Annotated in this window: 28 protein-coding genes and 1 pseudogene; 8 read left to right on the plus strand and 21 right to left on the minus strand. The window is 38.5% G+C overall.

Features of this window, described 5'->3' with window-relative positions; all coding sequences use genetic code 11:
- Positions 1-839, minus strand: an 839-nt coding sequence (locus F6K15_RS08465; RefSeq protein ID WP_293059714.1) for an RNA-guided endonuclease TnpB family protein, incomplete at its 3' end; no start/stop codon positions are given.
- 1345 nt (positions 840-2184) lie between these two features.
- Between F6K15_RS08465 and F6K15_RS08475 the strand changes: the two genes are divergently transcribed.
- On the plus strand, positions 2185-2370 hold the full coding sequence (locus F6K15_RS08475) for a hypothetical protein (RefSeq protein WP_293059716.1): 186 nt from the start codon (positions 2185-2187) through the stop codon (positions 2368-2370).
- A 606-nt stretch (positions 2371-2976) separates the two neighbouring features.
- On the opposite strand, the gene gnd is transcribed toward F6K15_RS08475, so the two are convergent.
- The gene (gene gnd / locus F6K15_RS08480) at positions 2977-4398 is read right to left on the minus strand and encodes a decarboxylating NADP(+)-dependent phosphogluconate dehydrogenase (protein ID WP_293059719.1); all 1422 of its coding nucleotides are present in this window, start codon (positions 4396-4398) and stop codon (positions 2977-2979) included.
- Between the two features lie 631 nt (positions 4399-5029).
- Between gnd and F6K15_RS08485 the strand changes: the two genes are divergently transcribed.
- Complete coding sequence (locus tag F6K15_RS08485) at positions 5030-5464, plus strand: hypothetical protein (protein WP_293059722.1); 435 nt, start codon at positions 5030-5032, stop codon at positions 5462-5464.
- Between the two features lie 644 nt (positions 5465-6108).
- Here F6K15_RS08485 and F6K15_RS08490 read toward each other — a convergent pair.
- Both F6K15_RS08490 and F6K15_RS08495 read right to left on the minus strand, forming a co-directional pair.
- Complete coding sequence (locus F6K15_RS08490) at positions 6109-6849, minus strand: methyltransferase domain-containing protein (protein WP_293059725.1); 741 nt, start codon at positions 6847-6849, stop codon at positions 6109-6111.
- A 420-nt stretch (positions 6850-7269) separates the two neighbouring features.
- Entirely contained in the window at positions 7270-7584 is a 315-nt protein-coding gene (locus F6K15_RS08495) for a hypothetical protein (RefSeq protein WP_293059728.1), read from the minus strand.
- Positions 7585-7817: 233 nt separating this feature from the next.
- On the opposite strand from F6K15_RS08495, the gene F6K15_RS08500 reads away from it, so the two are divergent.
- The gene (locus tag F6K15_RS08500) at positions 7818-11939 is read left to right on the plus strand and encodes an NACHT domain-containing protein (RefSeq protein WP_293059731.1); all 4122 of its coding nucleotides are present in this window, start codon (positions 7818-7820) and stop codon (positions 11937-11939) included.
- Positions 11940-12183: 244 nt separating this feature from the next.
- Here F6K15_RS08500 and F6K15_RS08505 read toward each other — a convergent pair whose 3' ends face one another.
- The 7 genes from F6K15_RS08505 to F6K15_RS08530 all read right to left on the minus strand — a co-directional run bounded on the left by F6K15_RS08505 (position 12184) and on the right by F6K15_RS08530 (position 15738).
- Entirely contained in the window at positions 12184-12483 is a 300-nt protein-coding gene (locus F6K15_RS08505) for a DUF4351 domain-containing protein (protein ID WP_293059734.1), read from the minus strand.
- Positions 12484-12508: 25 nt separating this feature from the next.
- Positions 12509-12772 carry a DUF4351 domain-containing protein gene (locus tag F6K15_RS08510; protein WP_293059737.1) on the minus strand — a complete coding sequence of 88 codons (264 nt, stop codon included), beginning with the start codon at positions 12770-12772 and terminating at the stop codon, positions 12509-12511.
- Positions 12773-12870: 98 nt separating this feature from the next.
- Positions 12871-13170 (minus strand): DUF4351 domain-containing protein, encoded by a 300-nt coding sequence (locus F6K15_RS08515; RefSeq protein WP_293059740.1) that lies wholly within the window; start codon positions 13168-13170, stop codon positions 12871-12873.
- A gap of 31 nt (positions 13171-13201) precedes the next feature.
- Positions 13202-13864 carry a DUF4351 domain-containing protein gene (locus F6K15_RS08520; protein ID WP_363267535.1) on the minus strand — a complete coding sequence of 221 codons (663 nt, stop codon included), beginning with the start codon at positions 13862-13864 and terminating at the stop codon, positions 13202-13204.
- 42 nt (positions 13865-13906) lie between these two features.
- Positions 13907-14059 carry a hypothetical protein gene (locus F6K15_RS38195; RefSeq protein ID WP_363267537.1) on the minus strand — a complete coding sequence of 51 codons (153 nt, stop codon included), beginning with the start codon at positions 14057-14059 and terminating at the stop codon, positions 13907-13909.
- A gap of 838 nt (positions 14060-14897) precedes the next feature.
- Positions 14898-15338: an NUDIX hydrolase gene (locus F6K15_RS08525; RefSeq protein WP_293059743.1), complete on the minus strand. Its 441-nt coding sequence runs from the start codon at positions 15336-15338 to the stop codon at positions 14898-14900.
- Positions 15325-15738 carry a DNA-binding protein gene (locus F6K15_RS08530; RefSeq protein WP_293059746.1) on the minus strand — a complete coding sequence of 138 codons (414 nt, stop codon included), beginning with the start codon at positions 15736-15738 and terminating at the stop codon, positions 15325-15327. Before F6K15_RS08530 ends, F6K15_RS08525 begins: the two co-directional genes overlap by 14 nt.
- 1083 nt (positions 15739-16821) lie before the next feature.
- Here F6K15_RS08530 and folD point away from each other — a divergent pair.
- Positions 16822-17685 (plus strand): bifunctional methylenetetrahydrofolate dehydrogenase/methenyltetrahydrofolate cyclohydrolase FolD, encoded by an 864-nt coding sequence (gene folD, locus F6K15_RS08535; RefSeq protein ID WP_293059748.1) that lies wholly within the window; start codon positions 16822-16824, stop codon positions 17683-17685.
- 798 nt (positions 17686-18483) lie between these two features.
- On the opposite strand, the gene F6K15_RS08540 is transcribed toward folD, so the two are convergent.
- From F6K15_RS08540 to F6K15_RS38200, 3 genes and pseudogenes are all read right to left on the minus strand, one after another.
- The gene (locus F6K15_RS08540; RefSeq protein ID WP_293059751.1) at positions 18484-19446 is read right to left on the minus strand and encodes an L-histidine N(alpha)-methyltransferase; all 963 of its coding nucleotides are present in this window, start codon (positions 19444-19446) and stop codon (positions 18484-18486) included.
- A gap of 429 nt (positions 19447-19875) precedes the next feature.
- Positions 19876-20412: pseudogene (locus F6K15_RS08545) on the minus strand (SDR family oxidoreductase).
- A complete protein-coding gene (locus F6K15_RS38200; RefSeq protein ID WP_363267586.1) occupies positions 20399-20617 on the minus strand; it encodes an SDR family NAD(P)-dependent oxidoreductase in 219 nt (72 codons plus the stop codon). The pseudogene F6K15_RS08545 and the gene F6K15_RS38200 overlap by 14 nt, the downstream one beginning before the upstream one ends.
- A gap of 174 nt (positions 20618-20791) precedes the next feature.
- Here F6K15_RS38200 and crtE point away from each other — a divergent pair, with 174 nt between their 5' ends.
- Both crtE and F6K15_RS08555 read left to right on the plus strand, forming a co-directional pair.
- The gene (gene crtE / locus F6K15_RS08550) at positions 20792-21733 is read left to right on the plus strand and encodes a geranylgeranyl diphosphate synthase CrtE (RefSeq protein WP_293060167.1); all 942 of its coding nucleotides are present in this window, start codon (positions 20792-20794) and stop codon (positions 21731-21733) included.
- 9 nt (positions 21734-21742) lie between these two features.
- Positions 21743-22204, plus strand: coding sequence for a divergent PAP2 family protein (locus tag F6K15_RS08555; RefSeq protein WP_293059755.1), 462 nt, complete (start codon positions 21743-21745; stop codon positions 22202-22204).
- Here the strand turns inward: F6K15_RS08555 and F6K15_RS08560 are convergent.
- The 3 genes from F6K15_RS08560 to F6K15_RS08570 all read right to left on the minus strand — a co-directional run bounded on the left by F6K15_RS08560 (position 22194) and on the right by F6K15_RS08570 (position 25024).
- Positions 22194-22817 (minus strand): hypothetical protein, encoded by a 624-nt coding sequence (locus tag F6K15_RS08560; RefSeq protein ID WP_293059758.1) that lies wholly within the window; start codon positions 22815-22817, stop codon positions 22194-22196. The genes F6K15_RS08555 and F6K15_RS08560 overlap by 11 nt on opposite strands.
- 995 nt (positions 22818-23812) lie before the next feature.
- On the minus strand, positions 23813-24154 hold the full coding sequence (locus F6K15_RS08565; RefSeq protein WP_293060170.1) for an MgPME-cyclase complex family protein: 342 nt from the start codon (positions 24152-24154) through the stop codon (positions 23813-23815).
- Between the two features lie 153 nt (positions 24155-24307).
- Positions 24308-25024 carry a pyridoxine 5'-phosphate synthase gene (locus F6K15_RS08570; RefSeq protein ID WP_293059760.1) on the minus strand — a complete coding sequence of 239 codons (717 nt, stop codon included), beginning with the start codon at positions 25022-25024 and terminating at the stop codon, positions 24308-24310.
- A 2070-nt stretch (positions 25025-27094) separates the two neighbouring features.
- Here F6K15_RS08570 and F6K15_RS08575 point away from each other — a divergent pair.
- Positions 27095-28588: a glycoside hydrolase family protein gene (locus F6K15_RS08575; protein WP_293059763.1), complete on the plus strand. Its 1494-nt coding sequence runs from the start codon at positions 27095-27097 to the stop codon at positions 28586-28588.
- Positions 28589-29070: 482 nt separating this feature from the next.
- Here F6K15_RS08575 and F6K15_RS08580 read toward each other — a convergent pair whose 3' ends face one another.
- Both F6K15_RS08580 and F6K15_RS08585 read right to left on the minus strand, forming a co-directional pair.
- Positions 29071-29448 (minus strand): transposase, encoded by a 378-nt coding sequence (locus F6K15_RS08580; protein WP_293059766.1) that lies wholly within the window; start codon positions 29446-29448, stop codon positions 29071-29073.
- Between the two features lie 490 nt (positions 29449-29938).
- Complete coding sequence (locus F6K15_RS08585) at positions 29939-30178, minus strand: transposase (protein ID WP_293059769.1); 240 nt, start codon at positions 30176-30178, stop codon at positions 29939-29941.
- Between the two features lie 625 nt (positions 30179-30803).
- On the opposite strand from F6K15_RS08585, the gene ureC reads away from it, so the two are divergent.
- A complete protein-coding gene (ureC, locus tag F6K15_RS08590) occupies positions 30804-32513 on the plus strand; it encodes an urease subunit alpha (protein WP_293059772.1) in 1710 nt (569 codons plus the stop codon).
- Here the strand turns inward: ureC and F6K15_RS08595 are convergent.
- On the minus strand, positions 32510-33106 hold the full coding sequence (locus tag F6K15_RS08595; RefSeq protein ID WP_363267589.1) for a S8 family serine peptidase: 597 nt from the start codon (positions 33104-33106) through the stop codon (positions 32510-32512). The two genes, ureC and F6K15_RS08595, sit on opposite strands and share 4 nt — an antisense overlap.
- 792 nt (positions 33107-33898) lie before the next feature.
- Positions 33899-44389, minus strand: a complete 10491-nt coding sequence (locus F6K15_RS08600) for a S8 family serine peptidase (RefSeq protein ID WP_293059775.1) — start codon at positions 44387-44389, stop codon at positions 33899-33901.
- Positions 44390-44590: the final 201 nt, after the last annotated feature.

The following is a 44590-nucleotide window of genomic DNA, read 5'->3' on the forward strand; positions in this document are numbered from 1 at the left end:
ATACCAGAAACGTTTAAATCTTCTAAAACAACTGTTTGGTTTTCACGAATTATTTTAGTAGATAATTTATGCAGAAAATCTATCCTAGTATCTTTCAGCTTGGCATGGAATTTAGCTACTCTAACCCGTGCTTTTTCATACCTTTTTGAGCCTTTGGTTTTATGAGATAATGACTTACTTAACTTTATATACTTCTTAATTCGTTTTTTGAGTGGTTTAGGAGCATCCACTTTTGTACCATCGCTAAATGTAGCAAAGGTTTTGATACCTAAATCTATACCTACTGAATTATCAGTTTGAGGTAAGATTTCTGGTTGTATTTCTACGACAAAACTTAAGAAATATCTATGAGCTGAATCTTTAATTACTGTTACTGATGATGGAGCGGCAGGTAACTCTCTTGACCAAACTATTTTCAGCTTTCCTATCTTGGCTAAATAAACTTTGTGTTGACCAATTTTAGACCCTCCTTTTGTAAATCTAGCAGTTTGCTTTGACTTTTTACTTTTAAATTTAGGAGGTTTAACAGGTTTACCTTTTCTCTGGCCTTGAGTTGATTTAAAAAAGTTTTGATAAGCCTGGTTTAAATCATTCAAGGACTGCTGCAGTGGTATATTAGAAACCTCTGACAACCATTCTCTGCATTCAGTCTTTTTAGCTTGAGTAATAAAAAGCTTTTGTAGTTCAGAATTAGTGGGCTTATTTTCTCCCGATTTATACTTCTGTTGGCAACAAGCTAGACTATCATTCCAAACCACACGGACACAGCCAAATAGCTTGGCTAATCGGTATTTTTGTCCCGGCGTTGGATATATACGGTACTTAAATCTAGCTTTCATAACTTGACTTTTGCTCCTAACAATAGCATAACATACTTATCAACAAAAATCAACTAAAAAGTCGCCCGCTTATGGGCGAGGCTTGAAACCCAATTTTTCGGTCAGAGCAGATTTGACCCCTGATTTGCCTATTTATTCTTATGCCAAGGAGCGCATTCGCGGAGCGTTGCGTCAGCAGTATCGCCACTAACCAACTGCCTTCCAACTTTGTTTGACGCAGTGGAATACTGCTAATCCGAGGCTTTGCGATCGCAACTTCTATATTAGACTTGTCGCTTTCTAACTTAAAAAATCCCCAAAAACCTTGTTTTATAAGGATTGTAGCCATTGGCAAAAAAAACTTAGAATTATTGCTCTGTCTAGGTTGGAGCGATTTTTTTCCTCTATTTAGCGATAATTCTATTAGACCTCTCCAAAATAAAAATTAAGGTAAAATTGTAGTGCTCAATATATATATACCCTGTTTCCAAATGAATCATGTATTAGAATATATTTATAACCATCCACTCATAAACAAAAAGAATTTTTGGTATTACAGATTAACAAGTAATAAAATTAATAGAAAATGCTCAAAAAGTTGAAGAAAAAAAAAGACAGGCGATAATGCTCTGCATCGCTAACGCGAACGCCAGCCAAGAAAAAAGATTAATTAAGGCAGGGGGAGGAAGAAAAAAGTCTTTAAGCAAGGCAGAAGAGATAATGTTGACCTTATAGAAGCCATTTGGGATCTATTTAACAAATTACAAGTCCAATACCCATCTGGGTTTTATGATTCTGGCAGTCATTTTTCACAATTTTTCGGTTTCCTGAACCCTTATAGTTTTTAGACTCCTTAAAACGGCTTTCCTGAAACTTTTGTATTTCCAGAAAAGATACGATCAGGGGTTCTATATTATTTGCATCATGTACCAACATTTCAATTACTAGGAGCAATCTAAGCGAGTTAGTGAGTTAACAGCAAATAATATTTTTCACGCTTTGGATAGATATTTTGAGGGAATTATTACCATCTAGTTTACTAGAGTAATTCTCGGAAAAAAAAAGGAATATTTATGGATATGCATAGGCTTTGACAGAAATATAATTGATAGTTGATAGTACAGAGCAGGATATATAAAGGCTAAAAAATGATGAAAAACAGAAAAAATATGATTCAGGAAAGCAAAAAAAGTCATAGGTTTAAAAGTTAAGCTATTCTGGGCTACTATTTCTGCCAATAGAACAGAATATATTGTTACTAATGACTTAAGTAAATCTTCTACAGATGATGTAGAATCCGAGTCGCTTTCCTTGATGAAAAATCGAAGAATTTCACGCCAGAATCAAGCAGTTAACAGGAATAGAATTGTGTCAATGTCGTCTGGCAAAAATTCAAAAAAATAGAAAAGCTTGCTCTATGTTGGTCTGGAATCATTTGAAAAAAGTAGCTGAAATTTTGGAAAAAACTATTTATCAACTCAAAGATCAATTACTATCTAAATATCTAGTATCTGAGATCAAACATCCTACCATTAAAATGATAGCTATTTAAGTTTTTCTCAATAGATAAAGGCTAAGAAATACTTGGCGTTCGCTCTCTAAAAATTATAGCGATAGCTCTGTTGGTTATGCGCTATGTATAGTGTCTTTGCGTAAGTCCTGGTAAAGTAAAGGGAATCAAAAAAAAGCTCAAAAAAGAATATTTGTAGAACAGATAATAAGACTGATAAAAATATGTGCGAGTGGCACGAGAAAGATTCAGATTGAAAGATAGTAATTATGAAAAATTAATTTGAACAATATGTGGTTTAGTAAGATTAAGAATAGGAGTATTAATATTATTATCAATCATAATTTTTGCTCTAAAAAAAAGACATAAAGAACTAGATATCAATGGTGAATAATTAACAGCAACTATCTGTAATACTATCAAGCCCGTAAAAAATGACTATCTGGAGTAGCTGGCGATAACCTCCGGTTAAGCGTACGCTATCGTTCCCCAAAAGATAGTTACAGTAAGTGCTTGATAATTTTTGGAGATATCTATTAATTATTTCCCCCTACTCCCTAATCCCTCCTATAGATATAGCGAAAAGCGATCGCTCCTATTTGATTTAGTAAAAGAGCGATCGCCTAATTGTTAAACAGATAGAAGGAATTACTTACTAGGCCATTCAGTATGGAAGAATTCACCACGAGGCTTATCAGTACGCTCATAAGTGTGAGCGCCAAAATAATCCCGTTGAGCCTGAGTTAAGTTTTGAGGTAAAGTTGCTCGACGATAACTATCAAAATAATCCAGAGAAGCACTAAAAGCAGGAACAGGTAATCCTAAATTAGCAGCAGTAGCAACAACTTCTCTCCAAGCATCTTGGCGATCGAGAATAGTCTGCTTAAATTCTGGTGCTAACAATAAATTAGGTAGACCAGGATTTTCATCAAAAGCTTTCTTAATTTTATTTAAGAAGCCAGCCCGAATAATACAACCACCTTTCCAAATTCGCGCCGACTCACCCAAATTCAGATTGTAATTAAATTCCTTGGATGCAGCAGCTAACAAAGCCATACCCTGAGCATAAGAACAAATCTTAGAACAATACAAAGCATCCCGCACTTTGTTAATCATAGCTTGGGCATCGCCTTCATACTTACCAGTCGGACCTGTCAATTCTTTAGAAGCTGCTACGCGCTCATCTTTAATCCCAGAAATAATTCGAGCATTAACAGCAGCGGTAATAGTTGGAACAGCAACACCCAACTCTAAAGCATTAATTACCGTCCATCTACCTGTACCTTTTTGTCCGGCAGAGTCAATAATCATATCAACTAGATGATTGCTAGTTTCAGTATCTTTCTTGGTGAAAATATCGGCGGTAATTTCAATTAAGAATGATTCTAATTCTGGAGTTTTGTTCCACTCAGCAAAGATTTCATGGAGTTGTTCGTTGCTAATACCAACAGCATTTTTCAACAAGTCATAAGCTTCAGCAATTAACTGCATATCGCCGTACTCAATGCCGTTGTGTACCATTTTTACATAATGACCAGCACCACCAGGACCGATGTAAGTGACACAAGGACCATCATCAACTTGAGCTGCTATTTTAGTTAAAATTGCTTCTAACTCTTTGTAGGAAGCCTCTGTACCCCCTGGCATTAAACTAGGTCCCCATAAGGCTCCTTCTTCACCACCACTAACTCCCATACCCATGAAACCTAATCCGGTGGATTCTAAATCTCTAGTGCGACGTTCTGTATCTTCGTAGAGGGAGTTACCACCATCAATGATCATATCATCTTTGTCTAGGAGGGGTTTTAGTTGTTCGATGACTTTATCAACTGGTCCTCCTGCTTTTACCATGACTAAGATTCTACGGGGTCTTTCTAGAGATTGGACAAAATCCTCTAGAGTGTAAGCAGCATGGACGTTTTTACCTTGTGCCCGCTCTGCCATAAATTTCTCAGTTTTATCACTACTGCGATTGTATACGGAGATGGGGAATCCATTGCGTTCTACGTTGAGAGCTAGGTTTTCTCCCATTACAGCTAGACCTATAACACCAAATTTTTGCTGTCCCATAATATTTTGACTTCCCTGAGTTTCTCTACTAAATTTTAAGTACAGTTTTAAGTACAGTTTTTAGATTACAGGTGTTTTTTTTTGACTTTTTCTAGTACAGGTTTTTTTTAAGATTTCAAGTATAGGTTGATACAAAAAAAGCCTATTTAATAAACCTCTCCAGAACAGAAAAGAGGAAACAGAAAAGTAGGGAGAAGTAATTGATAATTTATGAATAAGAATTGATTCTATTTTTAATTTTTGGAGATATCTAATACAGATTAATAATTCTGTATCAATCAATTCATTCGTAGGCATTTCCTACGGAATGCTGCGCAAACAGCGGTCAGCTATCAGCTATTGTTTTTAGTGAGCGATCAAAGCTTTATTAATTGAGAAACAAAAAATTTTACTACAGAATTCAGCTCAAAAATCTGTATTAATTTCAACCCCATTCTTAAGTACAAGGTCTTATTGCTGTTAAGGCAGTTCCTCGGCAGGAGAATAGCTGATGGCTAATAGCTGTTTGCACAGCATGACCCAGGAAATACTTACATTCAGTCTTAATACCAACCGTGATAAAATGCTTATTTGAAAGTCTAATTAAACATAGTATTAGTATTGATAATTGGTATAATTAAAGGGGTAATTTATGGATGAATTAAAGTATCTTGCTAATTGGGTAAAAGAGCAACACGCTCAGGAATATATTTTGACTTGGTTATTGAATCAGCCCGGACTTTGGTGGTCTGATGGAGAAGCGTATCAGGCTGCTTTACAAAAATCTGGAAAATTATTGAGGGAGTATGTTCAAAAAAATCAAAGTGGAGATTTATTTCAAGGTATTGCTGAAAAAATTGTAGATGATGAAAGTTGGAATGAAGTGGCAGAGTCTCTGGCAAAAATTATTTATGTTTATCAACAGGAGTTAGTAAGATTACAAGATTTTAGTCGGCACCAAAACAATCAAAATATTTTAAAAAAAAATCTAAATAGTGATGATTTATCTGTTGAAGAGAATGAAGATATGGAAGTACAAGAAGCTTTGCCCGATCCGTTTGCAGATGCCTTAACTGGTCAGGGTTAATGAAGTCAGAAGTCAGAAGTCAAATAGGGGAGCCGTCGGATTGGCGACGTACAGAAGTTGTTTTTGTAATGGGGTTTTGAGCCTCCCTCCAAAAACATTTTGCCTTATACCAATTTCATAAAATATTGCTACAGTGGGGTTTGCGTATGGAAAGTTTTTTTGCTCTTTGTAGGAGACAGCTATACTGGAGACAACCCACCCCTAACCTCTCCGGTGGAGGGGAGAAATAGGAATGAGCGAAGAGGTAGGAGTAAGAATTGTAAGAGTGATTTTTCTGCCCAACTATGAGCCTAAAATACGCTCCTTTTTGAGCGTGAAGAGCTAAAAACCAGGTACTGCAATTCGACCCCTAAAAGGCTAAAGTCTTTATATGTCAATGCTTTTAGATTTAATCAGCAAGCCCTACAGTGGTTTTCTCTGCTGGTCGGAATTTAGAGATTACAGCGGTTTTCATTTGGGTAGACCACAGTAGGGATGTTCCATGAAACGTCCCTACTGGGTTTGATGTGTGAAGATGTGGTTCATCAATTTGAAAAGCCCTGTAATACTGTAACGACCTTTTTTGAATTTGGTATTAAAACTCAGACAAAGCAATATTTTTCCCTCTTCCTTCTTCCTTCTTCCTTCTTCCCTCTTCCTTCTATTTAAACTTCTGGTTTAATTCCACCAAATAAAGCTAATTCAAACAATTTCATAAAACAATCAACATGAATGAAACCTATTTTTTTTAACCAGTCACATTGAGTTTCTACAGGAGCAAGAATATTTGCTTCTTTATCTGGGCGGTTATAATACTGTTGATTAATTTCTTCCCTAGATTTATTTTTGTCTTGACTTTGATGAAAAGCATAGAGAGAATCAATAAATAATTCATCAAATAATTGCCCAATTAATTTAGATGGGGAGGCAACGTGTTCCAAGTTCAAAAATAATCCTCCTGGCTTTAATAATTGGTAAATTTCTTGATATATTTCTTGTTTTCTGATGTCTGGTTGATGATGAATAGAAAATCCTGAGACAACTACATCAAATGGTGCTTTTTTCTGAACTTTATTTACCCATTCTGGCAAACCATAATCTTGATTGATAAATTCTAAATTAGCTAGATAATTATCAGTAATTTTACTTTTTGCAGCTTCAATCATTGTTTCTGAAAAGTCTAAAAATACTCCTTGAGAATTAGGGTATTGACTGAGAATTGCTTGACCTAAAATACCATCACCACAACCTAAGTCTAAAAAGTTATTTACTTGAGGTTTAGTTGCCTGAATAATTCTCAGGATAATTTCAATTTGTTCAGTAGCTAAAGGAATTGCACTCCTGACACCAGAAAGATATTTTTGTGCAAGGTCTGCTTTTGTCCAGACTTGATAGTTTTGACTCATTTTTCAGAATTGATTAAATATACAAATATCTTATACCAATTTAATTAGGACTTACGCAAATTCACCTTAAAAACGCCCCTACATATGGCGTTTTGCTCCGCAACATATAAAGCGGAGCTTTGCGTTAGCAAATGGCATTCGCCCTTATACCATTTATCCATGAAGTTGTACTTAATATAAAGATGAGAATAGTCAGTTTAATAAGGTCTGAGCAATAATTATTAAGTGCATTGTTACAGAGAAATGGTATTACTAGATTTAGTTTTTGTGCGTAAGTCCTGTTAATGTGAAGTTGCACAGAATAAACTTAAGCAAGACAATACTTTTAGAAGCTCTAGTTATATGCAGCTTCATCAAAATTTGGTATCAGATAATTTTAGTAGAGTTGATAAATATTTGTCTACCAATCTTTGCTTTCTTCTAATCTTCGTCTTGGAATTCAGTTGCTATTTTATCGAGTCTTTCATTCGTATCTTTAGTCATTTTTAGTAAACCGATACTGACAATTTGTGAAGCAAGTCCGCCTGCTGTTGTGGCTGTTCCTTCAGAAGTTTTTCCTGATAGTAAAAGTCCTGCACCTGCTACGCTGATAATGGCACTAATTATAGTTAAGGTTAGAGCAATATTAAAGCTTAATTTTGCTTGACGCAGGCGTTCTTGAATTACGAGTTGTTCCATTGTGGTAGAGGTGAAGTTTTGATTATTAGTTGTAGTCTGGGAAATGTAATTATTCATAATTTTTATCTGTTGAATTACATCCTAATCATAAAAGGGAGATACTAACCCAAGACAAGGGGGTTAAGAATTTACCTATAAATGGCTTAAAATAATAGTATTCAGCTTGGGAGAAGCTTGGGAGTAACCCAAACCTTTTTTTTCTCCTGAAAAAGTTGCTAGTTAAAGTTTTGGTTAGGTACAAATAAACCCAAACAACCCAAACCTTAAATAATGAATTAATTGAATAAAATATGCCACGAACAGAGAACTGGGGTGATGTTCCCCTGCAACGAGCTAAAAAATTAATCGAATTTCTATTAGATTACAGCTTGACGAATTATGAAGGTGAAAAATTATTCACTGAATGGCGAGATAAAAATAGCGATCGCCCGAAATTATTTATCCAAACAAATTTCAAAGTTTTAGCTTGTTTACTGAATGAAAAAATTAATTCTAAATATAGTCCAGAAGCTGATAAAGAAAAGAGTGAGATTCAGAATACAATTGACCGCCTCAAAAAATTAGGAATTGTAGAAGAAGTTAGTCTGGAGAGTGACAAAAGGAAAGGTATCAGGAGTTTGATTTTTACTCTTTGGCATTGTGAGAAAAAGCCAGAAAATCTGAACAATTTAGAGTTAACTTGGAAAAATTGGAAACAGAGAAGGCAAGTTACAACTAAAGAGGTTAATTCTAGTAGGCAAAAACAACAATTTCATCTGGAAAACAGAAAATTAGAACCAGGTCTAGAACAAAAGCTTATAAAATTTATTTCTAAATCTTTTAGTAGTGATAAGTTTGCAGAATTAGACCAAGCTGGAGAACCAGAAACAGGAGGAGAAGGTCGTACTAAACTCCAAAAAGTTTTCATCGATCTTACTTTGAAAAATTGGGATGGAGTAGATAGGAAATTTAGGGGAAGAGTCGGGGTTGAAGAAAATTTTTCTATTGAGAAAAAGGATGATTTTCCTGCAATGGAATATCTGACAAAAGAAGTAGAAAGTTATCAGAAAGTTGTAGTTATTGGGGGTCCTGGTCAAGGTAAATCTACATTAGGTCAACAACTTGCTCAGGTTTATCGAGCAAAGTTTCTGAATCAGAGTTATGAGTTTCTGGAAAGTATTGAAGTTTCTAGAATTCCTTTTCGAGTAATTTTGAAATATTTTGCTCATTGGTTATCGAATAAGCCTGAAAATTCTAGTTTAGAAAATTATCTAGCTATAGAAATGGGTGAAGCGATGGTCAGACCAGGAGAAATTTCTCCAGCTAATATACAAGACATTTTTGAGAGGAAGGAATGTCTATTAATTTTGGATGGGTTGGATGAAATTTCTGACTTTGGTTTACAAGAAAAAATGCTGGAAGAAATTTATACTTTTTTAGATTGGGCAAAACACCTAAAAGCTAATCTAAAAGTAGTGGCAACTTCTCGTCCGAATGAATATAAACAACAGTTTGACCCGACAATATTTCTGCATTGGGAATTATTACCACTTACAACTAAACAGATAAAAGAATATTCTCAAAAATGGGTAAAAACTAGAGAAATTCTCCAAGGGGAACAAGTAAGAATTTTAGAAACACTTGAAGAGTGTCAGCAAGACGAAGGAATTAAACATTTATTGCAGACTCCTTTGCAAGTAACTATCATTTTACTAATTATTAAAAATGGCGGACGACCTCCGGGAGAAAGGGAAGCTTTATTTGATGAATATTGGAATACTATTCTCAAACGAGAAAAAAGTAAGGATAAAGATTTAATCAAAAGTAATGACCAAATTATTCTTGATGCTCATGCTTATTTAGGATATTTTTTACACGAACGTGCTGCTTCGGATAAGAATGTTCAATCTCTTTTATCAGAGGATGAATTTAGAGTAGCAGTTAAAAAAGTATTACGAAAAAATGATAATTTTTCATCGGATGAAGATATTAGTCAGAAAATCAATAGGTTTGTTAATGATGCTCGACAAAGACTGGTATTAATTGTTGAACCGCAAAAAGGATTATTTGGTTTTGAGCTTAGGTCTTTTCAAGAATTTTTTGCTGCTGTCTATCTTTTTAAGAATGGCAATAAGTTTGAAGATTTGCGGGAAAAAATTGCGACAAAAAATTCAGGACATTGGCAATATGTGTGTTTGTTTTTAGCGGGTAGAATTGCCAGGTTATCAGGTCAAGAAGCTGAGGGAATTTTAAGTAAAGTTTGTCGTCCTGTAGATAGTCCTTCGGTGGAGAAAGATAAAAATCAAAATCATTATTTAAGACCTGGTGCTTGGTTTGCTTTGCAGATAGCAGCAGATGGTTTTTTGAGTAGTCAAAATCGTAATTTACAGCATAATTTGATTGAATATGGTTTAGAAGTTTTAGATACGGGATTAACAGATTATCAAAAGCGTCTGTTAATTTATTATCTGGAAAAGTTATCTCAGCAGGATAAAGATATTCTTTTGCGGATAATTCTAGAAAGGAAATTTAACGGCAAAAATTTCCCAGAAAGTTGTTGGGAAAATGCTTTAGATATTTATGGCAGATATTTTCAGCAAGAGTCTTTTCTCAAAGAAAAAATTGATGAACTTCTGGGAACTCAACAAAAGAACTTAATTTTATCTGGTTTAAAGATTGCTTTATCATATCAATCAGATCCTTCATGGATGGTAGAGCGTTTACAAAATTATTGGTCATATTGGATAGAGGATGAAGATATAGTAGTTCAAATTTTGTTTACAGATAACTACAATAAAATATTAAAGATATGGTCGCTTTCTGAACCTCAAGCTCTACAACTTTCAGAGGTAATTCTTGAAAAAAGTAAAGACTATCTAGATGACTTAGAAAGTCTACATTATTTAGATTATTTAGAAGAACTAGGCAAGCAATTTACAAATCCTAAAATATTAGGGGAACAATTAATTTTGTTATTAAAATTTTGTCAAATAATAGCCAACTGTACATACAGTAGCTATTCTGACTTAGAGATTGAAATAAATGGTTTTTCCCATAGCTTGAATATAATTAAACCGGACTTCTCTTCATCTTTTTCAGATACTCATAATGAAACAGTTAATTTAGTTGATAAACTATTACAAAATCATGACTTTATTTTGCCACTAAAGCTAATACTGTGGATAGTGTTTTGGTTAATTAATCATCCTAATAAACAAAATATACAATCATTTATTGAATTTATTCAAAACAATCAACCCTTACCAGAATACTTTTATAAATTATGGTCTACTTCAGAGCTAAATAATGATTTTCCTTTATTAACTTTAGCTTTAGAAGTAAATACTGCTCAACAAAGTAAACTCGCCAATTTTGCCAATTTTTTGGATGGTGATACTCAAAAATCTACTGCTGAAGAAATATACAAAGAAATTGAAGAATTTTTGCATAAATCTGATGAGGCAGAAAAACAAAAATTTCTTGCTTCTTCACTAATAGAAGTTGGGTTAGACGAATTTTTACCTCAGCTTATTCCTACTGCTAGAAAAATAGGAGTTAAGCTAGATAAGTTAGTAGGAGCATATATTACATTAACTATTAACTTATCACCTTCTGCACTAGCAGAATTTCAATGCTCTCCAGAACAAGGACAAAAAATAGTAGCTACTCTGGAGGAAGAGATTGAACAGAAAGGAAAACCACATCAATCATTTGATGCAATATTTATAGGAGACTGGTTATTTTCTTCAGAGGTTATAAATTATGCACACCAAATTCTAGAATTATTTGTTGAAAAATACTCTGAATCTCCCTCTACTCATCTTCTTAATCTAACTTTAAACCTATTCTTAAAATTTCTGGATTATGATACTAATATAGAAAAATTAGCAACTCGTTTTTTTACTAAATTTGCACTATCTTACCTAATAGAAGTAGAAATAGATTTCTCATTGTATGTTGATTTTAATGCTTTTAATGATGAACATATTCCCAAGTTAAAATCATTACTAACCCACAGTAATAAATTAGTGAGTATTGGAAGTGCATTAGTTTTAAAATTAATAAGCGATTCACCTTATTTTATAAGGACAAGAGAATTAGATTTGCATATTTATATAGATGTTCATTCAGGAATTGAATTTATTCAAAAAGAAGATACAAAAGATCGACTAATTGGAATTGCTATTCTCTCTTTGTCAGATTATCCTGTAGAACAAAAACAATACCAAAATCTAATTTTAGATAATTTGCAAAATCCGAAAACCGAAGCAGAAGAAAAAGCTTGGAATAAATTCCTACAAAAAATTATAATGAAACGAGAAAAAAATCTGGAGTGGCGTATATTACTAGAAGAAATTTTAAAAAAGCCTGCTCTTTATAGCAGTTCAGTATTAAGTATAGCAATGGAAAGATACCAGGAAATTGTTAGTTAAACTGAAATATCTTTAAGTATGGCAGTCGAAGGAAAAATTAGGAAATATCAAAAGTTCAAAACTCAGATAACGCCAAAATTTTCAGTCTTTCCTTTTTCCTTTTGCCATAACAGGAGAATATCCCAATCAATTACAGATTCTTTCATTTGTTACCCTTATATTCAAATAAAAAAGGAATTTGAATCAGAATATTAAACTCTCCAGTCATCAAATTCCTCAAAATCCAGATTGACAAAACTACTAATTAATTTTCAGATTCATTTAACCAATTAATCAAATCATCCAGAGAAGTAAAACTTAATTGGGCGATCGCCAATTCATTCAACTGAGAAATAGATAAACTCCGAATTTTAGCTTCTATTTCTTCAGAAATAATTTCCAAACTATGAGTTAAAACAAGAACAATTATTTTAGCTTGCCCCTTTTGGAAACCACGTTCAAAACCTCTTTGGAAACCACGTTCAAAACCACGTTCAAAAGCAACTTGAAAAGCACGTTGTTCTCCTTCCTGAAAAATATCCTGGTAAATTACAGATTCTTTCATTATTTCCTCCCTAAAAACGAGTTTTTTAATTCTGAGATTTACTTAACCAATTCATCAGATCGTCCATAGAAGTAAAATTGAACTGAGCATCTACAAGTTCATCCAACTCAGAAATAGATAAACTCCGAATTTTAGCTTCCATTTGTTCAGAAATAATTCCCAAATTACGAGTTAGAAAACGGATAATTATTTTAGCTATTCCCTGTTTTAAACCCCGTTCAAAACCTCTTTGGAAACCCCGCTCAAAACCTGTCTGGAAAATATCCTGATAAATTACAGATTCTTGCATTTGTTATCATTCTATTCAAATGAAAAAGGAATTTGAATCAGAATATTAAACTCTTCAGTAATCAAATTACTCAAAATCCAGATTGACAAAACTACTAATTAATTTTCAGATTCATTTAACCAACTAATTAAATCATCCATAGAAGTAAAATTCAATTGAGCGACCGCTAACTTATTCAATTGAGAAATAGATAAACTCCGAATTTTAGCTTCCATTTCCTCAGGAATATTTCCCAAACTATGAGTTATAACAAGGAAAATTATGTTAGCTTGTCCCTTTTGAAAACCACGTTCAAAACCTCTTTGGAAACCACGTTCAAAACCACGTTCAAAACCTACTTGAAAAGCAGGTTGTTCTCCTTGCTGAAGAATATCCTGATAAATTACAGATTCTTTCATTATTTCCTCCCTCAAAACGAGCTTTTTAATTCTAATATTTACTTAACCAATTAATCAGATCATCCAGAGAAGTAAAATCCAACTGAGCATCTGCAAGTTTGTCCAACTGAGAAATAGATAAACTCCGAATTTTAGCTTCTATTTCTTCAGGAATATTTCCCAAAGTACGAGTTATAAAACGGATAACTATTTTAATTATTTTAGCTTTTCCCTTTTGCAAACCACGTTTTTTACCACGTTTTTCGCCACGTTTTTCACCACGCTTTTTACCAATTTTTTCTCCTTTCTGGAGAATATCCTGATAAATTACAGATTCTTTCATTATTTCCTCCCTCAAAAGTTGACGAATTAAATTTTTATCAAATCTTAAACCACCTAGTATTTCCGCAGCAGCAGAAATATTTCTTTGTCGATCTGGCTCTTCTATTCTACCAATTCTATCTGCTACTTCTGACAATAAACCTGTCGGACTTTCACTACTAGTTAAAGTTGCTAATGGTAATAAAGCATTATCAGCCAGAAAAGGTGCCGAATCTTCCTCCCAAAGTCTAATTACTCGATAAGAATGGCGAGTATTTTGCCTTTTAAATTTATTTTGAAAAGCTAATTCTGAGCTAGTCTCTTTTAAAAAGATAACAACTTGCTCAATATCACACAAATATTGCCCATAAAGCAGCGTCCAATATTTGAGCATTCTATAGGGAATAGGTGGATTAGAGTAAGGGAAAGTTTGAAATTATAGATGCAATATTTTATTATCAATTTGTAGCAAAATCAAAGCATCAGAACGAATAGGTTCAGGAATAATTTCTGTTTTTATTACCTGCACATTACTAGGGTTAATTCCCAGTAACCAACGGACAAAATTTGGGGCATAAGTTTCTGCCAAATATTTAAATTTGGCAGTTGAAAGCCATCAAGCTTCAGGCGATGAAAAACAAGTTGGAGATTTTAATCTCCTGTATCCAAAATATGAGATAGTATATTCATGGGAGTAAGAACAAGGTTTGTCCCCATGAACCTTTGCTAGTAGGGGTGAAATTCCTGTCAGAAGGAAACAAGTAGGACATAAGTCGCTACCAAGACCAAGGCAACAGACAAGCAGGCAGCAAAGATAGGGATTTATAGCTCGCTCTTTGAGTAAAACCACTCTGAAAGGATTAATCATCAAAAGTAAGCGTAAAGCATATGGTATTAATTATCAGTATGTTAGAGCGTCTAGGTGGTTTTTGACTGCCACCACCGAATTGTCGGTGACAGTTAAGTGTGAAACGTTGAGAATCGTGGTTTTGACCTGATTCGGAACATCCGCTTAGAATCTCTTGTGTTTTAACTGAGAGAGAAGTCAAAAGTATTATCGTATGCCAAAATAATAGGTTAGTTCAGTATTTTGCTAATCTTAGTATTTTATCAATAGACATCTCCATAAAAGTTGTAGGGACATTGCATGCAACGTCCGTAGGTCGTAGGAAGCAGGGGGAAAGAATTAATGAATAAGAGTACGATAATAAAAAATCAAATTAATTCTTATCCATAAATTATCAATTACTTCTCCCTGTTTCTTGTTCCCTCTTTTGGAGGAGATGTCTAATACCAATTTGAAAAAAAAATGTTACAAATAATAAGGGTAATTCAAATACTTTATAGGAGATATTTCTTGGACTAACAAGATAAATTCAGACCTAAAAACTGCTATTAAAGCCATTCATTCTGACTCCTGACTCCTATTATTTTATGCCATATTTGTCAATAAAATCTAAAAGAATTTTTTGATGAAATTCACCAAGCGATCGCTCCATTCCGGCATTCTCAGAATAAGCTTTACCAGCTTTAATTTCTGCTGGAGTTAATAACCCCATATCCCAACCTTCTCCCAAAACCAAATCTTTTAATTCCACAGTTAAAGGAGCATAAAATACATGACGAACAACCTTAACATCAGAGTAAACACCAAATTCCGAAACTGTCTCAGGTACATAACCTATTTCTTCTGCTAATTCTCGTTTCAAAGCCACTTCTGCTGTTTCTCCAGGTTCGAGATGACCTCCAAAAAAAGCCCAAATACCAGGATAAAGAATAGTTGGAATATTATCCCGGAGTTGCATCAGAAATTTTCCTTCTCGGTAAAGAATAGCGATCGCTACGTGAGGTAAATTATTGTTGTTCATTTTCTTCTTGATTTGAATTTTCAACTTCTAATCGTTCTATTTCTTCTACATAGAAATCTCCCACATCCTGGTTTCCTAATTCGGGAACCACAATACTTTGATAACGTATTTTCCCTTTAATTGTTATTTCTTTTCCCACCTCTGGTAATTCTGCTGTAGTAAATATCCAAATACTGCCAGTATCATCTGTTAATTCATAAGCACCTGTTTCTAAGAATGGAGCTTGACTTTCTACAGTTCCTTTCAAATATACTTGACGATCAATTTTACCCTTTGTTTGAATTTTGCTAATTCGACTCACATTCAGATTTAATTTAATAGCTGTTTCTGTAATTTTTCCGCAACTAATTAAACTTGTTACTAATAACAGAATCAGAATAGTTTTGAATTTATTAAACAATGGATTTAAATAGAAAGAAGGAATAAACAGAAAGCTCAATGGAAATTTATGCAATATCCTTAATAAATTCATTCTCAATACATTTTTCTCAAAATAATTCGGTCTAAAACCCCGCCTTTTAAGGCGAAATCTTTTTGGAAGGGGGCTCAAATTCCCGTTACAAAAATAACTTATGACTCCTGACTTCTGACTTCTGACTTCCTGAATGGCTTCCCTGGTTCTCATCAAAACTTTTTTTCCTTATTTAAACTATTGTTTTATAATTATTACTAAAAAAAATAAAATTTATTTCCATCACTTTCATCATACTTAAAATTTAGAGTTATAGCAGAAGAAAGAAAGAAGAAGTAAGAATAAGAAATCTGGCGTTGTCTGAGTTTTCAGCTTTAGTTATATCCTAACCTTTGCTTTGACTGCTATAATTTTTTTTAATCTCGCCGAAAAATTAAGCTTTAAAGCCTCTACCCATCAAAGATAAAAAAGAAAAAAACATCTTTTTTGAAGGAGAAGTAATTTCAGTTATCAGTGATCAGCTATCAGTTAGCCTCCTCCGGAGGAACTGCGTCCTTCAGCAATAAAGAGGCTTGATATCAGGAATAGTCTCTTTTTTTTATCCCTTTAAAAAGAGAGGCGCATACCCACAATTTTTCGGTAATTGTTAATTATTAATTGTTGAATTCTTTCATCCTGACTAAAGAAATAAGGTATCAAACCTGTCCTTTCAAGAAGATCAAAAAGAAAATTCAGTATTTCAAGCCTCCAGCTTAAACCTGAGATACTGATAACTGTTAAATTTTCACTGAAATTACCCTAGATTCCACTAAAATATTAGTCTTCAAATAAAAATACTTTATAGTTCCATAATACCAATAAAATATTTAACTCTATATTGAATCTTTTAGTGCCCAAAATTCAACAATATTTTTATTTACTTAAAACATCACAAAATCTACTTTTAGATACTAATAACCATACTATTATTTTTGTGTTGACAAGAAAATATACTTTAAAAATCAAAAATTAAAATCAAGAAATCTATTCCGATACAGAAATTTAAAAGCAAAACTCAAACAAGAAATAACCATGGTAAATAAATTAGACGGTAAAGCACTGGCCAAAAAAATCAAAGCAGAACTCCAACAAAAAGTTCAGACTTTGCAAAGCAAAATTGGTCGTCCTCCAGGGTTAGCAGTATTAATGGTAGGAGACAACCCTGCCAGTGCAGTATATGTCCGCAACAAAGAAAAAGCTTGTAGTCAAGTAGGGATATCCTCCTTCGGCAAACATTTTCCGACCCAAACATCTCAAGCTGAATTAACACAAGTAATTCAACAATTAAACCAAAATCCAGAAGTAGATGGCATTCTCGTCCAACTACCTCTTCCAGAACACTTAGACTCTACTTCTTTACTCTACCAAACTGACCCCAGTAAAGATGTAGATGGACTCCATCCCATGAATTTAGGTCAACTGCTCCGAGGTGAAAAAGGTTTACGCAGTTGTACTCCTGCGGGAGTGATGCGCTTGTTGCAAGAATACAAAATAGAATTACAGGGAAAACAAGCAGTAATATTGGGGCGTAGTATTTTGGTCGGCAAACCAATGGCATTAATGTTATTAGAAGCTAATAGTACAGTAACTATTGCTCATTCTCGGTCTCAGAATTTGGAGGACATAACCAGAAATGCAGATATTCTCGTAGCAGCAGTTGGTAGGCCAGAAATGATTACGGCGGAAATGGTCAAACCAGGAGCAACAGTAATAGATGTAGGAATTAATCGAGTCACAGATGAGGCAGGCAATAGTCGGTTAGTGGGAGATGTTCAATTTGATTCTGTAGCGGAGGTAGCAGAATTTATTACTCCCGTGCCTGGTGGAGTTGGCCCGATGACTGTAGCGATCTTATTACAAAATACTGTAGAACGTTGGAGTAGTTTACTTAAGTAGAGGAGTAGGGGAGTGGGGGAGAATTCATTAATTGATAATTGATAATTGATAATTACCTCGGGTTTTAACCGCTACGGAATTGAATATAAGGAAATATTATTTCTTCTCTTGGTCGATTGGGTATGGCTCCGAGACCTTGCCATCCCACCCTTTGGGAAGCTTCGCTTTTTCCTACGGAATGCTCCGCAAACATGTTGCGTAGCAAAACGACCGCTTTTTTCCCCTTAATATCAAATCCGGTTGAATACTTATTATATGAGATGGGGAGATGGGGAGATGGGGAGATGGGGGGATGGGGAGATTTAAGGCGAGAAAGTGTAGATAGAGTTATAAACATATACTGTATAACCGGATTGTATATAAAAGGGGAGGCTTTAAACCATAATTATTTAATAATTAATAATTAGGGCTTGCTGATTAAATCTAAAAGCATTGACATATAAATACTTTAGCCTTTTTGGGGCCTTTAAAAAGTGCGCCTGTTTCAGCCTAAAACGCTCAAAAAGTTAGTATTTTAGGTGTATAGTTGGGCAGAAAAATCATTCTTACAATTCTTACTACTACTTCCTCGCTCATTCCCATTTCTCCTGTCTCCTGTCTCCTACCCCTGCTAAAAGACTTTTTCAGCAAACTCTAATTAGTGCGGAATGTGAGTTAAAGAAGAGGGAAGAAGGAATAAATATTGAATAAAAAAAGGGAAACTGGAAGTTATATTTCAACTACGACTGTATCTTCCACCTGATTCCAAATAATTTCTTTTCTACCTTCTGTACTACTTTAAATCGGAGCCATTCAATGCTATGGCTGAAAAGCTGCACACATATAATAATAGTCAGGTGTCATCCAAATTTTTGTCAAGGCATTTTTTTGCATCATAACAATATCTTCCTGACTATATTTTCGAGAAATTTCTGTTTGTATTCGTGTTCCTTTCCGAAGTAGTTTTAACTTCTGGTTCTTAGGTGTATACGAAATTGTGCAATCTTCAGTAAGCTCCATCCAACGTACTAATGCTTTCTGGCTATGGTCAAATTCTGAACAACGCTTCAACTTATCTAATGGAATATCTATCTCAAGATACTTATTGATCATTTTTATCATGTGCCAGTCAATCTTCTCCATTGCTTCACTATTGTAAGCATCTTCAATAACCTCAACCGATTTATGTTCAGAAGGTGCACTATCGAATATAACTACAAGCCTAGAATTCTCTATACTAGAGAATATATCCATAAATTTGCTGATAAATGCTAAACTCTCTGATTCTGAGAAGTTGCCAATAGTAGATCCAAGTAAAAATACAGTGATATTAGTATCTCTGAAACGATTGTAAAAATCACTTTTCATACAAATTTCCCAAGAATCAGTGTAAGAGATGACAGGTAATCCGGGAAATTCTGTCTCAACGTTTTTATGACAGAGATCGATTGCAGATTGTGCCGTATCAATAGGAACATAATAAACACCTTGAAACCTTTCTAGCGCTTCTTTCAAAAAAGGAAGTGTCTTTTTCCCCGAACCGGAACCCAAATCGATGATCGTGTGCTTACATGAGTAGTCACCAAAATCCATAATCGATCTGTAATGTAGATCGATCAACTCTTGCTCTTTTCTAGCTAAGTAATATTTTTCGTCCGACAATATAATCTCTAACAGCTCACTTCCAGTTTCATAATATTTTAACTTGGGTGATGGTATCCAAAGATTCTCTACCCCATCTGCTAGCTGTTGGCGTAAATTTTCAGCTTCTATATATTCCATTATTAGTTATTCCGAAAGATTAGTTATTCCGAAAGATTTGATTATTTGGTTCTTTCCACGTAAGCATTCAGCTATCAGCAATTACTAATAAATAATTACTTCTAAGGTTTTGTCTAAGGACTTTGGCAGTAACTTTTTATTCTTTTTCAATTTCAAAGGTTACTTTTACGCAGACCCAAAATTACAGCACTTTTGAGGAAGCGTGATTATAGAATCTTGTTATATAGTATATGTTGATAATTCTATAATTACTTCAATATTTAATCTCCCCCACTCCCCTACTCCCTACTCCCTAATCCCTACTCCCTACAGCGGTTTTCATTTGGGTAGACCACAGTAGGGTGGTTCCCATGGTTAGTCCCTACAAGGTTTTGTTTGTGAAGATGTGGTTCATCAATGTGAAAAGCGCTGTAAAGTCCTAAAATTTACCTACTTTAAAACACCCAGTTCATCTCTCCACTGCTTCACGGACTCAAAGGAAATGTTATTGGTAGCAAAAGACGCATTCAATGCAAAAATGATGAAGTCAGCAACTTCATCAATGGTCATGGACTCATTGTTATGCATATCTGCAATTGCTTGTTCCCATTGACTGGTAAAAGAGGTGTTAATCGAACCAGGATTAATTAGGGTAAAAACGATGTTATGACGAGAGTATTCGTTGCGTAATGCCTGACAAACCTTTTCTATAGCTCCTTTGGCCATGGTGTAAACGCTCAATCTTGGTAAAGTCCTTTCCGCAGATCTAGAAGATCAAAACACTATCTGTCCAAGTTTTTCGTGAGGTTGAACAGGTTTATTCTGTCGCATCTTAGGAAGTAAAGTCCGCATCCAAAAAATAGGCGATCGTGCATTAGTGTCAAAAATTGTAGAGATATCTTCAAAAGACATCTCCTCAAACTCTTTGTATACATGACTGCCACCTGCACTATTCACGAATACATCTATCTGATTACCAGTATTTATATATAGAGGAGATCAGGGATTCTGCTTGTGAGTAGTCATTCAAGTCCATGGAGTGAATATTGACTTCCGTAGAACTGCTGTTCAACTCACTTTTCAGTGCATCAAGCTTACCCGAACTATTGCGAGCAACTAAGGTAAGTGTTTTGCAAATTCCAGCACACTTTATAGCTAAACTTCTACCAATGCCATCAGAAGCTCCAGTTATTTAGTAAACTTCTTGTTGGTCAACAAAAATAAAATTAAAAATAATTTAAAAATATAATATATTTATTAAAAAGTCAAGCGTTTAATAATAAATTCTTTCTGCCTTTTTGCTTTCTTCTTCAAACAAATAAATTTTCAGGATTTCCACCAATAAAGTGTATAATCGATGGTGCTAATGCCAAATAGTGGCCATAATATTAATCCCATGCTCCCTCAATTTCAAATAGATACAACTTTTGACCTATCTACCTATCTAGCAAAGCAAAAAGCTCTGGTTGAAAAAGCTCTGGACAATTCTATCACCGTAGTCTATCCAGAGAAAATTTATGAGGCGATGCGCTATTCCCTATTAGCAGGTGGTAAGCGGTTACGTCCAATTCTTTGCTTGGCTAGTTGTGAATTATCAGGTGGAAATATAGAAATGGCAATGCCTACTGCCTGTGCATTAGAGATGATCCATACTATGTCATTGATCCACGATGACTTACCCGCAATGGATAACGACGACTATCGCCGAGGTAAATTAACAAATCATAAAGTTTATGGTGAGGATATTGCTATCCTCGCAGGGGATGGTCTGTTAAGTTACGCTTTTGAGTTTGTAGCTACTCAAACTAAGAATGTCCTACCACAGCAAGTGCTACAAGTAATAGCTCGTCTCGGAAAAGCTGTGGGAGCAGCAGGGTTAGTCGGAGGCCAAGTCGTAGATTTAGCTTCAGAGGGACTTTCAGAGGTATCTGAAGAAACACTGCATTTTATCCATACTCACAAAACAGGTGCTCTTCTAGAAGCTTGCGTAGTATGTGGAGCTATGCTTGCCAACGCTTCCCAAGCTAATCTACAAAGACTTTCCCGTTATGCTCAAAATATTGGCCTAGCTTTTCAAATAGTTGATGATATTCTTGATATTACTGCCACGACAGAGGAGCTAGGGAAAACCGCCAGAAAGGATATTGAAGCTCAAAAAGCTACCTATCCTGCTATTTGGGGATTAGAAGAATCTAGGTTTCAAGCTCAAAAACTAATTAAGAATGCCAAGACAGAGTTAGAAGTTTTTGGAGAAAAGGCCATGCCATTAATAGCCTTAGCAGATTTTATTGTTAGTCGCAGTAACTAGGAGTACAATATGCAGAATATTGGCGAAATCATGGATAACCATGTTCTATGGGTTGCTCTCCTAGCTTGTGCAATAGCCCAAGTTGTCAAGGTAGTGGTGGAGTTAGTTCAAAATGGTAAGATTAATTTACAGGCTTTAGTCACAGCAGGAGGAATGCCCAGTTCTCATTCTGCATTTGTAGCTGCACTGGCAGTAGGAGTGGGTCAAGCAAAAGGTTGGGGGAGCCCAGAATTTGCACTGGCTTTAGTTTTTGCCATCATAGTAATGTATGATGCAGCCGGAGTTCGTCAAGCGGCCGGACTACAAGCACGAATTCTCAATCAAATTATAGATGAATTTTTCCAAGAAGACCACCATCTCAGTCAAGACCGCCTCAAAGAGTTATTAGGCCATACTCCCGTACAGGTAATAGCAGGTTTTGTTTTAGGAGTAGCTGTATCTTGGATTGCTAGTTTTAATTTTAGTTATTGATTGATTTAATTCTAGGACTAATTAATGTTACTCGACTACTATCCACAACAAAAGCTAAAAATCCGCGATCGCTTAAGTTGAACAAACTATTTGTAGCAGATCTCCTATTCTTAGTATATGTAACCAATAAGAAAGGTTTTTGTCCATAGGCAACTAAACCTACATTACGCCCTAAACTTCTTTCTAACTGTAGAGCAATTTCTGGTTGATTATTATAATCTACTAAAACGGCATAACCCGTACCCAGAGGTTGAGGATTAAATCCTATTTCTGGAGGCGCTGGTAATGGAGTATCTGATGGAGTTGTTTCTTCACTAGGTCTAACTACATAAGCAGATAACCCTACAATGTCCTGAATATAACGCGCCCAATCACTAGCCACATCTTGATCATCAAAACCTCGGATACTACTAACAGTCTGGTCTATGTAGCGACAGACTTCGATGATAATATCTGGTGGTAAACTCCTCCTAACTATATCTTGAGCTGCTGATGTCTCTGTAATTATTACCAGTAAGTATTCGTCACTAGCAGGGGGTTGACAAGTTTCTACACCAAGAGCATAGTTAGTATCAATTGTCAAGGATGAAAAAAACAAAAAAACTGAGGCCATCAAAGCTTTCAGCCCCCCCAAGCAGAATTTATTGAGTTGCAGTCGAGTATGATTCATGGCCAAAAACAAAATAGGAAATAGGAAGTAGTAGGGACGTTACATACAACATCCGTAGAGAGGAGGGAGAATTTTGATAGATTATATAGCACAGGAAAAGGCTTCTCGGGACTTATGCTGATGATGAACTTTAGCCAGGGAAATGTTTTTCTAACTGTGGCCTAATACAGAAGATATTGGGATAACTCTATATAGCAGTTTTCAACTTGTAGATAAAATACAGCGATCAAAACATTCTCCTACTGCCTAACCTCAAAGAATTTTGTAGTCTACTTAAATGAATTGCGCTGTAATTTCCACCTCAAGGCAATAGATATTGAAATCCCCATCCAATTGATTCTGATATAGAATCCGATTATATAGTATATGTTAAGAATTCTATAATTAGGGCTTGCTGATTAATTTTCAAACCATTGACAACTAAAGGTTTTAGCCTTCTTTGATTCCCAAGGGGTGCGCTTGTTTCAGTCTAAAACCCTCATGCATGTTAGCATAAAAGGCAAACTAAGGGCAGAAAAATTGAGGGACAAAACTTAGCTCCTAACTCCTCGCTCATTCCCCATTCCTCCTGACTCCTGAGGACTGACTCCTAACCCATACCAAAATACTTATTCAGCAAACCCTAATTACCGAATAATTAAGGTTTAAAGCCTCTCCTTATAAAAGAGAAAAAGCGGTCGTTTGCTTTTGCTTCGCAAAACTGGCGTAACGCAACGCTGACGCGAAACGCGACAGCGGAACGGAGTTCTCTCTTCGGAGCTTCCCGTAGGGTGGGATGGCAAGGTCTCCTCGCCATATCCAATCTACTAAGAGAAGAAAAAATTTTCACGCTCCGCGTTAATCCTCTTCTTTTCAAGGAGAGGTAATAATTAATTATTAATAATTAATTATTAATTGTTGAATCCCCTACTCCCTACTTCTACCTACTGACTCTCTCTTCAAGAATCTTTCACAGAAGCATCCTCAAGAGAAGCTAAAGGTTCTGGGATAGAATCTGAAGGTGCTTGAAATTCACCTGTAATTACAGACTCTAAACGTAACTTTAACCAAGTAATAAATTTAGGGTTAGTAGAAATAATTGCTGCAGCAGGTTGAGGACATTTAGTCTTAATCTTCGCCATTTCTTGAGCTTCTAAAAAAGCAGGTTGAGGAACCAACCAAAAATCAATTTCTTTTTCTTTTTCGTGATAATCTCTGGTGCGTTCTCTAAAAACTTCTTCCAGGGGTTCTTCCTCTAGTAAAAATTTTTTACTAGCTAAAACATAATAATAGGTTTGCATTTCAATCAATAAACAAAAATTAGTAATTACCGAATAATTAATAATTAAATAATTAAACAATTCAGCTTTATTAGCCTCCCCTTTCAAGGGGGAAAAAATAAATTTTTTCCTTATTGGTCAATCTCCTGACTTTTAAGGAGAGGTAATTATCCATTATCCATTAATGGCTTGTTTCATCTCGCGGACAGCTCGCTCCATACCCACAAGTACCGCCCTAGAAATAATAGTATGACCAATATTGAGTTCTTCCATACCTTCTAGACAAGCAACTGGATAAGCATTCCAGTAAGTAAGGCCATGTCCAGCATTAACTCGAAGTCCAGCAGCGATCGCCATTTTGCAGCCATCTGCCAAAATCGTCAATTCTTGATGGCGAGTGGCCTCATCAGTCGCTTCTGCATAACATCCTGTGTGAAGTTCAATAAACTTAGCCTGAATTTCTGCGGAAGCTTCAATCTGGGCTTTTTCTGCATCAATAAACATACTGACAGGAATATCCGCTCCTTGCAACTGAGCTACTACTTCTCTCATACGAGGGATATTACTAGCAACATCCAAACCACCTTCAGTCGTTACTTCTTCCCGACGTTCTGGTACAAGAGTAATATAATCAGGCTTAATATCCAGAGCGATCGCCACCATTTCTGTAGTAGGTGCCATTTCTAGATTTAAATGAGTCCGCACCGTTTGTCGCAGAATATGGACATCTCTTTCCTGAATATGACGACGGTCTTCCCGCAGATGAACAGTAATACCATCAGCTCCAGACAGTTCAGCTAAAACTGCTGCTGCTACTGGATCTGGTTCTACAGTTTGTCGCGCTTGTCTAATTGTGGCAACGTGGTCAATGTTGACACCTAGAGTGGGCAATTTTTGATTCTCCCGGTAGTGTTAATTAATTTGCCTTATTAGTTTAGTTGGAAATGTTAACTTGAGCAACTATTTCTGAGGAATCTTACTGTCCAGGCACTTAAAATTTTTACCTAAATAACACGGGAGCATGAAAGCGATCGTTTTTTAAGCGATGGATCAAAGGCGAGGAGTCGGATTTTAATCCGATGTATTTTATTTGACCCAAAAGCCACGTTGAAGACCTCCGTGTTTAAACTGGGGGGATGAAAATAAGGGAGTCGTTTGGACTAGACAACTTTAGTTGCCCTCTGTTACTATGATCGACAATAACTTTTCGGTCCGCCCGTTTCAAATGTACTGTTGTCAGCAAGTTTTAGTAGGTAAAATTTCTCAATTAATTGCTATCTTAACATTCTTATGTGAACAGTCTCACAAGCTAACTAACATGGGAATATATTATGCCAGGCAACTATATTTTAAATATCACAAAACTCTCGGCAAGTTTGAGTTGGAAAAGGTCTACAAAAAGAACTATCATTACAAAGTTTTATATTCGCTCTTCAGCACAACAAATATTGAGAACTGTAGCTGAATCATTTAGGTCTTATTATAGTCTTATTATTGCCTACAGAGAAGGTAAAATCACAAACAGACCAAGGATTCCTAACTACAGAAAAAAAGGGGGGGATGGCTACAGTTAGTTACCCTTTTCAAGCATTAAAACTTAAAGGTAATCAAATTAGAGTACCACGCTTGTAATACCTGTAAGCGCTGGTTTGGTCTAGATTGCTTTTATATTACTATGTCTAGTAATCTCTAATTTTTATCTATTAAAGAACTGAGAATATTACCAATAAATAGGTGCTTTTATTGGTTATGGTGTCTATAAAAAAGAAGAAGTAGTTAAGCCTCTATTAAACCAAGACAATGTATTAGGAATTGACCATGGTGTAAATAATTGGTTTACCTGTGTATCTAATGTGGGTACAAGCGCGGGTTGTAGATGGTAAACACCCACCCCTTTAGTTCCCCTCCCGGGAGGGGATAGGGGTGGGTTGGTACAACAAACAGATATCAACCATTAAAGAAAATCAACCGACTGGATTTTGGTCAAATAGGCTAGCTGCAATTACAGAAAAGCGTAACCGCCAAATTCGATTTGGGTATTAATAAAGCAGCCAGAATAGTCATTAATCATTGCGCACAAAAATCAGCTCGGTACAATTGTTTTTGGTTGGAATAAAGGTCAGAAAAATCAAATCAAATTAGGAAAAAAAAGTCATTCAGAATTTGTACCAATTCCTACAGCTAGACTCAAAGAAAGAATAGCTCAGTTGTGTGATGAATATGGAATAATATTGATAGAAAATGAGGAAAGTTATACTTGTAGGGGTGAATGCCATTCGCCCCTTCATTTTTAGATGGTGACAATCTACCTAATTATGGTGAGAAACTCGGTGCTGGTGCTCGGAACCTGAGTCCAAGCAAGGAAGCACCGACCCTACGGGCCAATGATTGGAAACCGTCAGTAAAAAGAATAAAGCGATGCAGCGCCGCCAAAGGGGGTTTCATGAGCGACTGCATCAAGACAGCGTGGTTTGTATAGAAGTGCTAATAATTGCTTGATTAATGCAGACTGTAATGGGGCTGCAAATATCATCACAAAAGTAAGCACAAAGCTAAGGTTAAACTTAAGCAGACTGTGTAGGGGGACAATTTCATTGTACCCAGAGAGTGTATTTCAGCTAAGAATAGACGAAGCAACATGGATTTATCGGTGTTGCGTAGTATCAACTTAGAATCCCCGTGACTGACCTCCGGGGAGTAGTCAATGTAATACTAAATCCGGTGCGCGAAGGGAGATTATTGTGAAGGTAAAGCAGCTATGCTGAGGACAGAAGGCAGAAGGGTGAGAATGATTTGGACAAATTAGCTTTTCATAACCGGATTTGGTATAAGATCAAAGTTTTAATGTTATGGGATATTACTTTTGACTTTTGACTTTTTGAAAAGTTTTGAGCTGATAAAATCTGACTTTTGACTTTTAACTTTTAACTTTTGACTTTAGTTATACATTGGAGCAGTAGCATGGAAATATCACAAAATTGTCTAAACTTAGTCAAAAAATGGGAAGGACTTTTTCTGGATGCTTATCTAGACCCAGTAGGAATACCAACCATTGGGTATGGAACCATTCGTTATCCCAACGGCAAAAAAGTTCAACTAGGAGAAAGAATTACAGAAAGGAATGCAGAATTCTATTTAAAGCATGAATGCGACAAAGCAGCAGAAGTAGTTTCGAGGCTGGTGAAAGTTCCTCTGAATCAAAATCAGTTTGATGCTCTTGTATCATTCTGTTATAACGTTGGAACTGGTGCTTTTGAAAGGAGTACCATGTTAAGAAAACTCAACCAAGGAGACTATCAAGGAGCAGCAAATGAATTTCCACGCTGGGTAAACGGAGTAGTAAATGGTGTTAAGAAACCACTGCCAGGATTAGTATCCCGTCGTGCTGAGGAAAAAAAACTATTCAACACTGCTAGCAATCAAGGAAAACCCTTGCTTAAAGAAGAATCATTGCAAGATCGAGTAACTTGGCTAGAAGGATATAGAGATGAAAATAAAAAAACTGTAGTTGTAGCTTGGCAGGGAAGTGAAGTAGGAGAAATATTAACTTTAGAAAAATTTGACAAAGAGTATTTAGCTAATGTTTTTCCTCTATACAAAAATGCCAGATATTTTGTAATTGCTCCTGCGAATAAACCAATTCCAGCAGGGGAAAGAATCTCAATTTTTGGCATCTCTGATATATTCAAGAAAGGTCAAGCTCCTACCCTAAATCGTGTTTTGGTGCGGGGTACTCAAGGGGAAGATGTGAGAATTTTACAGGTTAGATTGAAAGATTTAGGGTACTATTCCGGAAAAATTGATGCTTTTTTTGGTAGTAAGACTGAATTAGCAGTTATAGACTTTAAACGAGATTATTTTGTCAATACTAATCCTGACAGTACAGTAAACTTAACAACCTGGCAACAATTGTGGGGAGAAAAACCTGCTCCAGTTCCTCCTACACCCCCTCCTGCAACTACAGGCAAAAATTATTTGCTGCTAACAAAAACAAATCGTCAAGATGTCTATGGATGTTACGTGCTGAACTTAGACTATTTTAAAAATGGGAAACTGGAGGATAGATTAGAAGTATGTTGTGGCGCTCCCGGAAGACAATATTTCCGTACTGCAGCTCAAAGTCGGGCAATGACTGGAGAACCACTGCCAGAGGGAAGATGGTACGTTAACGATATTATCTGGGCTGATGGGAGAGATAATTATTACGGTAATATTTTTCAGAGTGGTATCGGTCCTGTAACTGTTCCGTTAGACTATTTAGAACCTGGTACTACAGAAAGAAGCGCGATCGAAATTCATATTGACTGGAATCGCAATTATGGCTCCCCTGGCACTGTAGGTTGTATCGCTCCCTACAATATAGATGACTATAAAAAGTTTATTACTTGGCTCAGGGACACAGACCCTCGCGATCTCTATGTTGACTGGAAACTCGGAACTTGTCCTAAACCTTAGATTAAATAAGCGATCGGTATTTTCCGTACTGGAATGCGGAGCAAACAGCATTTCTGTACCGGAATGGGGAGCTAAAAGCTTTCAGCATGTTAAAAGGAGTAGGAGAGTAGGGGAGATTGAAGTAATTAGGGTTTGCTGAAAAAGTCTTATGGGTGAAGGTAAGAGTCAGGAGTCAACCCACCCCTAACCCCTCCCCTCCTGGGAGGGGAAGTCAGGAGTCAGGAGAAATGGGAATTATAGAACCCATTTGAGATGTATATAATTATGGTAGTCAAGTCTTTTCGCGCATCAATTTTGACCGAAAATCATCTGAAGGAGTGTTTTTTGTATTATTTCTCCCCAAATCTTCCCTCTTACCTTTCCCTCCTGGGAGGGGCCCGCGGGTGGGTTGTCTCCTGTCTCCAGTATAGCTGTCTCCTCGCTAAAAAAACGTGCGTATTTATGAAGATACGATCGGGGGTTCTATAGAACCCAAATGGGTTCTATGCGATCGCCAACCTCTTAAGCATCAATCGGATAAAACACAGATTAATCTTAGCTGTAGCGTTTTTAAGAGTCCTTTTCCTGCGGAATGCTGCGCAAACAAAGTTTTTGGTCAAGCTTTTACACCTTTCCATCCAGGAGTTGCTTCTTTCTATGACCCACCTTGCTTTGACAGGAACAAATCCGGTTTGTCCTTGCTGTTTTTTCTCCAGCTTTGATGGTTTTGGTGATAGTTTAAACCGAATCTTGGTCATAATTGCTGGATAAATTTTCTCTAACTCTTGTGTTATTTTTTCTGTATGATATCCATTGTCAAGTAAAATAGTAATTTTGGGGATGTTAACAGGTTTAGACTTGAAGTAATGGGACTTAAACAAAATAGAGCCAGAAAATAGGCTCAAATATAGACGGGCAAAGGCTTTTACGTCAAAAAGGTATAAATCCTGAATTACCAAGGGTTCTAGGCATTTTTAGAGCATCGACGTAATTCCCTTGTCTAGAGTGGCTTTGACGCATTTTTTCGACCAGAAAATGTTTAAGTACCAGTAATCAATGTTATCTGACAACATTTCTATTAATCCCTGATCGTCAGATACATTGGCTTTACTGCCATAAGTAAAAAAAGCGCACCGCCCGCTCTGAGGTTTCCTCAGAGTAAGGACGGAGCAAGAAGGAAAACCGAGACTATCTACTGCTAAATGTCGCTTAATTCCGTTCGTGGATTTGTAAAAACAAAATCATGATTGACTTGATACTAGCATTACAGGTATTTTTTACAGATAAGTGAATCAATGATAATTAAACTTGTCCCGGAGCGCTTTTTTTTTACCTGTTGACGTACTTGAGAATGTAATACATCTCTAATCTTCAAGGGTTATCCCTGATGCTCGCCACTGCTTGTAATGCCAAAATACTGTTGAATAAGGAGGTAAGTATGCAGGGTAAGTCACACCAGTTACAACCATTCTTGAGTTGATACAAGATACCATCTAAGATTTCTCTCTTGCTCCATTTTTCTGGCCTAGTTTTCTTCTTCTTAGGTAGTAGTGGCTCGATAATAACCCATTCTTTGTCTGTTAAACTGCTTGAAGGCTGGCATTTTCTCATGCTAGTTGGCGTTGGCGGAGCCTAGCGGCAGCTATATCGCTCATTAGTATAACCTTATTCCTAAAAGATCCACTCAGGGGTTCTATAGAACAAAGTTTTTGGGGATTTTTGAAGTTATAAAGCGACAAGTCTAATGAATACAATATTACCGAATATTTAATAATTAATTATTATTAATTATTAAATAATTCGCACCTTGAAGCCTCCCCTTTTAAGGGGAAAAAAAGTGCTAGGATATTTCCTTATATTCAATTCCGTAATGGTTTGAACCAGAGGTAATTATCAATTAATGAAAAGTGTCATGCCACCATAGTGGCCGATCGCTCCACTGTCAAGCCAACCCTAATTGTTTTTAACATTCTTTTCCAGATAAAGCTATAAGTTGTTGCCTGCCATAGATTCTACTCCAAGATATTGGGAGAACCATTTTGGCGATCGCTGTAGGCTGGGTCTTGGGAAAAAAAGATAGCGACATCATCCCCTTGAACAAGTTACCATTATCGGCTAAGATGGATATTTTAATGATTTCAAGGAGTTCATTTGTTAACAATAAATCAACGGTAAAAAGGAGTTAAGATCGCAGAGTAACGGAGTTTAATTTTACAGTTTTTACTAAAGAATAAATATGGCTTATAGAATAAACCGTCGCGCCTATGCTGAAACTTATGGACCAACGATAGGCGATCGCGTCCGTTTAGCTGACACAGAATTATTTATAGAAGTCGAGCAAGACTACACCAGCTATGGTGATGAAGTAAAATTTGGTGGAGGCAAAGTCATCCGCGATGGTATGGGACAATCTCCCATTGCTAATGCTGATGGCGCAGTGGATCTAGTCATTACCAACGCTCTAATTCTCGACTGGTGGGGTATTGTCAAAGCAGACATCGGCATCAAAGATGGTAAAATTTGCAAAATTGGCAAAGCAGGCAACCCCTACATCCAAGATAATGTAGATATTATCATCGGTCCGGGAACTGAAGCTTTAGCGGGGGAAGGTATGATTTTAACAGCAGGAGGTATTGATACCCATATTCATTTTATTTGTCCTCAACAAATCGAAACAGCGATCGCTTCTGGTATAACAACCATGTTAGGGGGAGGAACAGGTCCTGCCACAGGTACTAATGCGACTACCTGTACTCCCGGTCCTTGGAATATTTACCGAATGTTAGAAGCTGCTGAAGCTTTTCCGGTAAATCTGGGTTTCATGGGTAAAGGTAACAGCAGTCAACCCCAAGCTCTAGTCGAACAAGTATTAGCAGGGGCGATGGGATTGAAATTACATGAAGACTGGGGAACTACTCCGGCGGCGATCGATATCTGCTTAAATGTTGCGGACGAATACGATGTGCAAGTTGCTATCCACACTGATACTCTCAATGAAGCGGGGTTTGTAGAAACCACCATAGAAGCTTTTAAAAACCGAACAATTCATACCTATCATACTGAAGGTGCGGGGGGCGGTCACGCTCCAGATATTATCAAAGTCTGCGGTCAAGCAAATGTGTTACCTTCTTCTACTAACCCTACTCGTCCTTATACTCTCAATACTTTGGAAGAACATTTGGATATGTTGATGGTGTGTCATCATCTAGACCGAAATATTCCAGAGGATGTGGCTTTTGCAGAATCTCGCATTCGCCGAGAAACTATTGCTGCTGAAGATATACTGCACGATCTGGGAGCGTTTAGTATGATTGCTTCTGATTCTCAGGCCATGGGGCGTGTGGGAGAGGTGATTATTAGGACTTGGCAAACAGCTCACAAAATGAAGATTCAGCGCGGACCTTTGAGTGGAGAGTCTGGGGAAAATGATAATTTGCGTGCTCAACGTTATGTGGCAAAATACACAATTAATCCGGCGATCGCTCATGGTATTGCTGAGTATGTGGGTTCGGTGGAAGTGGGAAAATTGGCAGATTTATGTTTGTGGCGACCTGCAATGTTTGGAGTGAAACCAGAAATTGTGATTAAAGGAGGAGCTATTGCTTATGCTCAGATGGGAGATGCGAATGCAAGTATTCCGACTCCACAACCAGTGGTTATGCAGCCAATGTTTGGTAGTTTTGGGGGAGCGGTCGCTGCTACTTCTTTAACTTTTGTTTCTCAAGCTGCCCTGGAAAGTGGTATTGATGCTCGACTACAGTTGAAAAAGTCAGCAGTGGCAGTGGCAAATACTCGGCAAATTAGCAAACAAGATATGAAGTTAAATGATGCTTTACCAGAAATAGAAGTTGACCCGGAAACTTATGAGGTTAGAGCTGATGGGGAGTTGTTAACTTGTGAACCTGCAACAGTTTTACCGATGGCACAGCGATATTTTCTGTTTTAGGAGGTTAGATCAAAGGAGATGGGGAGATGGGGAGATGGGGAAATATTTGGTAATGGTTGAAGATGGAACATTTTTTTTATGTGGTCTGTGGAAGCAACTGCAATGATGTTATCTAAGTCGTAGCTAGATGGGTAAGATGCAGATACATCATTGTTGTTGTTGCTGTTACCTGCTGCTGCAATAAATAAAGAATCTGTTGCACATGCTGCTGCGATCGCATCATACAATCCTTGAGAAAAGCCTCCCCCTCCCCAACTGTTGTTGGTTAGGTCTGCTCCCATCATCGTTGCGTATTCGATCGCTAAAATTGCGTTGAAGAGCGAACCATAACCACTATCGTCTAGGAACTTGAGCGCCATTAAGTCAGCGTCCCAATTCACCCCTACTACTCCTTGTCCATTGTCACCATTTGCTGCAATGGTTCCGGCCACGTGAGTACCGTGAGAATCACCATCAAATGGATCGCTATCACCGTAGGCAAAGTCATAACCATAAACATCGTCTACATAACCGTTGCCGTCGTCATCGATGCCGTTATCTGCGATTTCGCCAGGGTTAGTCCTATACTGTGGTGGAAGGAAGGCAGAGGGCAGCGGGAGCTGGAGGCAGAAGGGTTTCTTTCAATTGAAATTTAATTCTACACACAAACGATGCTACCGGACATGATATAAGTTTTTTAAATTTAATCAGCAAACCCTAAGTAGGGCTTGCTGATTAAATATCAAAGAATTGACAGAAAAAGACTAATATCATGTCCGGTTGAATAGTTATAAATAATGAGAGAGGAGTCAGGAGTCAGGAGGACCGAGTCAGGAGGGAAAAAGAGGGAAGAACAGGAGAAAGTTTTTTCATCACTAATTATCCGGACATGATATAAAGTCTTTATCTGGTCGAAAAAAGTGCCTGGTTTTCGGTGCCCAGAGCTACAAAAAATGAGCATTTTGCGCAGATAATATCATGTCCGGTAGCATCGGAGCGTGTATAAAATTAAGGTGACACTCTTGAGAAAACCTCCTGCCTCCTGCCTCCTGCCTCCTGCCTTCCTTCCACCAAAGTCTAATTATTCAACCGGACATGATATAACGACAGAAAAATCAAGGGACAAAACATCCAATTACCTCCTATATTACAGCGCTTTTCAGATTGATAAACCACATCGTCATAACGAAAACCTTGTAAGGGCGTTAGCGGAGCTTTGCGTTAGCAAATGCCATTCGCCCCTACTGTGGTCTACTGAAATGAAAACCGCTGTAATTCCCATTTCTCCTGACTCGGTCCTCCTGACTCGGTTCTCCTATCTCCTCCCCTTACCAAAAGACTTTTTCAGCAAACCCTAAGTAGCCCCCTAGAAATCATAGAGGACTACAGGTCATTATTAGCCAAGGTTAGAAGAGAATACCATCTCCACTACCAAGACTAACAAGGGTTTCATCCACACTCAGGAGTTCATCCTCCTCGATATTTTGGGAGGAACCAATCTCACCATCATCATTTAGGTCTACATTGAACTCTGATTCTAAAGGTAAAAGGTCGTTGCCAGATTGCCAACCAGAATTGCCATTGATTAGACCTTGGTCATTAGTGCTCCAGACATAGGCTTCACCCTCTCGGTTATTTTCGCCGTCGAGGAGGAAGCGGTAATCACCCTCCTCATCGACCTCAACGGCAACACCATCCCAGTTAGCATTGGTAATGTCTGTGTAGGTTGTGCCTCGATTGTTTTGAAGTTGTAACTGTTCTTCTGTGTCATTGTTGACGATCCAATAAGTGCCGTCCTCGTCTTTGGCGAAAGCTGCTGTACCGTCGTCTTCAATGATAGTTAGAGGAGGTTCAACTTCTGATTGAACTTCTAGAGAGAAATTGCCGAAGTTAATATCTTCTACGTTTTCGCCACTGCCTACCTCTACGGTGTGGTAAAGATTAGTTTCTGAAGCTGTTACTGTTACATCATCAATGTACCAGCCTTCAAAGTTATTAAATGCTCTGTCTTCAGTAGCAAACTCGAAACTGACCTGAATTTCTTGACCTGCATAGGGACTGAGGTCAAATGTTGCATTAGTCCAGTCTGCAGCAGGGTCTTCTAATTCCACAGCATTGGAAGCAATGGGAATAAATTCACCACCATCTGCCGAAACCATTACTGTAGCTACATCATAGTCAGGGGCTAAACCTTCAGTCTCCAAGAAGTAGTTAAAGGAAAGTTGGGCACTGTCTAATCCATTTAAGTCAATAATTGGAGAGATTATTCGGCCTGCGGTATCTCCGGCATCATAATTGCCATCTTCTTCGATACCATAGTACATACTGTCTACACCACTGTGACCGGGTTCATTTCCACGTCGGGTTGATAAATGCCACAAGCCGTCATCTGGTGATCCAGTATTTTCAACAGTAAAGCCATCCAAATCTGGATTATCATCATCATCACTGAAGTCTGCCTCAAAGATTATTTCAGCCTGAGAAGGATAAGTTTGTTCCCATTCATCTTGGAGTTCTTCAGCTACAATATAAGTTCCGGTGTCTACATCGAAGCTATAGTAGCCTTCTTCATCAGTGACAGTGGAAATTTCTCCATCGTCGAGTTCGCCGTTTTCGTTGTCGTCGATGAATATAGTCCAACCTTCTAATCCCTCTTCATTATCGTCCCATTCGCCGTTACCATTGGCGTCATTCCACTTGTAACCAGAGATGGAACCAGGGGAAAGTTGCTGGTTACCAAAGTCAATATCTTCAACGTCTTCGCCATTACCGACCTCTACAGTATGGTAAGGATCGCCTGCTATAGTTTGTACCACAACATCATCAACTAACCAACCTTCAAATTCGTTAGCTATTCCATCATTAGTCTCAAAATCAAAGCTAATTTCGATTTGTTGACCGACATAGGAACTGAGGTCTAATGTTGCATTCGTCCAGCCTGTAGTTGGGTCTTGTAATTGCACAGGATTAGATCCAATAGGAACAAAAGCACCGCCATTTTCCGAAACCAATACTGTGGCTGCATCATAGATAGGGGCGCCACCTTCCGTCTCTAGGAAGTAGTTAAAGGAAAGTTCTGCACTATCTAATCCAGTTAAATCAATCACTGGAGAAATTATTCGACCAGCAGTATCTCCGGCATCATAGTTACCTGTTTCTTCAAGTCCATAGTACATACTGTCTATGCTACTGTGACCAGGTTCATCTCCACGCCGAGTAGATAGATGCCACAAGCCTTCATCTGGTGCCCCAGTATTGTCAACAGTAAAGCCATCTAAATCTGGATTGCCCTGATCGTCACTGAAATCAGCTTCAAAGACTATTTCGGCTCCACTTCCTGGATAGGTTTGTTCCCATCCATTTTCAATGACTTCTGCAACTTTGTAAGTTTCAGGGTCTAACTCCTCGAAGGTATAGAAACCATCTTCATCGGTGACAGTGGAGATTTCGCCATCATCGAGTTCCCCGTTTCCGTTCTCGTCGATGTATATAGTCCAGCCTTCTAGCCCATCTTCATCATCGTCCCAGATACCATCACCATCCACATCATTCCACTTGTAACCAGATATGGAACCAGGGAGAATTTCTCGGTTACCAAAGTTGACATCAGTAACATTTTCACCCCAGTCTAATTCTACGCGATGAGTTCCGGGAACTCCTACTTCAGATATGGCATTGAATGCATTCAAACGAGCCCCTGTGACAGTGATACCATCCAGTGCCGGAATTGGGTCAGCACTCTCTAGAATGATTTCTTTGACCTCTTCATGGCTCAAATCAGGGTTTTCTGCCAACAGTAAAGCTGCCACTCCTGAGACATGAGGAGTTGCCATGGAAGTACCATCGAATGAGGCGTAACCTCCTCCTGGTATAGTGCTGTAAATGTCCGAACCAGGGGCACCTAAATCTACCGATGTAGCTCCGATGCTAGAGAACACCGAGAGATTATCATTGTGGTCTGTGGAAGCAACTGCAATGATGTTGTCTAAGTCGTAGCTAGCGGGATAAGAGGGAAAGATATCGTTGTCGTTTCCATAGTCGTTACCTGCTGCTGCCACAAATAAAGAATCTGCTGCACCTGCTGCTGCGATCGCATCATACAATCCTTGAGAAAAGCCTCCACCTCCCCAACTGTTGTTGGTTAGGTCTGCTCCCATCATCGTTGCATATTCTACCGCCAAAATTGCGTTGAAGGTCGAACCAGAGCCAAAGTCATCTAGGAATTTGAGTGCCATCAAGTCAGCATCCCAATTAACCCCTACTACTCCTAGTGAGTTATTACCCTCTGCTGCAATGGTGCCGGAGACATGAGTTCCGTGAGAATCACCATCGAATGGGTCGTTGTCACCGTAGGCAAAATCGTAACCATTAACATCATCTACATAACCGTTGTTGTCATCGTCGATACCATTGCCGGCAATTTCACCAGGATTGACCCAGATATTATTGGCCAGGTCTGGATGAGTGTAGTCGATACCACTGTCGATGACTCCCACAACTACATTGTTATTACCTGTTTGAATATCCCACGCTTCTGGTGCATCAATATCGGCGTCGGGGGTGCCTCCAGTTTGCCCGGTGTTGTGCAGTCCCCACAATTGGTCAAAACTGGGGTCGTTGGGAAATGTCGCATTGTTACTAACGATGAAGTTGGGTTCGATGAAGTCCAGTAAGGGGTTATTCCTGTTCCTGGCAATGACATCTTCCACATTCCCTTCAATAGACCACAGTTCTAAGCCACTAAGAGCCACTGTTTTTGTTGTATTGATTGTAGTCGCCCCTAGGCTGGCTTTGAGGCTATTGAGAGAGCTAACATCAGCATCTTCACTGGCCTTGACAATCACTTGTCCTGACTCAAAGGCTGCTTCCAAGGGAATTTCTGAGTCTCGGTTTGACTCAGTACGGTCGTTCTCGGACTCAATTGCAGATGGTTCAGATGCTGCATCTTTAGTATCGTTACTAACAGATACTTTCCGAGTGTTGGTTTCAGAGCTGCTTAAAGATGATTGAGACCGAGCTGCAGTTTCTCCTTCTTCTGGCACTATTGAATCTGGATAGGTTTGCTCCCATCCTGGTTCGATGACTTCTCCAATGGTGTAACTTCCAGCGTCAAGTTCGTCGAACTCATAGTAACCTTCTTCATCGGTGACAGTAGAGAGTTCTCCTTCATCTAGTTCACCATTTTCGTTCTCATCTATGTATATAGTCCAGCCTTCTAGTCCTGATTCATTATCGTCCCAAACACCATCGCCATCAATGTCGTCCCACTTGTAACCGGAAATTAAACCAGGTTCTTGGTTGAGGTTGCGGTTACCGAAGTTAATATCTTCAACGTTTTCGCCCCCTTCTAACTCGACAGTGTGGTAGGGATTATCCTCTGAAGTCCTCACGATCACATCATCAACTAACCAACCTTCAAATTCGTTGACTGCTCCATCTCCAGTCTCAAAGTCAAAGCTGATTTCTATTTCTTGACCTGCATAGGAACTGAGGTCAAATGTGGCATTAGTCCAACCTGTAGTCGGGTCTTCCAATTCCACAGCATTAGATGCAATGGGAACAAAACCACCGCCATTTTCTGAAATCAGCACTGTGGCTATGTCATAGGTAGGGGCACCAAGTTCGGTTTCTAGGAAGTAGTTAAAGGAAAGTTCTGCACTATTTAATCCAGTTAAATCAATTACTGGAGAAATAATTCGACCAGCAGTATCTCCGGCCTCATAGTTACCTGTTTCTTCAAGTCCATAATACATACTATCTTCAGCACTGTGACCAGGTTCATTGCCACGTCGAGTGGATAAATGCCACAAGCCTTCATCTGGTGCTCCAGTATTATCAACAGTAAAGCCGTCTAAATCTGGATTACCTTGATCATCACTAAAGTCTGCCTCAAATACTATTCCTGCTCCACTTCCTGGATAGGTTTGCTCCCATCCATCTTCAATTACTTCAGCAATAGTGTAATTTCCAGCGTCAAGACCATCGAACTCATAGTAACCTTCTTCATCGGTGACAGTGGAGATTTCTCCTTCATCAAGTTCACCGTTGCCGTTGTCATCGATGTATATAGTCCACCCTTCTAGTCCTGATTCATTATCGTCCCAAACACCATCGCCATCAAGGTCGTTCCACTTGTAACCAGATATGGAACCTAATTCTTCAAGATTGCGGTTACCAAAGTTAATCTCTTCTATGTTTTCACCACTACTGAGTGAGACGATGTGAGGCTGAGGCTCTTCTGATGCTAGGTCGATCTTAACTGCTAAACCTGACTCAGCATAACCGTCGTTATAGGATATTTCAAGACCTTCAGAGCCATCTGCATTTTCAATACCAATAGTGTTACTGTCTAAAACACCATTGAGGGTTTCGTATTGGTAGATAATGCTGCCATCAGGCTTGAGAATTGCCTCAAAGGTATAGTCTCCCGATCCATCGATGTGAGGAATGTTCTGATATTGGACAATAAATTGCTCATCATCCGCATCATAGTAGTAATAAACCTCACCACCATCAGGAGGAAATAAGTCATCCCAGAAAGGAGCAATTAAGTCGTTCGGTTGATTAAGATTAGGAATCGGCTCGTTAATATATTCGTCGGGTTCTAACCCAAAGGTCAGATAGCCATTGGAGGAAATCTTGATTGTTGACTTGTCTTCACCGTAGAACGGAAAATCAAAGGGTAGAGCCACCTCTGCATAATCGTCATCAGAGAAACCAAGTGGAGTTCCTACATCAGAAATATCAATCCAGTCGAACTCGGTTTCCATCCACTGGTATTCGCCAGGAGCAAGGGGATATGTCTGCTCCCATCCTGATTGGAGTTCTTCCGCAATGGTATATGTTCCGGCATCAAGACCATCGAATTCATAGTAACCATTATCATTAGTGACAGTGGAGATTTCATCTTCGTCGAGTTCCCCGTTTCCGTTCTCGTCGATGAATATTGTCCACCCTTCTAATACTGGTTCATCATCGTCCCACTCGCCATCACCATCAAGGTCGTGCCACTTGTAACCAGATATGGAACCAGGGAGAATTTCCCGGTTACCGAAGTTGATATCAGTAACATTTTCACCAGAATCCAATTCTACAGTATGAGTTCCGGGGACTCCTACTTCAGATAGAGCATTGAACGCATTCAAACGAGCGCCTGTGACAGTAATACCATCCAGTGCCGGAATTGGGTCAGCACTCTCTAGAATGATTTCTTTGACCTCTTCGTAGCTCAAGTCTGGGTTTTCTGCCAACACTAAAGCTGCCACTCCTGACACATGGGGAGCTGCCATGGAAGTACCACTCTTGTAACCGTAACCACCTCCGGGTATAGTGCTGTAAATTTCAGAAGTACCATTGCTGTCACCACCAGGCGCACCTAAATCTACTGATGTAGCTCCGTAGTTAGAGAACCAGGATAAATCATCGTTGTGGTCTGTAGCAGCAACTGCAATGATATTGTCTAAGTCGTAAGTAGCTGGATAAAATGGGTTGAAATCGTTGTTGCTGCTGTTATTACCTGCTGCTGCCACAAATAGAGAATCTGCTGTACCTGCTGCTGAGATCGCATCATACAATCCTTGAGAAAAGCCTCCACCTCCCCAACTGTTATTAGTTAGGTTGGCTCCCATTATTGTTGCATATTCTACTGACAATATGGCGTCGAATGTACCTGCAAAACTGCCATCATCGCTGAAAATCTTGAGCGCCATCAAATCAGTGTTCCAATTCACCCCTACTACTCCTGTTCCATTGTCACCATCTGCTCCAATAGTTCCAGCAACGTGAGTCCCATGAGAATGACCGTCTAAGGGGTCGCCATCGTCATTAAAAAAGTCATAACCATGAACATCGTCTACATAGCCGTTGTCGTCGTCATCGATGCCGTTATCTGGAATTTCACCAGGATTAGTCCACATATTGCCAACTAAGTCTGGGTGAGTGTAGTCAATTCCTGTATCAATCACTCCCACCACTACATTGTTACTGCCTGTTTGAAGATCCCAAGCTTCTGGCGCGTCAATATCTGCATCAAAGGTTCCTCCAGTTTGTCCGGTGTTGTCTAGTCCCCACAATTGCTCGAAACTGGGGTCATTGGGAACTGTGGCATCAAGAGTAATAATGTAGTTGGGTTCTACGTATTCTAGTAGAGGGTTGTCTATATTACGACTAATGAAATCTTCTACATTCCCTGGAATAGACCACAGTTCTAAGCCACGAAAATCCTCTGTTTTTGTTGCCTTGATTGTGGTTGCTCCTAGGCTGGCTTTGAGACTATTGAGAGAGCTAGCATCAGCATCTTCACTGGCCTTGACAATCACTTGTCCTGACTCAAAAGCTGCTTCCAAGGGGATTCCTGAGTCTCGGTTTTCCGGAGTACGGTCGTTCTCGGACTCAATTGCAGATGCAGCATCTGAAGCATCTTTATCGTTACTAACAGAGACGTTCCGAGTGTTGGTTTCAGAGCTGCTCAAAGATGATTGAGACCGAGCTGCAGTTTCTCCTTCTTCTGGCACTATTGAATCTGGATAGGTTTGCTCCCATCCTGGTTCGATCACTTCACCAATGGTGTAACTTCCTGCGTCAAGCTCGTCGAACTCATAATAACCTTCTTCATCGGTGACAGTAGAGATTTCTCCTTCATCTAGTTCACCGTTTTCGTTCTCGTCGATGTATATAGTCCAGCCTTCTAATCCCTCTTCATTATCGTCCCAAACACCATCGCCATCAATGTCGTCCCACTTATAACCAGAAATTGAACCATTTTGGTTGAGGTTGCGGTTACCGAAGTTAATATCTTCTACGTTTTCGCCCTCTTCTAACTCGACAGTGTGGTAGGAATTTTCCTCTGAAGTACTCACTATTACATCATCAACTAACCAACCTTCATATTGGTTGATTCCTGCATCATTAGTCTCAAAGTCAAAGCTGATTTCTATTTCTTGGCCTGCATAGGAACTGAGGTCAAATGTTGCATTGGTCCAGCCTGTTGTGGGGTCTTCTAATTCTACTGCATTGGACGCAATACGAATAAATTCACCACCATCTGCCGAAACTAATACTGTGGCTACATCATAGGTGGGGGCTAAACCTTCAGTTTCTAGGAAGTAGTTAAAGGAAAGTTCTGCACTACCTAATCCAGTTAAATCAATTACTGGAGAAATAATTCGACCAGCAGTATTTCCGGCATCATAGTTGCCAGTATCTTCGACTCCATAATACATACTATCTTCGGCACTGTGACCAGGTTCATTGCCACGTCGAGTGGATAGATGCCACAAGCCTTCATCTGGTGCCCCAGTATTGTCAACAGTAAAGCCGTCTAAATCTGGATTACCTTCATCATCACTAAAGTCAGCTTCAAAGACTATTCCTGCTCCAATTCCTGGATAGGTTTGCTCCCATCCATCTTCAATTACTTCAGCAATGGTATAAGTTCCGGCATCAAGACCATCGAACTCATAATAACCATCTTCATCGGTGACAGTGGAGGTTTCGCCATCATCGAATTCCCCGTTTCCGTTGTCATCAATGTATATAGTCCACCCTTCTAATACTGGTTCATCATCGTCCCACTCGCCATCTCCATCAAGGTCGTGCCACTTGTAACCAGATATGGAACCATCTTGGTCAAGTTGCCGGTTACCAAAGTTGATGTCGATAACATTTTCACCAGAATCCAATTCTACAGTATGAGTTCCTGGAAGTTCTACTAATGGAGAGAGGGCGTTGAACGCATTCAAGCGAGCGCCTGTAACGGTGATGCCATTAAGTGCGGGAATTGGGTCAGCGCTATCAAGAATGATTTCTTTGATCTCTTCGTGGCTCAAGTCGGGATTTTCGGCCAACACTAAAGCTGCCGCTCCTGAGACATGAGGAGCTGCCATGGAAGTACCGCTCTTGTAACCGTAACCTCCTGGTACAGTGCTATATATACTTGAACCAGGGGCACCTAAATCTACAGACGAGGCTCCGTAGTTAGAGAAAAAGGAGAGATTATCATTGTGGTCTGTAGAAGCAACTGTGATGATGTTATCTAAGTCGTAAGTAGCTGGATAAAATGGATTAAGATCGTTGTTACTGCTGTTATTACCTGCTGCAGCAATAAACGGAGAATTTGCTGCAGCGATCGCATTATACAAACCCTGAGAAAAGCCTCCGCCTCCCCAACTATTGTTAGTGAGATCAGCTCCCATGAGCGTCGCATATTCTACCGCCAAAATTGCATTGAAGATTGAACCGGTGTTATTGGCGTTCAGAAACTTGAGTGCCATCAATTGAGCATCCCAATTGACCCCTACTACCCCTATTCCATTATCTCCCTCTGCTGCGATAGTACCCGCAACGTGAGTGCCGTGAGAATTATCGTCGAAGGGATCGCCATCGTTGTTCACAAAGTCATAACCATGAACATCATCTATATAACCGTTGTTGTCATCATCGATGCCATTGCCTGCTATTTCCCCTGTATTGACCCACATATTGTCATCCAGGTCTGGGTGATTGTGGTCAATGCCACTATCGATCACTCCTACAACTACATCATTGTCCCCTGTTTGAATATCCCAAGCTTCTGGTGCATCAATATCTGCATCGGGAGTACCACCAGTTTGTCCAGTGTTGTGCAGTCCCCACAATTCGTCAACACTGGGGTCGTTGGGGAAAGTAGCATCACCACTAACAACGAAGTTAGGTTCGATGAAGTCAATTCGAGGGTCGTCTTCGTAGCGACTAATGGTATCTTGCACATCCCCATCAATAGACAACAATTCCATGTTCAGGGTTTGGGTTGCTTTAATTGTGGTAGCTCCTAACTCTGCCTTGAGAGCTTCAAGAGCACTAGCTTCAGTACCCTCGGCTATCTGAACAATTACCTGATTTTCCACAAAGGCAGTTTCTGAGTCTCGGTTTTCCTGAGTACGGTCGTTATCGGACTCACTCTCAGATGCTTCAGACCCATCTGCTGCTACATTTTCTGGATCGCTACGACCAGAAATTTCTGAAGTAGTGTTAATACCAGACTCACTGGCAGATGCTTCAGACCCATCTGCTGCCACATTTTCTTCTCTATCACTACGACCAGATACTTCTCGACTATTTGCTTGAGAGCTGCTCAAAGATGAACTCGACCGAACTAAAGCTGCCTCTTCTTCTGAGGAAGAACCTGTATTACCAGTATCAATAGTAATATTGTCAAACTGATGGTATGGAGATTCCTGTTCCCACTCTACAGCTACGACTTCGTTAAAGTCATTGTTGAATACGAAAGTTTCCGGGTCAAAAGCATTACCGTCTAAGGTAAAGGTCTGACTTACTGTACCACCGCCTTCAAGTTCTCCAACAAAAGTTACATCAGCCACATTAGGACCATTTAGTTCTGTCAGGTCAATGGAAACCAGGTCGAATGGTTGATTATCTATAGCACTCAAACGGGTGACGCCATTACCAGTATTGTTGAACAGTGCCGTAGACCCAGAAAAACGTGACTCAAGAGTCCCAAAGGTGGCAAACGGAAACGGTTGGCTCAGATTATCAAGAACAAAACCGTCTTCTTCATAGTTAAACCCATGGTCTTGTGTATTTGCATCCTCATGTTTGAGGGATTCAAAGTCTATTATAACTGTTTCCCCTGGCAAAGGAACAACAGTATCAACAGTAATATTGTCAAACTGATGGAATGGAGATTCCTGTTCCCACTCTACAGCTACAACTTCGTTAAAGTCATTGTTGAATACGAAAGTTTCAGGGTCGAAAGCATTGCCGTCTAAGGTAAAGGTCTGACTTACTGTACCTCCGCCTTCGAGTTCTCCAACAAAAGTTACATCAGCCACATTAGGACCATTTAGTTCTGTCAGGTCAATGGAAACCAGGTCGAATGGTTGATTATCTATAGCACTCAAACGGGTGACGCCATTACCAGTATTGTTGAACAGTGCCGTAGACCCAGAAAAACGTGACTCAAGAGTCCCAAAGGTGGCAAACGGAAACGGTTGGCTCAGATTATCAAGAACAAAACCGTCTTCTTCATAGTTAAACCCATGGTCTTGTGTATTTGCATCCTCATGTTTGAGGGATTCAAAGTCTATTATAACTGTTTCCCC

This window comes from Okeania sp. SIO2B3 (genome assembly GCF_010672525.1).
Classification (GTDB): domain Bacteria; phylum Cyanobacteriota; class Cyanobacteriia; order Cyanobacteriales; family Microcoleaceae; genus Okeania.

Excerpts from the sequence above, each read along its gene's own strand:
- gnd (WP_293059719.1), bottom strand. The coding sequence starts at position 4,398 with ATGGGACAGCAAAAATTTGGTGTTATAGGTCTAGCTGTAATGGGAGAA.
- F6K15_RS08485 (WP_293059722.1), top strand. The coding sequence starts at position 5,030 with ATGGATGAATTAAAGTATCTTGCTAATTGGGTAAAAGAGCAACACGCT.
- F6K15_RS08490 (WP_293059725.1), bottom strand. The coding sequence starts at position 6,849 with ATGAGTCAAAACTATCAAGTCTGGACAAAAGCAGACCTTGCACAAAAA.
- F6K15_RS08495 (WP_293059728.1), bottom strand. The coding sequence starts at position 7,584 with ATGAATAATTACATTTCCCAGACTACAACTAATAATCAAAACTTCACC.
- F6K15_RS08500 (WP_293059731.1), top strand. The coding sequence starts at position 7,818 with ATGCCACGAACAGAGAACTGGGGTGATGTTCCCCTGCAACGAGCTAAA.
- F6K15_RS08505 (WP_293059734.1), bottom strand. The coding sequence starts at position 12,483 with ATGAAAGAATCTGTAATTTACCAGGATATTTTTCAGGAAGGAGAACAA.
- F6K15_RS08510 (WP_293059737.1), bottom strand. The coding sequence starts at position 12,772 with ATGCAAGAATCTGTAATTTATCAGGATATTTTCCAGACAGGTTTTGAG.
- F6K15_RS08515 (WP_293059740.1), bottom strand. The coding sequence starts at position 13,170 with ATGAAAGAATCTGTAATTTATCAGGATATTCTTCAGCAAGGAGAACAA.
- F6K15_RS08520 (WP_363267535.1), bottom strand. The coding sequence starts at position 13,864 with ATGCTCAAATATTGGACGCTGCTTTATGGGCAATATTTGTGTGATATT.
- F6K15_RS08525 (WP_293059743.1), bottom strand. The coding sequence starts at position 15,338 with ATGAACAACAATAATTTACCTCACGTAGCGATCGCTATTCTTTACCGA.
- folD (WP_293059748.1), top strand. The coding sequence starts at position 16,822 with ATGGTAAATAAATTAGACGGTAAAGCACTGGCCAAAAAAATCAAAGCA.
- F6K15_RS08540 (WP_293059751.1), bottom strand. The coding sequence starts at position 19,446 with ATGGAATATATAGAAGCTGAAAATTTACGCCAACAGCTAGCAGATGGG.
- crtE (WP_293060167.1), top strand. The coding sequence starts at position 20,792 with ATGCCAAATAGTGGCCATAATATTAATCCCATGCTCCCTCAATTTCAA.
- F6K15_RS08555 (WP_293059755.1), top strand. The coding sequence starts at position 21,743 with ATGCAGAATATTGGCGAAATCATGGATAACCATGTTCTATGGGTTGCT.
- F6K15_RS08560 (WP_293059758.1), bottom strand. The coding sequence starts at position 22,817 with ATGGCCTCAGTTTTTTTGTTTTTTTCATCCTTGACAATTGATACTAAC.
- F6K15_RS08565 (WP_293060170.1), bottom strand. The coding sequence starts at position 24,154 with ATGCAAACCTATTATTATGTTTTAGCTAGTAAAAAATTTTTACTAGAG.
- F6K15_RS08575 (WP_293059763.1), top strand. The coding sequence starts at position 27,095 with ATGGAAATATCACAAAATTGTCTAAACTTAGTCAAAAAATGGGAAGGA.
- F6K15_RS08585 (WP_293059769.1), bottom strand. The coding sequence starts at position 30,178 with ATGAGAAAATGCCAGCCTTCAAGCAGTTTAACAGACAAAGAATGGGTT.
- ureC (WP_293059772.1), top strand. The coding sequence starts at position 30,804 with ATGGCTTATAGAATAAACCGTCGCGCCTATGCTGAAACTTATGGACCA.